The sequence below is a fragment of the Ornatilinea apprima genome (assembly GCF_001306115.1).
Taxonomy (GTDB): Bacteria; Chloroflexota; Anaerolineae; order Anaerolineales; family Anaerolineaceae; genus Ornatilinea; species Ornatilinea apprima.
The window spans coordinates 1-54,377 of record NZ_LGCL01000045.1; the positions used below are offsets into that span (position 1 = coordinate 1).

The 54,377-nt window shown below is 50.8% G+C and carries 64 protein-coding genes and 3 riboswitches; of the genes, 29 read left to right on the forward strand and 35 right to left on the reverse strand.

Features of this window, described 5'->3' with window-relative positions; all coding sequences use genetic code 11:
- The first annotated feature begins 254 nt into the window (after positions 1–254).
- A complete protein-coding gene (locus tag ADN00_RS18210) occupies positions 255–1,265 on the forward strand; it encodes a CHAD domain-containing protein (protein ID WP_075064434.1) in 1,011 nt (336 codons plus the stop codon).
- Positions 1,256–2,014 (forward strand): metallophosphoesterase family protein, encoded by a 759-nt coding sequence (locus tag ADN00_RS18215; protein WP_075064435.1) that lies wholly within the window; start codon positions 1,256–1,258, stop codon positions 2,012–2,014. The genes ADN00_RS18210 and ADN00_RS18215 overlap by 10 nt, the downstream gene beginning before the upstream one ends.
- Positions 2,015–2,056: 42 nt before the next feature.
- On the opposite strand, the gene phoU (ADN00_RS18220) is transcribed toward ADN00_RS18215, so the two are convergent.
- Both phoU (ADN00_RS18220) and pstB read right to left on the reverse strand, forming a co-directional pair.
- A complete protein-coding gene (gene phoU / locus ADN00_RS18220; RefSeq protein ID WP_075064436.1) occupies positions 2,057–2,710 on the reverse strand; it encodes a phosphate signaling complex protein PhoU in 654 nt (217 codons plus the stop codon).
- Between the two features lie 23 nt (positions 2,711–2,733).
- On the reverse strand, positions 2,734–3,504 hold the full coding sequence (gene pstB / locus ADN00_RS18225) for a phosphate ABC transporter ATP-binding protein PstB (protein ID WP_075064437.1): 771 nt from the start codon (positions 3,502–3,504) through the stop codon (positions 2,734–2,736).
- A 205-nt stretch (positions 3,505–3,709) separates the two neighbouring features.
- On the opposite strand from pstB, the gene ADN00_RS18230 reads away from it, so the two are divergent.
- The 3 genes from ADN00_RS18230 to ADN00_RS18240 are packed head-to-tail and all read left to right on the forward strand — an operon-like array spanning position 3,710 to position 7,287.
- A complete protein-coding gene (locus ADN00_RS18230) occupies positions 3,710–4,645 on the forward strand; it encodes an AAA family ATPase (protein WP_075064438.1) in 936 nt (311 codons plus the stop codon).
- Position 4,646: 1 nt separating this feature from the next.
- Positions 4,647–5,855, forward strand: coding sequence for a DUF58 domain-containing protein (locus ADN00_RS18235; protein WP_075064439.1), 1,209 nt, complete (start codon positions 4,647–4,649; stop codon positions 5,853–5,855).
- On the forward strand, positions 5,845–7,287 hold the full coding sequence (locus tag ADN00_RS18240) for a DUF4129 domain-containing protein (protein ID WP_082390414.1): 1,443 nt from the start codon (positions 5,845–5,847) through the stop codon (positions 7,285–7,287). The genes ADN00_RS18235 and ADN00_RS18240 overlap by 11 nt, the downstream gene beginning before the upstream one ends.
- 186 nt (positions 7,288–7,473) lie before the next feature.
- Here ADN00_RS18240 and ADN00_RS18245 read toward each other — a convergent pair whose 3' ends face one another.
- Both ADN00_RS18245 and ADN00_RS18250 read right to left on the reverse strand, forming a co-directional pair.
- Positions 7,474–8,985, reverse strand: a complete 1,512-nt coding sequence (locus tag ADN00_RS18245; protein ID WP_075064441.1) for a MutS-related protein — start codon at positions 8,983–8,985, stop codon at positions 7,474–7,476.
- The gene (locus ADN00_RS18250) at positions 8,982–10,517 is read right to left on the reverse strand and encodes a MutS-related protein (protein ID WP_075064442.1); all 1,536 of its coding nucleotides are present in this window, start codon (positions 10,515–10,517) and stop codon (positions 8,982–8,984) included. Before ADN00_RS18250 ends, ADN00_RS18245 begins: the two co-directional genes overlap by 4 nt.
- Before the next feature lie 70 nt (positions 10,518–10,587).
- A riboswitch (Fluoride riboswitch) is annotated at positions 10,588–10,653 on the reverse strand.
- A 113-nt stretch (positions 10,654–10,766) separates the two neighbouring features.
- Positions 10,767–10,837: riboswitch (Fluoride riboswitch) on the forward strand.
- 102 nt (positions 10,838–10,939) lie between these two features.
- On the opposite strand from ADN00_RS18250, the gene ADN00_RS18255 reads away from it, so the two are divergent.
- The 5 genes from ADN00_RS18255 (at position 10,940) to ADN00_RS18275 (ending at position 14,339) form a co-directional block, all read left to right on the forward strand.
- The gene (locus ADN00_RS18255) at positions 10,940–11,371 is read left to right on the forward strand and encodes a hypothetical protein (protein ID WP_152966416.1); all 432 of its coding nucleotides are present in this window, start codon (positions 10,940–10,942) and stop codon (positions 11,369–11,371) included.
- The gene (locus tag ADN00_RS18260) at positions 11,364–11,888 is read left to right on the forward strand and encodes a hypothetical protein (RefSeq protein ID WP_075064444.1); all 525 of its coding nucleotides are present in this window, start codon (positions 11,364–11,366) and stop codon (positions 11,886–11,888) included. Before ADN00_RS18255 ends, ADN00_RS18260 begins: the two co-directional genes overlap by 8 nt.
- A 21-nt stretch (positions 11,889–11,909) precedes the next feature.
- Positions 11,910–11,982: riboswitch (Fluoride riboswitch) on the forward strand.
- Positions 11,983–12,024: 42 nt separating this feature from the next.
- Positions 12,025–12,504, forward strand: a complete 480-nt coding sequence (locus ADN00_RS18265; protein WP_152966417.1) for a hypothetical protein — start codon at positions 12,025–12,027, stop codon at positions 12,502–12,504.
- 50 nt (positions 12,505–12,554) lie between these two features.
- The gene (gene eno / locus ADN00_RS18270; protein WP_075064446.1) at positions 12,555–13,838 is read left to right on the forward strand and encodes a phosphopyruvate hydratase; all 1,284 of its coding nucleotides are present in this window, start codon (positions 12,555–12,557) and stop codon (positions 13,836–13,838) included.
- Between the two features lie 81 nt (positions 13,839–13,919).
- Positions 13,920–14,339, forward strand: a complete 420-nt coding sequence (locus ADN00_RS18275; protein WP_152966418.1) for a HEAT repeat domain-containing protein — start codon at positions 13,920–13,922, stop codon at positions 14,337–14,339.
- Between the two features lie 69 nt (positions 14,340–14,408).
- On the opposite strand, the gene ADN00_RS18280 is transcribed toward ADN00_RS18275, so the two are convergent.
- From ADN00_RS18280 to ADN00_RS18290, 5 genes are all read right to left on the reverse strand, one after another.
- Positions 14,409–14,861: a hypothetical protein gene (locus ADN00_RS18280; protein WP_075064448.1), complete on the reverse strand. Its 453-nt coding sequence runs from the start codon at positions 14,859–14,861 to the stop codon at positions 14,409–14,411.
- Positions 14,858–15,106, reverse strand: coding sequence for an FmdB family zinc ribbon protein (locus ADN00_RS20640; protein WP_075064449.1), 249 nt, complete (start codon positions 15,104–15,106; stop codon positions 14,858–14,860). Before ADN00_RS20640 ends, ADN00_RS18280 begins: the two co-directional genes overlap by 4 nt.
- A gap of 125 nt (positions 15,107–15,231) precedes the next feature.
- Positions 15,232–15,378 carry a hypothetical protein gene (locus ADN00_RS20080; RefSeq protein WP_160317566.1) on the reverse strand — a complete coding sequence of 49 codons (147 nt, stop codon included), beginning with the start codon at positions 15,376–15,378 and terminating at the stop codon, positions 15,232–15,234.
- Between the two features lie 2 nt (positions 15,379–15,380).
- Positions 15,381–15,557, reverse strand: a complete 177-nt coding sequence (locus ADN00_RS19900) for a hypothetical protein (protein WP_160317567.1) — start codon at positions 15,555–15,557, stop codon at positions 15,381–15,383.
- Entirely contained in the window at positions 15,550–15,939 is a 390-nt protein-coding gene (locus ADN00_RS18290) for a YlbF family regulator (protein ID WP_160317568.1), read from the reverse strand. The genes ADN00_RS19900 and ADN00_RS18290 overlap by 8 nt, the downstream gene beginning before the upstream one ends.
- A gap of 384 nt (positions 15,940–16,323) precedes the next feature.
- Between ADN00_RS18290 and ADN00_RS18295 the strand changes: the two genes are divergently transcribed.
- The 5 genes from ADN00_RS18295 to tusB all read left to right on the forward strand — a co-directional run bounded on the left by ADN00_RS18295 (position 16,324) and on the right by tusB (position 18,660).
- Positions 16,324–16,560: a sulfurtransferase TusA family protein gene (locus tag ADN00_RS18295; RefSeq protein ID WP_075064451.1), complete on the forward strand. Its 237-nt coding sequence runs from the start codon at positions 16,324–16,326 to the stop codon at positions 16,558–16,560.
- Between the two features lie 94 nt (positions 16,561–16,654).
- The gene (locus ADN00_RS18300; RefSeq protein ID WP_075064452.1) at positions 16,655–17,656 is read left to right on the forward strand and encodes a YeeE/YedE family protein; all 1,002 of its coding nucleotides are present in this window, start codon (positions 16,655–16,657) and stop codon (positions 17,654–17,656) included.
- A gap of 2 nt (positions 17,657–17,658) precedes the next feature.
- Positions 17,659–18,015: a DsrE/DsrF/TusD sulfur relay family protein gene (locus ADN00_RS18305; protein WP_075064453.1), complete on the forward strand. Its 357-nt coding sequence runs from the start codon at positions 17,659–17,661 to the stop codon at positions 18,013–18,015.
- Between the two features lie 10 nt (positions 18,016–18,025).
- Positions 18,026–18,379, forward strand: a complete 354-nt coding sequence (locus tag ADN00_RS18310) for a DsrE family protein (RefSeq protein WP_075064454.1) — start codon at positions 18,026–18,028, stop codon at positions 18,377–18,379.
- 8 nt (positions 18,380–18,387) lie between these two features.
- Positions 18,388–18,660 (forward strand): sulfurtransferase complex subunit TusB, encoded by a 273-nt coding sequence (tusB, locus tag ADN00_RS18315; protein WP_075064455.1) that lies wholly within the window; start codon positions 18,388–18,390, stop codon positions 18,658–18,660.
- 124 nt (positions 18,661–18,784) lie between these two features.
- Here the strand turns inward: tusB and ADN00_RS18320 are convergent, their stop codons facing one another.
- From ADN00_RS18320 to ADN00_RS18405, 17 genes are all read right to left on the reverse strand, one after another.
- Positions 18,785–19,210 (reverse strand): arsenate reductase ArsC, encoded by a 426-nt coding sequence (locus tag ADN00_RS18320; RefSeq protein ID WP_075064456.1) that lies wholly within the window; start codon positions 19,208–19,210, stop codon positions 18,785–18,787.
- Between the two features lie 95 nt (positions 19,211–19,305).
- Complete coding sequence (locus ADN00_RS18325; protein WP_075064457.1) at positions 19,306–19,983, reverse strand: cytochrome c biogenesis CcdA family protein; 678 nt, start codon at positions 19,981–19,983, stop codon at positions 19,306–19,308.
- Positions 19,983–20,447, reverse strand: coding sequence for a thioredoxin fold domain-containing protein (locus tag ADN00_RS18330; RefSeq protein WP_075064458.1), 465 nt, complete (start codon positions 20,445–20,447; stop codon positions 19,983–19,985). Before ADN00_RS18330 ends, ADN00_RS18325 begins: the two co-directional genes overlap by 1 nt.
- Positions 20,447–21,985, reverse strand: a complete 1,539-nt coding sequence (locus ADN00_RS18335; protein ID WP_152966420.1) for a hypothetical protein — start codon at positions 21,983–21,985, stop codon at positions 20,447–20,449. The genes ADN00_RS18330 and ADN00_RS18335 overlap by 1 nt, the downstream gene beginning before the upstream one ends.
- Positions 21,986–22,565: 580 nt before the next feature.
- Entirely contained in the window at positions 22,566–23,816 is a 1,251-nt protein-coding gene (locus ADN00_RS18345) for a cation:proton antiporter (protein WP_075064461.1), read from the reverse strand.
- A gap of 27 nt (positions 23,817–23,843) precedes the next feature.
- Entirely contained in the window at positions 23,844–24,122 is a 279-nt protein-coding gene (locus ADN00_RS18350) for an ArsR/SmtB family transcription factor (protein ID WP_075064462.1), read from the reverse strand.
- 76 nt (positions 24,123–24,198) lie between these two features.
- Positions 24,199–24,528, reverse strand: a complete 330-nt coding sequence (locus ADN00_RS18355) for a NifB/NifX family molybdenum-iron cluster-binding protein (RefSeq protein ID WP_075064463.1) — start codon at positions 24,526–24,528, stop codon at positions 24,199–24,201.
- A 66-nt stretch (positions 24,529–24,594) separates the two neighbouring features.
- Positions 24,595–24,951 carry a heterodisulfide reductase subunit A-like protein gene (locus ADN00_RS18360; RefSeq protein ID WP_075064464.1) on the reverse strand — a complete coding sequence of 119 codons (357 nt, stop codon included), beginning with the start codon at positions 24,949–24,951 and terminating at the stop codon, positions 24,595–24,597.
- An 11-nt stretch (positions 24,952–24,962) separates the two neighbouring features.
- Positions 24,963–25,169: a 4Fe-4S dicluster domain-containing protein gene (locus ADN00_RS20645; protein ID WP_075064465.1), complete on the reverse strand. Its 207-nt coding sequence runs from the start codon at positions 25,167–25,169 to the stop codon at positions 24,963–24,965.
- Positions 25,170–25,430: 261 nt separating this feature from the next.
- Positions 25,431–25,823 carry a putative zinc-binding protein gene (locus tag ADN00_RS18370; RefSeq protein WP_075064466.1) on the reverse strand — a complete coding sequence of 131 codons (393 nt, stop codon included), beginning with the start codon at positions 25,821–25,823 and terminating at the stop codon, positions 25,431–25,433.
- Positions 25,824–25,872: 49 nt separating this feature from the next.
- Positions 25,873–26,220: a carboxymuconolactone decarboxylase family protein gene (locus ADN00_RS18375; protein WP_075064467.1), complete on the reverse strand. Its 348-nt coding sequence runs from the start codon at positions 26,218–26,220 to the stop codon at positions 25,873–25,875.
- Positions 26,221–26,250: 30 nt separating this feature from the next.
- Entirely contained in the window at positions 26,251–26,703 is a 453-nt protein-coding gene (locus ADN00_RS18380) for an OsmC family protein (RefSeq protein ID WP_075064468.1), read from the reverse strand.
- A complete protein-coding gene (locus tag ADN00_RS18385) occupies positions 26,700–27,437 on the reverse strand; it encodes a putative zinc-binding protein (protein WP_075064469.1) in 738 nt (245 codons plus the stop codon). The genes ADN00_RS18380 and ADN00_RS18385 overlap by 4 nt, the downstream gene beginning before the upstream one ends.
- A complete protein-coding gene (locus ADN00_RS18390) occupies positions 27,430–27,849 on the reverse strand; it encodes a putative zinc-binding protein (protein WP_075064470.1) in 420 nt (139 codons plus the stop codon). Before ADN00_RS18390 ends, ADN00_RS18385 begins: the two co-directional genes overlap by 8 nt.
- Positions 27,846–28,295, reverse strand: coding sequence for a glycine cleavage system protein H (locus ADN00_RS18395; RefSeq protein ID WP_075064471.1), 450 nt, complete (start codon positions 28,293–28,295; stop codon positions 27,846–27,848). Before ADN00_RS18395 ends, ADN00_RS18390 begins: the two co-directional genes overlap by 4 nt.
- A gap of 135 nt (positions 28,296–28,430) precedes the next feature.
- Entirely contained in the window at positions 28,431–28,670 is a 240-nt protein-coding gene (locus tag ADN00_RS18400) for a thioredoxin family protein (RefSeq protein WP_075064472.1), read from the reverse strand.
- Positions 28,671–28,886: 216 nt separating this feature from the next.
- Complete coding sequence (locus ADN00_RS18405) at positions 28,887–29,147, reverse strand: hypothetical protein (protein WP_075064473.1); 261 nt, start codon at positions 29,145–29,147, stop codon at positions 28,887–28,889.
- A 71-nt stretch (positions 29,148–29,218) separates the two neighbouring features.
- Here ADN00_RS18405 and ADN00_RS18410 point away from each other — a divergent pair, with 71 nt between their 5' ends.
- The 7 genes from ADN00_RS18410 (at position 29,219) to ADN00_RS18445 (ending at position 34,890) form a co-directional block, all read left to right on the forward strand.
- Positions 29,219–30,457, forward strand: coding sequence for a radical SAM protein (locus tag ADN00_RS18410; RefSeq protein WP_075064474.1), 1,239 nt, complete (start codon positions 29,219–29,221; stop codon positions 30,455–30,457).
- Positions 30,458–30,646: 189 nt separating this feature from the next.
- Positions 30,647–31,039 carry an ArsR/SmtB family transcription factor gene (locus ADN00_RS18415; protein ID WP_075064475.1) on the forward strand — a complete coding sequence of 131 codons (393 nt, stop codon included), beginning with the start codon at positions 30,647–30,649 and terminating at the stop codon, positions 31,037–31,039.
- Positions 31,040–31,401: 362 nt separating this feature from the next.
- A complete protein-coding gene (locus ADN00_RS18425; protein WP_236691542.1) occupies positions 31,402–31,851 on the forward strand; it encodes an ArsR/SmtB family transcription factor in 450 nt (149 codons plus the stop codon).
- A complete protein-coding gene (locus ADN00_RS18430) occupies positions 31,844–32,242 on the forward strand; it encodes a rhodanese-like domain-containing protein (protein WP_075064477.1) in 399 nt (132 codons plus the stop codon). Before ADN00_RS18425 ends, ADN00_RS18430 begins: the two co-directional genes overlap by 8 nt.
- Positions 32,243–32,261: 19 nt before the next feature.
- Complete coding sequence (locus ADN00_RS18435) at positions 32,262–33,053, forward strand: sulfite exporter TauE/SafE family protein (protein WP_075064478.1); 792 nt, start codon at positions 32,262–32,264, stop codon at positions 33,051–33,053.
- Between the two features lie 183 nt (positions 33,054–33,236).
- On the forward strand, positions 33,237–33,476 hold the full coding sequence (locus tag ADN00_RS18440) for a thioredoxin family protein (RefSeq protein WP_075064479.1): 240 nt from the start codon (positions 33,237–33,239) through the stop codon (positions 33,474–33,476).
- 82 nt (positions 33,477–33,558) lie between these two features.
- On the forward strand, positions 33,559–34,890 hold the full coding sequence (locus ADN00_RS18445) for a permease (RefSeq protein ID WP_075064480.1): 1,332 nt from the start codon (positions 33,559–33,561) through the stop codon (positions 34,888–34,890).
- Between the two features lie 410 nt (positions 34,891–35,300).
- Here the strand turns inward: ADN00_RS18445 and ADN00_RS18450 are convergent, their stop codons facing one another.
- Both ADN00_RS18450 and ADN00_RS18460 read right to left on the reverse strand, forming a co-directional pair.
- Positions 35,301–36,254 carry a tyrosine-type recombinase/integrase gene (locus tag ADN00_RS18450; RefSeq protein ID WP_075064481.1) on the reverse strand — a complete coding sequence of 318 codons (954 nt, stop codon included), beginning with the start codon at positions 36,252–36,254 and terminating at the stop codon, positions 35,301–35,303.
- Positions 36,255–36,675: 421 nt separating this feature from the next.
- Positions 36,676–36,885 carry a hypothetical protein gene (locus ADN00_RS18460; protein WP_075064483.1) on the reverse strand — a complete coding sequence of 70 codons (210 nt, stop codon included), beginning with the start codon at positions 36,883–36,885 and terminating at the stop codon, positions 36,676–36,678.
- Positions 36,886–37,297: 412 nt separating this feature from the next.
- On the opposite strand from ADN00_RS18460, the gene ADN00_RS18465 reads away from it, so the two are divergent.
- From ADN00_RS18465 to ADN00_RS18485, 5 genes are all read left to right on the forward strand, one after another.
- Positions 37,298–39,004 (forward strand): ABC transporter ATP-binding protein, encoded by a 1,707-nt coding sequence (locus ADN00_RS18465; protein ID WP_075064484.1) that lies wholly within the window; start codon positions 37,298–37,300, stop codon positions 39,002–39,004.
- Positions 39,004–39,786: an energy-coupling factor transporter transmembrane component T family protein gene (locus ADN00_RS18470; RefSeq protein WP_075064485.1), complete on the forward strand. Its 783-nt coding sequence runs from the start codon at positions 39,004–39,006 to the stop codon at positions 39,784–39,786. The genes ADN00_RS18465 and ADN00_RS18470 overlap by 1 nt, the downstream gene beginning before the upstream one ends.
- A 12-nt stretch (positions 39,787–39,798) precedes the next feature.
- Entirely contained in the window at positions 39,799–40,587 is a 789-nt protein-coding gene (locus ADN00_RS18475) for an MTAP family purine nucleoside phosphorylase (RefSeq protein WP_075064486.1), read from the forward strand.
- 107 nt (positions 40,588–40,694) lie between these two features.
- Entirely contained in the window at positions 40,695–41,531 is an 837-nt protein-coding gene (locus ADN00_RS18480) for a QueT transporter family protein (RefSeq protein ID WP_075064487.1), read from the forward strand.
- Positions 41,532–41,643: 112 nt separating this feature from the next.
- Positions 41,644–42,957 (forward strand): amidohydrolase family protein, encoded by a 1,314-nt coding sequence (locus tag ADN00_RS18485; protein WP_075064488.1) that lies wholly within the window; start codon positions 41,644–41,646, stop codon positions 42,955–42,957.
- 1 nt (position 42,958) lies between these two features.
- Here ADN00_RS18485 and ADN00_RS18490 read toward each other — a convergent pair whose 3' ends face one another.
- Positions 42,959–43,474, reverse strand: coding sequence for a cupin domain-containing protein (locus ADN00_RS18490; RefSeq protein WP_075064489.1), 516 nt, complete (start codon positions 43,472–43,474; stop codon positions 42,959–42,961).
- Positions 43,475–43,544: 70 nt separating this feature from the next.
- Between ADN00_RS18490 and ADN00_RS18495 the strand changes: the two genes are divergently transcribed.
- Both ADN00_RS18495 and ADN00_RS18500 read left to right on the forward strand, forming a co-directional pair.
- Complete coding sequence (locus ADN00_RS18495; protein WP_075064490.1) at positions 43,545–44,318, forward strand: SDR family NAD(P)-dependent oxidoreductase; 774 nt, start codon at positions 43,545–43,547, stop codon at positions 44,316–44,318.
- 41 nt (positions 44,319–44,359) lie between these two features.
- Positions 44,360–45,412, forward strand: coding sequence for a s-methyl-5-thioribose-1-phosphate isomerase (locus ADN00_RS18500; RefSeq protein ID WP_075064491.1), 1,053 nt, complete (start codon positions 44,360–44,362; stop codon positions 45,410–45,412).
- A gap of 73 nt (positions 45,413–45,485) precedes the next feature.
- On the opposite strand, the gene phoU (ADN00_RS18505) is transcribed toward ADN00_RS18500, so the two are convergent.
- The 6 genes from phoU (ADN00_RS18505) to ADN00_RS18530 all read right to left on the reverse strand — a co-directional run bounded on the left by phoU (ADN00_RS18505) (position 45,486) and on the right by ADN00_RS18530 (position 54,259).
- A complete protein-coding gene (gene phoU / locus ADN00_RS18505) occupies positions 45,486–46,160 on the reverse strand; it encodes a phosphate signaling complex protein PhoU (RefSeq protein ID WP_075064660.1) in 675 nt (224 codons plus the stop codon).
- A gap of 271 nt (positions 46,161–46,431) precedes the next feature.
- Complete coding sequence (locus tag ADN00_RS18510; protein ID WP_075064492.1) at positions 46,432–48,183, reverse strand: ATP-binding protein; 1,752 nt, start codon at positions 48,181–48,183, stop codon at positions 46,432–46,434.
- A gap of 3 nt (positions 48,184–48,186) precedes the next feature.
- A complete protein-coding gene (locus tag ADN00_RS18515; protein ID WP_075064493.1) occupies positions 48,187–48,888 on the reverse strand; it encodes a response regulator transcription factor in 702 nt (233 codons plus the stop codon).
- Complete coding sequence (locus ADN00_RS18520) at positions 48,885–50,105, reverse strand: glycosyltransferase family 4 protein (RefSeq protein WP_075064494.1); 1,221 nt, start codon at positions 50,103–50,105, stop codon at positions 48,885–48,887. The genes ADN00_RS18515 and ADN00_RS18520 overlap by 4 nt, the downstream gene beginning before the upstream one ends.
- 46 nt (positions 50,106–50,151) lie before the next feature.
- A complete protein-coding gene (locus ADN00_RS18525; protein WP_160317569.1) occupies positions 50,152–52,086 on the reverse strand; it encodes an alginate lyase family protein in 1,935 nt (644 codons plus the stop codon).
- A gap of 13 nt (positions 52,087–52,099) precedes the next feature.
- Positions 52,100–54,259 (reverse strand): bi-domain-containing oxidoreductase, encoded by a 2,160-nt coding sequence (locus tag ADN00_RS18530; protein ID WP_075064496.1) that lies wholly within the window; start codon positions 54,257–54,259, stop codon positions 52,100–52,102.
- Between the last annotated feature and the right edge of the window lie 118 nt (positions 54,260–54,377).

Sequence of the window (54,377 nt, forward strand, 5' to 3'; positions counted from 1 at the left end):
TCCAATGCTCAATGCCAGTCTTCAAAGGCCCTCATCAAAACAGGCCTTGGGCCATTGCACTCCATAAGGCAATCTATGGCCGCTGAGCTCTCTCTTTTCCAGATCTATGGATATTCGATACAGTAACTTTTACTTTGGATTCAAGCAATTTATACCGATCAGTAAGGAACGTCCTCCATCCGGTATACACTTCTGAATATTTGCTACAATAGAGGTAACCCGTCCCGCCGAGTGTCCCTTACCCTGGAGATGGAATGAAGAAAAAGAAGAAAATGGATGAATGCACCTGCTCGTTTGGTGCTGAGATCATAGAAAAACACCGCCAGGCTGTGGCCGCCGAAATTGATGGCGTTATTCAATCGGATGATATCGAATACATTCATCGCATGCGTGTCGCCACTCGCCGATTGCGCAGCGCCATTCCCCTCTTTCAGTCATGCTTCTCTAAAAATCAGGCCGCCGATTGGCTAAAACAATCCCGTGCTGTTACCCGCGCCCTCGGAGAAGCCCGTGACCTGGACGTGCAAATCGAAAAACTGGACCAGGCCATCGCAGCTGTGAAAACCGTCCAGTTTCGGCCGGGCATGCGCCGCCTGCGCCTGCGCCTCACGCAGAAACGCCTCTCCATTCACAACCACGTCATCGAAGCCATGCGCCAGCTTCAGGAGAGCCGCCTCTTGCCGCGCATTGAAACCACCCTGGCCCCTTACCTCGTCACGCCAACCGGCCAGCCCCCCAGCTTGCCCCTCTACCAGTTAGCCGCCCAGGCCATCACCCAGCGTCTCGATATTTTCCTGGCCTGCGAAGCCAGCATCTTTGACCCTAAAAACATCCACGAACTGCACCAAATGCGCATTGAGGCCAAACGCCTGCGCTACACCCTCGAAATCTTTGCCACCCTTTACCCCGGCGAATGTAAATCCGAACTGAAAGCCATCAAAAGCGTTCAGGAACTACTGGGCGACATTCATGATTGCGATGTGTGGACCGAGTTTCTGCCTGAATTCATCACTCAGGAGACCTATCGCGCACTGGAATACCACGGCCACACTCGCGCGATGAACATTCTGCGCCCTGGCCTGCAGCACTTTCTCCAGTTCCAGCAGCAGACCCGCGCCGAGCTTTACCAACGCTTCCTCGTGGAGTGGCAGTCCTGGCAGCAGGAAAACGTCTGGCCGCAATTGCGGCAGATCGTTTCCGCCCCGCTTGATGTTTACCCCAATGAGTCCGCAACGGACGCGCCGCGGGAACAGCCATGCGAATAGCCCTCATCGGAGATATCCACGCCAACCTCCCCGCTCTCGATGCTGTGCTTGCCCATGCGAATTCCCTGGGCATCACCCGCTTTTTGAACATTGGCGACATGGTGGGTTATAACGCCTTTCCCGAACAGGTTATTCAGCGCCTTCGTCAGCACAATGTAACCAGTATTCTAGGGAATTATGACCGGAAAGTGATTCAATTTCCTCAAAAGGGTGAAAAATGGAAGCAGACCAAACCCGGTCTCAAGTTGCAGGCGTTCCAATGGGCCTACGAACAACTCTCACCGGCCAGCCTGGCTTACCTGCATGCGCTGCCCGAGCAGCAAATCGTGGAAATTCAAGGCGTCTCTATTTTGCTCACCCACGGCAGCCCCGAATCGCGCAGTGAATATCTCACCCCGCTCACACCCCTTACCCGCCTGGAAGAGCTGGCCGCCATGACCAGCGCTCGCGTCATTGTCTGCGGCCATTCCCATGTCCCTTTCACCCGCCACGCAGCCGGGCATCTCTTCATTAATACCGGCAGCATCGGCCGCCCGGACGACGGCGACCCGCGCGCCAGCTACGCGGTTCTCAACATGGACGAAGGCAAGCTCACCGTAACCCACCACCGCCTGGAATATGATACCCACCTGGCGGCGCAGGCCATTCGCGGCCAAAACCTGCCCGAAGAATTTGCCCAAATGGTGCTGCTTGGCCGCAGCCTGGATTGGGTTCTTGCCAACAGCCTGCCGCCCATCCGCCCGGAATAGGTCAACTCATTTCCCCCTCTCTTTATCCGTCCGGCTGGGGATTCAATTAAAATCGATGATTTTCCCGGTAATCACAAAATTGGTGCGGATGCAAATATTGGAAACCCGGTCTGCCATGCGTTCCAGGTTGTGCCCCGCCCATAACAAGTGATTGGCCTGCTCATTATGGCTGCTGTCTTGCGCGGTCAGCGACATCAAATCGTGGTACAACGCCTGGTATAAATTGTCCACGGCGGTATCTTCCCGTGGAATTTTCAACGCCAGATCCTGATCGCACTTAATGAATGCTTCCACACCGCGTTCCAACATGCTCAACGCCCGATCTTTCATTTCTGGCAGATACTGCACCGGTTCCAGAAACGGCTCTTTGCCAATCAGCAGGTTGATCTTCGCGATGCCTTTCGCATAATCCCCCATCCGCTCCAGATCGGTGATCACTTCCAAAGTGGAAGCCAACAGACGCAAATCATCTGCCAGCGGCTGCTGGGTAGAAATCAACAGCAGGCAGGCATATTCAATCTCAATGCGTTTATCATTGATCAGGAAATCATTGCGGTAAATGGATTCTGAAGCACGAAAGTCTTTGCGCATCAGCGCGCCAAGCGCGGCCGTGGTGGCTCGCTGCACCATGCCGTGCAAGAAAAGCACATCGTTCTTGATGGCCAGAATTTTCTTGTCCAGCGAATTGCGCGGCATACGGCAAACAACCTGACGGGCGGCTAACCAAAACGCCCGGAGATATACTCTTCGGTTAATTTTTGACGCGGATTGGTGAAAATCTCCTCAGTCGGCCCATATTCCACCAAATATCCCGCCCGGTCTTCACCCATGTGAAAGAAAGCCGTGAAATCCGATGAGCGCGCCGCCTGCTGCATGTTATGAGTAACAATCACGATTGTGTAGTTTTCTTTGAGCGTTTGCATCAGCTCTTCAATATGCAGCGTGGCCAGCGGATCCAGTGCCGAGGCCGGCTCGTCCATTAAAATCATTTCCGGTTCCACGGCCAGCGCGCGGGCAATGCACAAGCGCTGCTGCGCCCCGCCCGAAAGGGCCAACCCCGATTTGTTCAAATCGTCTTTGACCTCATCCCACAACGCGGCGGCCCGCAGGCTGCGCTCCACAATATCGTTCAAATCACTTGTGTTCTTAATCCCATGCATGCGCGGACCGTAGGCCACATTATCATATACCGACTTGGGAAACGGGTTTGGCCGTTGAAAGACCATACCCACGCGCCGGCGCAAATCGACCACATTGATGTCAAACAGGTTTTCTTCATCCATGTACATTTCACCGTGCGTGCGCACACTGGGAATTAGATCATTCATCCGGTTAATCGAGCGCACAAAAGTACTCTTTCCACAGCCTGAAGGGCCAATGATCGCCGTGATGCGATTCTCAGGGATGTCCAGGGTGATATTGTTCAACGCCTGGAAATTTCCGTAGTACAAATTAAAATCAATCACCTTCAATTTTGTTTCAAGAGTCATCCATTTCACCTGTTTATTCTAAGGTCAGCGGCTGACCGCGAGCGCCACCCGCCAATAGGTAAATTATAACTGGCATTTTCAATCCTGGGCGGTTTAATCCTCCAATCGCGCTTCACACCATGCCGCCTATCCCCCATCAAAACACCGCTGTGAAACCCGCATTAGTGATACAATTCCCAGCGACAAACCCCACCCGGAGGAAAACGTGATCGCCTCAGCCGCCCAAAAAGTTACCCGCAATATCCAAAAAGTGATTGTCGGCAAAGAACAATCCATACAGCTGCTGTTAACCGCCGTACTGTGTGAAGGCCACGTCCTCCTTGAAGACGTCCCCGGCACCGGTAAAACCACCCTGGCGCGCGCCCTGGCCGCCTCGCTTGGCTGCTCCTTTCAGCGCATCCAGTTCACTCCCGACCTGCTGCCTTCCGATGTAACCGGCCTGAGCTGGTTCAACCAAAAAACCCAGGAATTTGAATTTCGTCCCGGCCCCATCATGAGCCAGGTCGTTCTTTCAGATGAAATTAACCGCGCCACTCCGCGCACCCAATCGGCCCTGCTCGAAGCCATGCAAGAGCGCCAGGTAACCGCCGATGGCGCCTCGCGCCCGCTGCCGCGCCCGTTTCTTGTGCTGGCCACCCAAAACCCGGTCGAGTTGGAAGGTACCTTTCCACTCCCCGAAGCACAGCTCGACCGCTTTTTGATTAAAGTCAACCTGGGCTATCCCTCTCTGGATGAAGAAAACCATATCCTCGAACGCTTCCGTGCCGAAGACCCGCTGGAAAGCTTGCAGCCTGTTGTTTCCGCCGCCGAAATCCTCGACCTCATCCAGGAGCGCAAGCAGGTGCGCGTCGAAGACTCCCTCCGCGACTACATTGTGCGCGTCGCCCGCGCCACCCGCGAGAATAACGACATCCAGCTCGGCGCCAGCCCCCGCGCCACCCTCGCCCTTTACCAGACCGCGCAAGCCTGGGCCGCCATCCAGGGCCGCGATTACGTTCTCCCGGATGATGTTAAGCTGCTAACCCCGGTTGTCCTCAGCCACCGCCTGATCATCTCCGCCCAGGCACAGCTGCGCGGACGCACCGCCGAACAACTCATTGATGATATTGTCAGCGCCGTGCCCGTGCCGGTTGAGGCCTGACATGTCTCTTCATCGCTCCTGGCCCATATTCGTCACCCTGTTCCTTGCCGGCGCGATGCTGCGCCAGGAATGGCTGGTCATTTTTTCCGGAGCGTTCCTCCTCATTTTGCTTGCTGCTTCTCTATCGCGGCGTTTTGCCTTTCGCGGCGTAACTTACCGCCGTCATTGGCATTATCGCCGCGGCTTCCCCGGCGAAGAAACCACACTTCGTGTGGAGATCGAAAACCGCAAACTGCTGCCGCTCACCTGGCTGCGCGCCAGCGACCAATGGCCCCTCGACGCCGCACCGGTGGATAAAAACGCGCTTTCACCCTCGAATATCGCCGGTCAGGGGCAGCTTGTCAACGCCCTCAGCCTTAAACCTGACGAAAAAGTTACCCGTACCTACCCCCTCCGCTTTCGTAAGCGCGGAGTTTACACCGTTGGCCCCGTAGACCTGGAAACCAGCGATATTTTCGGCCTGGCACCTCTGGAAAAACGCCTGTCGTATCCCGAAACCCTGACTGTCTTCCCGCAAATCCTGCCTCTCAACGCCCTGCGCCTTCCGGCGGACGACCCCTTTGGCGAACGCGCCGCGCCACGCCGTCTCTTCGAAGACCCCACCCAACCGATGGGCGTGCGCCCTTACCAACCCGAAGACGATTTCCGCCACGTGCACTGGCCGGCCACCGCACGCTCTGGCGCTGTGCAGGTCAAAGTCTACCAACCGGTTACCTCGCACGTCCTCACCGTCTGTCTCAATGTCAGCACGTCATACCACGCCTGGCTTGGCACCAATCAGCACCTTCTCGAAGCGCTGATCAATGTCGCCGCCTCCGCCTGCTATCACGCCTTCAACAGCGGTTGCTCGGTTGGTTTGGTTTCCAACGGCTGTCTATCGCACGCCGACCGCCCCTTCCAGATTGCCCCAGGGCGCTCGTCCAACCAGCTTGCCACGCTGCTGCAATCGCTGGCTGCCGTTACGGTCTACACAACCGCACCGTTTGAAGATTTTCTTATCCGCAGCCTTCCAAAAATCCCCTACGGCTCAACGCTGATGATTGTTACCGCTTTATTGCCTGACTCGCTGGTGGAATCGCTGATGCGCCTAAAAAAATACCGCCCGCACACCACTCTCATCTCCCTTGCCGAAAGCGCGCCCCCCACCTTGCCCGGCATTCAAACCATCCACCTGCCCTATTCTGAAGATTTGCTGGCCCATGCTCACTAATCTTTCTACTCGTCTCGCTTCTAAACTCAGCCTCCGTCTGTGGAGTGAAATGGCCCTGCACCTGCTGCTGGCCATGTATGCCGTGTGGGTTTCGGCCTGGTATCGGCAACTTGTCGCGCCGCAAGCCTCAAGTTGGGCAATGGGGCTTATCTGGCTGCTGGTGCTCGCCGGGGGATATTGGCTCTCACGCGGGCTCGAAAAACTGCAGGACCGACCTGTCTTGCAGCGCTCCGCCGCCCTGCTGTGGATGGTCAGCATTATTTTCCTCACAGCGTTTCTGCTTCTTTTTCTCCCCTTGCGAGAAACACTTACCATGCAGCGCTGGATGGAATGGGCGTTCTCTACCACCGAAAATTTCAACCGCGTCCTCGCGCACCTGGTGATCTTCGGCCTCAGCGCCTGGCGCTCCCTCGACCTGGGACAGCGTGTTTTCAGCCGCGAATTCATTGAGAAAGAATTTCAACTGGGCAGCTTCGCCCTTCTCTTTTTCGGACTGATCTACTCTTCACAGCCCTCCTCCGCTCTGCTCATCCGCTTTGCCGCTTTTCTCTTCCTCGGCTTGCTCGCCCTCAGTATCGCGCGCATCGCCGAACAGGAAGCCGTGCGCGGAGGGCGCCTGCCCCGCTTTGCTTCGATTTGGCCACCTCTTCTTTTCGGGCTGGCTGTTCTGATTTCACTGACGGCGCTGCTCATCTCCATCTACGCCGCCCTACCCATCGCCTCGGTGCTGGCGCAAGCCGCCCTGCTGCTGCTCTCCGGGCTGGCGCTGCTCATCATCCTCATCCTTTCTCCGGTGCTGGCTCTCATCCTCGAAGCCGCGTACCGCTTCGGCCAAAAAGTCTTTGGTGATGTTCCTGACCTGATCCCTTACTCTGCCGCGCAGCAAGCCGCCGACCAGATGCTTGATACCGGCCAGCAGGCACTCGATATGGTCTCCACGCAAAACGGCCGGCCAGTCTTGTTCATCGCCGCCGTGCTCTTCCTCATTGTCCTGATTTTTTTGAGCTTGCGCTTTCGCTATTACCGCCGCCAGCTGCGCGCCGAAGAGCAAACAGACCGCGTAAGAACGGCGCGCGCCTTGCGAACAGAGCGCCAATCTCCCACCTCCACGGCCGCCAGTCGGTGGATCTCTCCACGCAAGGCCCTCGCCGCCGCGCGCATTCGCCTCGCCTACGCGCGGCTCATTGAGCTGAGTGAGCGCCTTGGGCACCCGCGCCCCCCCGCTGCCACCCCTGCCGAATTCCTACCCACGCTCCAGCTGCTCTTTCCAGACCATTCTGCTGACCTGGACTTGATGACCCATGCCTACCAGAAAGTGCGCTACGGCCAAATGCCCGAAACCCAGGCCGAAGTAGACAGCGTGCTTCAGGCCTGGAAACAGATCCAAAAAAGGGGAAATCAGATGGTTAAGCAGATGCACGCGAAGAAATAAAAAAAAAACCTGATCTTTCCCGCCGGCAGCCCCCTCCGTCCCGGTGGTCAGACAAGCCAGCTACCTCTTCAACGGCGACGGCCGCCTGGCCCGGACTACCATATTGGCATCCGATTCAAATTACCCAGGCAACCATCCGTTAACCTGACACGCCGCAAAAAAAGAAAGAAAAGTGAAGAAGCCCTCTCAATCACGGTCTGCCCGTGATGCAAACACGCGCTGGTAAACATCCAGACCAAAACTGGTTTGCAGCGGTTCTCCTTCATAGAGCTTAAAGGTCCGCCCCCCATCGGTTTGCCGGTCTGCTCGCAAAAAGATCGAAGTCAACGAGCCTTCTTCAAACATACTTTGGGCAAAATCAAATAAGTGGGTTACAAAAAATACTTTCACCTTGCGCTCTACCAGAGCGCGCACAATTTGCCTGGCAATTTCCGACCCTTCCCGCTCATTGGTCGCGGCAAATGATTCATTAAACAACACCATCGAATGCTCTGCTAAGTGCCCAGCAATCGTATTCATGCGCGACAATTCCTCATCCAATTTTCCGCTTTTCATTGTGGTGTCTTCTTCACGCTTAAAATGGGTGAAAAGTCCTTCGCAAAGGTTTGCGCGGTACGAAATCGCTGGCACAAACATACCGTTTTGCATCATAAGCTGAGCCAGCCCAATGCTCCGCAAGAAAGTTGATTTTCCGCCCTGGTTGGCGCCGGTGATAATCAACAGATCTTTCCGGTCAGCTTCCAGGTCATTTCCAATCACTTTCTGCTGAAGATTCAACGCCAGGCACATGTCATACAAACCCTCAAAACATAGCTCGCGCTCCTCAGATCGCGCCGGGACAGGAAACGTGGCCGGTTCGCCCATCTGGCCCAACTGCTCATAAAGATTCATGCAGCCCAGGTAAAAGGCTAGCTCGGTTCTCAACAAAACCAGGAAATTGAGAATATGATCACAAGACTGTGCCAGCGCGTTGGCCACCAGGTTGATGCCGCGTTCGCGCAGCTCAGAAAGGGCTCTCGATCCGGCTTCGTCGCGATCGGCAATGGTATAGGAAAACTCTGGCGGTTGAATGGTGAACAGGCGATCAAACCAATTCGAATGATTTTCGGGCGGTTTGCGAAGAACGTAGTTGATTCCTTTGTTTGCCTGCCCCAGTTCCGCGCTGATCCAAACCCCATCACGGAATTTCAGTACGCGCAGGTGATTCTGAATTTCAAGAAAATAGGCGTCACTCAGCTCTCTTTGCAGCATCGCAAACAGGGTTTGAAATCCCTGCGAGTCAAATTGCGCGCCATACGTTTCAGATATGGCTCGCAGACGCTTTAATGTATCAGAGAACAACTGCAATACCTCAATGGAGCGGCTCAGAATCGAATCGGGAAATTTACAGAAGAACCCAAAATAGGCTTTCTTCTCTTTCTCGATCGCGTCGAGAGCAATATGGTATATTTCACGCACAATAGAAGGGTTTTTTAAGCAATCCTTCAGAATCGCCTGCCGATACAAAACTCTTTCCACGGTCATGGGCGCGTCACTCAACAACGCTTTGGTGGCAACCTCCAGCAGATATTTATCACCGCCGGCCATCGCGTTGAAAAGAAAATCAAGCTCCAGGTCCTGAACCAGAAAATCTTGATTGGTTCGCTGGGGACCTTTGAGATCAAAATCGCGGTCATTGAACATGAGATAAGCTTTCATGACTTGATCCGCTCCTTCAGATGCTGGTAGGTAAGGTGATATTTTTCCACAATGGAAATGGCATAAGAAATCCCATCTGCATCTCTGCGAATAATCTTGAATGTCCGCTGGTTGGAATCTTCCGGGGTCACAGTGCTGACCATGCTGATTGTTTTTTCGCCTAACCTTGATAATTCATCAATGAACGTAACGCACACGCACAACATATCAAGGTCAATGATTTCTTTAAAAATTAGCTTGCTTAACACAACCGCATCCTTGAGTGTGGTAGAAGTAAAAATTTCATTCATAATGATGAGGCTGTTGGGAGTGGCTTGTTCCAGAATCTCATGAATTCGTACCAAATCATCTTGCAGTTTACCGCTCTGGTTACTAATGGTTTCTTCCTTCTCAAAATGAGTGAAAAGCTGATCGTACAAAAACAACTTTGCCGCGCTGCCAGGAACCGGGCATCCTAAACTGGCCAGGTAATGTAATTGCCCAAAAGCGCGGGCAAACGTGGTTTTTCCGCCCTGATTCGGACCAGATACCACAATTATTCTCTCCTTGCCTTTCAGCTCAAAGTCATTACAGACCACCATCGCGTTTTCGCGGTTTAGATTATGCGCCAACGCCAGGTCAAAACTATCGCGGCTTAAAATTTCTTTGCTTTCCGTGGAAATCTCAGGATAGCAAAAACTCAATCCAATTTTCTTAAACGTCCCCATGTACTCCAGATACGAAATGTAAAACTGGATTTCTCGATCAAAATTACCGATCACTTCATCGATAAAACTCAAATTTTCACTGCAAAAGGTCGCCAGGCTGGTAAAAATTTCGGGGTGAAGCTGGGCCACCATTTCCAGCACTTTGGCTTCGACATGGTTCATATCGGGGCGGTCTGTAAGCGTTACCCGGTAATCTTTCACAGCACCCTGCTTGAATTTCTCAAAGGTTTGAATCACTTCTTCGCTATAATCGCTTGCTGGCTCTAATTTGCGTACTTTGATGGTCGTGCCTTTAATAATCAACGTATAGCAAACAGACGCCAGGTCGTCTTCCAGCGTTTTTGTTTCCCGCAACAAGCGCTTAAACCGTTCAGAATTCACATAATCATTCAGGTAATTTCTAAAGCCGATCAATCCCTGAGCACCCAATTGAACTTGAGATAGATCTTCTTTCAGTCTCAATACGGTTTCGCAATAAACCTGCACCGCGTCTAAAAACCATCGCTGCGCCTGCAGCTCATAATACGCCTTGCCCGCCCGGGTCAAAAAACCTCTCACCGTCACCATTCCACTGGCAAATGCTTGAACATTTCCAAAAAGAACTGAGTCGCCCAAGTCCTGCATAACCGCGTGGCGGTATTCAATGGTTTTAATATTCTTCAATGGTGTGTAAAAAAAGGGAGCCAGTTGATAATCTTTTTTCTTTGCGGTAATTACCTCTACAACCTGATCCAAGTTGAGATCAGAAAAGAATACTGGCATCTCGGTTGCAATCTCAGGGACCGGTGATTCATTGGTATCAAATAAAATACTTTGAAAAGACATGCTCTACCATACCTCGCAAGACGTTAATCGCAATCCAGCTAGAGAAAAAAAGTAGCCTCTACCTAGATCAAATCTGGTAGAGGCCATCAGCTTATCAGCGTTTGGTTCAAGAGCGAGCCTCATCGCTCAATCATCATTCTACCCAAAATCAATAAGCGGGTCAAGGAAATGTCGAACGACCTCATTAAAATAAGAATTGATAAAGAATCGATCTCGTTGCCTTGACCCAGGTATCTGTAAGCCCTATAATCAGGGGCAAGCGATGAGGCTCGCTTTCGGTTTGAGAATCGCCATGTATGGCTGATAGCCTCTACCCTGAATGAACGCGTGGTAGAGGTTTTTTTATGCCAATTTTCCCAAACGAATTTGAACAAACCCTATTATCTCGCGATATTTCGTTAAACCCTTCTCAAAAAAGGTATTTGCGTACAACTCTCCTCTCTTTTGAGAAATCGCTGCGGTTAATCTCGCGGCTTTTGGTGGAAGATGAATCGGGGATTCTTTATTCCAGGACGTCTGCTTTTTCTCCTGCTGAGATACAGACCCTTAACGAAAAAATCGCGGCCGCTTTCGAGGTGTTGCAGAAATTCACTTCCGTGCTGGAGATAGAGTCCAGAACCGAAGACCCGTTGAAAACCATCCAAGCCCAATTGAGTCTCAGCTGGGTGGGGTTAGAGGACTGCCACGCAAAACAGGTGCGCAGCTATGGAAAACTCAACGATGCGACTGCCGATACCATCGACCAGGGGATTGAACAGCTCATTCAAACATTGCTTGAATTGATGCAAATCACCTCCGGCAGCCAGTTGGATGACCCCAGTATTCCAGCCTATTTCGAGAATGATGATGAATAAACCCAATTCCACCCCATCGGAAACAATTGAGATTTCGCTTGACCCACAAACGAAATCTGAGCTGGATGAATATGTGGGCGCGAAAAACTGGTCACTATCAGAAGGGTATCGAATTGTCTTGGGGGCGGGGCTTGGATACTTGCGCAGTAATGAGCTGTTTGAAACAGTGCAAGAAATCGGCATCCCGCAAGACCAGCCATCCATTGTTGCCCGCCTGGTAAGAGCTGAATCCTCCCTGGCTTCCATGCGCTTCCGCATGTTTGAACTTCAAAAAGCCAATCACGATTGGGAAAATTCGCTAGGCGCTATTCACAATCAGAATATGGGCTTTCGCAGCATCGTTAAGCGCCAAAAGCAGGAAATATGGGAATTGAACCAAAAAATGAAGGAAATGGAACAACAACTTGCAGACATTGAGCAATTAACAGTATGCAGCCCACGACCCGATACAGACTTGACTGGCGCTCAAGACAACCAAGCAACGAAATGGTGGCATCGAATTTTCAAGAGAACTTGACACCACAGCAAGGCAGGTTAGAATTAAAAAAGCGATGAGGCTCGCTTGAGATGTAATCAAACCGCCGTTTTTGGCTGATAGCCTCTGTCTTATTCAAAGACGAAGACAGAGGCTATTATTCTAAATGGCACCCAAAATGAACGCAAATCAAAGGATGGAACACCAACAAATCTACTTGATCCGCTCAGCCTACGACCTCGCTGACGCCTTATGGATGGCTCCGGAAATCAATCTTTTATTTATGCAAAGAAAAAAAGAAACGGTAGAACGATGGAAAGAATCCATTCACGCACTTCTGGACAAAATGGATCAAGTCTTCATTGAAACCTGTTCCATTCCAGTGTTTCAAGTGGGGCTTCACGCGAACCTGGATGATCTGCCGCAAAAAGCGACCAACGGGGCGGTTGAGCATGACCTGCCCCTACCAATCCTGGAAGCCACCAAAAAATTGGGGTGGGCGCTTCGCGATTACATCAATGCCATGCGACCCGCCGATGCGACCAATATTGCAAAACCCGAAGAAGGTGTTTCACAAGCAATGATTACTGAACTATGCCAAAGGATGGTCGAATTGATCTTCACTGAGGTCAGTATTCAGCCCAAAGATCTTGCCTAATCAATGAACAAGTTACAAACCATATTTTTTCACACCAAAGGAGTAGTCTAATGGAAAGCACAATTGAATACGTACATGCCAGAGAAATCCTGGATTCACGCGGCAACCCAACTGTCGAAGTTGAAGTCAGCCTGGAAAGCGGTGCTTTTGGACGCGCGGCTGTGCCTTCAGGCGCCTCAACCGGCATCCATGAAGCCCTGGAACTGCGCGATGAGGATAAAAGCCGCTATAACGGCAAAGGTGTTCTTAAAGCGGTTGAGCACGTCAATACAGAGATCGCAGACACCATTCTGGGAATGGATGCCCTGGACCAATCTGCCGTAGATAAAGCCATGCTTGATAAAGACGGCACGCCCAATAAGAGTAAATTTGGCGCCAATGCCATTTTGGGCGTCAGCCTGGCCGTTGCTCGGGCTGCCGCCGACGAAGTTGCGCTGCCGCTTTACCGGTATTTGGGCGGCGTTACCGCCAAACTGTTGCCGGTTCCGATGTTTAACATCCTCAACGGCGGCGTGCATGCTAACTGGCAGGGCACCGACCTGCAAGAATTTATGATCGCTCCGGTTGGCGCGCCCAATTTCCGCGAAGCGGTGCGTTGGGGTAGCGAGGTCTACCATGCCCTCAAAGGCGTGCTAAAAAGCAGCGGCTATACCACCGGTGTTGGAGATGAAGGCGGCTTTGCCCCTGCGCTTAAGACCAACGCAGAAGCGGTTGAGGTCATCCTCAAAGCCATCGAAAAAGCTGGCTACAAACCCGGCGAACAGATCGCTCTGGCGCTCGACCCCGCCTCCAGCGGTTTTTATGAAGATGGGTTATATAACCTGCGAACCGAGGGCAAGAAAGTTACCTCCGCAGAAATGGTTGCCATGTATGCCGATTGGGTGAAAAAATACCCGATTGTCGTCCTTGAAGACGGCCTTGCCGAAGACGATTGGGAAGGATGGAAACTGCTCAACCAAACCATTGGCGACAAAATTGAGCTGGTTGGTGACGACCTGTTTGTTACCAATGTAGAGCGCGTCTCTCGCGGCATTCGCGAAAACGTGGCCAACGCCGTATTGATCAAACTCAACCAGATTGGTTCCATCAGCGAGACCATCGCCACCATTGAAATGGCGCGCAAAGCCGGCTGGGGTTCCATGGTTTCTCACCGATCCGGCGAAACCATCGACAGCTTCATTGCCGATTTCACCGTTGCCATGAGCACCGGCCACCTGAAGACTGGCGCCCCCTGCCGCGGCGAGCGGGTGGAAAAATACAACCAGTTAATGCGCATCGAGGAAGAGCTTGGCGAAGCGGCAGTATATGCCGGCCGCAAAGCATTTGTTCGCTAGTACATAATTCAAACCACATCCAGAGGCAGGTGTTCCCCCTGCCTCTGGGTGGCTTTTCTGTTATCCAGCCAGATATTTTTAATGGTCACTTTTTTCTGCCCAAACTGCTGGACTTCCATTCCAGAAGAGACTGAAATTTGCCCGCATTGTGGATATGAACTGAAACAATTCGGTTCTTTAACCTACGAAGATAAATTATTAGCTGCGCTGCATCACAGCGTACCCGAACGGCGCATTATGGCCGCACAAATCCTGGGGAATCGAGGTTGCGAGCAAGCGCTCCCGATTTTTTTGGACATTCTCCAATCCGGTGAAAGCAATTATTTTCTGCTTCGCGCGATCCTGATGGCTGCAATCAAGATCAACAGCCCGCTCCGCTTGGAGGTGCTTACACAGGCTTCCCACCACGACTCATTGTTGGTTAAAAAACTGGCATCGGAAATGTTGACCCAGCTCAACAATAACCAGGCCCCTCAAAAATGGGACCGCAATACCGGATAACACGAACCTCATTCATCGTTTTGCTGTCAAATCACGCGCAACGAAATGATCTAGTTGCTGGAATCCGGCTCACCAGTATGCGATGAGAGTGAACAAGGATTGTTTGAGACTATTCAATTGGTTGAGTAAAACCTCTTTATAGAAGAACTTGGCGTTACTGGTTACCTTTACCGGATTGTAACGCATAATTTTTGAACACAGATGGCTGGTTCCCATCTCAGTATCCAGGCCTTCATGCCGGATGAAACCATCAATTTCTTTACAAATCAACGGCAAAGAAATCTTTTCTCCATTACTGATAACCCGACCTTCAACCTTAACGATAGGCAATTGCGCACCAGAGGGGAAAGCAGGACAGTTTGGGTCGAATAAATCAAAATAATTAACCTGTGCCAGGTCTCCATAACGCGCCTTGATTTGTCCTGCAAGCCATTCTGCCACTTCGCGCCAGCTGTCTTTAATCCCGTCTTTGCACGCAATCGGAGCGGCAATGATCTCTAGACAAATGCTCGAATTGTTCATCCGCAGCATCCTTGCCCTGAACCAGACGAACAGAAGGAAGATGGTGCAGCAACCCCATTGCGATCTCCACCTCGGACAACCATCACCCCACTGATTACCTGACGCGTTTTTGGGCTTGCGCATTTCGGGCATACTGGCTGTAAACCCTGCTCTTTCTCCGCAAACGAAGCGCGAACGTCAAAGCTTTGTCCGCACAAATCACAAGAATACGCATAAATGGGCATAGAATTTCCTTTCCACCTCATCGCTTATTCACAAAAAATGTCTATGAGTGTTGTGATTCTGGCAGTAGATTAACAGCCTCCAGAACGCCTGGTTAACGAAGCAAAATCAACTCCCAGCAAGCTGCTGATTTCCTGGTTCACCTCCCTCAAAAAAAAACTGCCTTTTCCAGCGCATAAACGCGTTCCTGGACAGTTTCATTTGTTGCTACTTGTACTTGTAAATCGCGAAAGCGTTGCGCATCTGTATCAGAAAAATGACCAGCTACGTGATCGGCGTGAATTTTCTGTTGCAAACTTATAAATCCTTCACAAGTCGGAGTGCCGCAACATCCGCGTTCAACTTCTCTTGCGCAGCCTTTACGCGCAAAAATGATTCGGATTGGCGTAGATGGGTGGTCAGATTCATGGTGGCTTCCATCATCGCCACAGGAATTTCATCACTGAAGCTCTTTGATGTATTTTCATTATCCACAGCAGCCTCCCGTCCGACATGAAGTGCCATAATCTAATCCAATCTCCGTTGATATCAAATCGCCAAGAGATTGAGAGATTGCAACCAACTCACGCTGAGCCTGGAGATAGCTCATCACCGTAGGCTTACTGTAAAACAAGTCCTGAAGATGTAGCAATTCCTGCCGCTCTTCATCACTTAAAGAATTAAGCATGATTAAAGCTTTCAAGGATGCTTGTTTTTTCTGAAAGTCCTCCAGGGCCTTCTGTGCTGCGGAATCATTGCGAAGAGCTTGAAATGCCCGCTCAAAGCTCTGATATTCAGCCAACTCAGAAAATGCCTCGGCAAACTGCCTGGCTGCCTGCATTGTTACTAATCTCGGCGAGACCTCTAGTTCATTCAATCGGTCCTCCATACTTTATCCATGCTCCATGATCTAGAACGAATTAATCCTGATACACTTGACTACCCAGTTCGGCAAGCATTTTCAAGCCCATAATTTCCTTTGGTAAAAGGGGAATTTGCGCCAGTTGCTTTTCAATGCGGTTACTTCTATTTTGATTGCAGCGTTGACCCCTAATTTTTCATGATTGCCAGAGAGCTGGAAAGATAGAAGGTGAGTAGCTCTTGCACCAATTGCTAAAACTCAAAGACCAAAATTCCTTTTCTAAATTCAATTAGTGACATTTGTCACGATAGTTTTTTTATCTTAATTGATATAATAAATCTTGTTAGATATTCGTTTTTACGAATATTACTAATAATATTAATCATAAGGAGCAAAACAATGGACATTTCCGTAACCAAATCAATTGATGAACGTGGAGAGGTTTGCCCGGTGCCGGATGTGGATGCGAAGCGCGCCCTGGCAAAAATGAACTCGGGTGACATTTTGGAAGTTTTAATTGACTACCCACTCTCCAAAGAGCGCATTCCTGCGAATGCCACAAAAGATGGGCATGAAGTTTTGGCCATTGAAGAAACCGGCACCAGCGAATGGCGAATTTTGATAAAAGTTAAATAACTTGCATTCGCTCTTTTTTCAAAATCCATTTTTCAATCGTTTCGAGATGGACAATTTGAAGCTTTTTTGGAATAACAGAAAGGGATTATGCTTTATGAGTATTCTTTTGGGTTTATTAACAGGTGTGGCGTTTGGTTTTGTTCTTCAAAGAGGCCGCGTTTGCTTTAATTCTGCTTTTCGCGATCTGCGCATGATGAAGGACAATTTTATGTTCAAAGCCGGATTGCTGGCAATCGCCGTTCAGATTATCGCTTTCCTTGCAATGTCTCAATTGGGTTTAATCCACCTGAATCCCAAACCGCTCAACTTAATTGGCTCCATTGTGGGTGGTTACATTTTCGGGTTAGGCATGGTGTTGGCGGGTGGTTGCGCCAGCGGTACCACTTATCGCATCAGTGAAGGAAATACCACTGCCTGGTTGGCCGGCCTTGTTTATGGTATTTTCGCTTGGGCGACGCAATCTGGTTTCCTCAGCCCATTAATGAAAGCGATAAGCCAATTCAACATCACCGTAGCACCCAATAGCGCGCTCTACCTGGGAGAACAAACCGGGCCAACTCTGGCAACCATGCTGAATATTAATCCCTGGATTGCAGGTTTAGTTGTGGCAGCTCTTCTCTTTGCCTATTTGTTTGGCACAAAAACTACTCCTCGCGACACAGCCACCTGGGGATGGATCAAAACCGGTCTACTGGTTGTGCCGGTTGCCATGTTTGGATTTTGGAGCAGCACCATTTCGGGACGCCCGTATGGGTTAGGAATCACTGGAGGCTGGATCAATATCTTAAAAGCGATTCAGACAAATGAGTTGCTCAATTGGGAAGGCGCTGAAGTTCTGGGTATTATGATTGGCGCTGGCATCACCGCGGTGATTTTCAAGGAATTCAAGCTGCGCGTTCCGAAAAACGGAAAAACGTTCCTTTATGTTGTCGCAGGCGGCGTATTAATGGGGTTTGGCGCAGTATTTGCGGGAGGCTGCAATATTGGTCATTTCCTCACTGGCATTCCTCAGTTAGCCATTAGTTCCATTGTTGCGGGCATTTTCTTCATTCTTGGCAACTGGACGATGGTACGCATCCTCTATGGCAAGAGCTAATTATGAAAATCACTATTCAAGTAATGGTACCTCCCTATACTAACCAGGACCTGGACACGGCTCTCAACATTGCGGAAGCCTGTTTGGATCGTGGACATGAAGTCCGCCTGTTTCTCTTCTCTGATTCGATTTTATCCACCAACACCAAAGTTAAGCCAGTGCGCTCCGACCGCAATATTCCCGAGCGAATGCGCTTGCTTATTGAAGAGAAAAAGCTGCGTGTTGATATTTGCGGTATTTGCATGGAATACCGCGGTGTCCGGCCTGAAGATGCAATTTCTGGTGCAGCCCCAAGCGGTTTGCCCGAACTGGCAAGCCTGGTCGTCACCTCAGACCGTTTTGTTAATTTGATGGCCTAGGAGAGGTGAAATGAAAAAAATCCTTTTTGTCATTTACCAGGCGCCCTGTGGAACAATCTGGCCAAATGAAGGCTTTAGAACCGCTTTTGGAATGTACGGTGAGGATATTGAGCCTGAAGTGCTATTCATTGACCAGGGTGTTGTGTCCGTTGCCAAAGAGACTGAACCATCCAAGCTTGGACTTTTCTCATTGAAAATGGTTCAAAAATATATCAAAAAGTACGGCACAAAAGTGTTTGCGGAAAAGGAAAGTTTGGAGAAATTCAAAGTCAGAGAGCTCGACGAGAACTTCCAATCCGAAGTTATCTCTCGCCATCAGGCCAAAGAGATGATTCACAACTATGACTTTGTGATCTTCATGTGAGGCAAAAAATGCTTGTAATTATTAAATACGGAGCTGAAAATCCTGGCGAACGCTGGAAAATGGAAACAACAGATGAAAGCGATTCCATCGTTTTGATCCAGAATGGCGTCTTTTGGGCTATTTCCGAAGAGATTGACCCTTTTATAAACCATCGCAATATCTTTGCCCTCAAGCCAGACTTCATAGCACGGGGTTATCAAGAATCAGACTCAAAAGTGCCTTTAATCGACTATTCTGATCTTGTTGATTTAATCGAGAAGAACGAAAAATCGATGGGGTAATTCAACCTATGGATCAGGTTCAGGCATGAACACTGATTGACGGATAAAAAGGGGCTTCAACAAATCACTGTTGAGGCCCCTTTTTTGTACCATCGTCACATTGCCTGCTTAACGAAAAGCTTCTTTAGCTTTCATTTTCACGCAAGAGCTGAGGGATTTTTTCCAGGATCTGATCACGCACAGATCGAAATACCACCAGCACTTCTTCCTCACTGCCTACCGCTTTGGCTGGGTCTATAAATCCCATATGAACTTTCTTGCCCCTTCCCAACCACATCGGGCAGGTTTCGGCCGCATCATCACAAACTGTTACCACAAGGTCAAATTCAATATCCCGAAAATCGTCCACTGACTTTGAAAAACCGCGATGATCAATTCCGATTTCTCTTAGCACAAGCAGCGCATTGGGATGAATATAACCAGCTGGTTGTGTTCCCGCGCTTACCGCTTGCCAGATATCCGCCATCCGGTCATTCACAATCGCCTCAGCGATTTGAGACCGGCAGGAATTGCCAGTACACAAAAATAGAACTTTTTTCTTTTGATCCAAGTAAACCTCCCAGGATTTTTATTATCAAAGCCTATTCAATTAATACGCATAATTCAATCATCTACAAGCCGCTGCCGAAAGTTTTCTCTAAACGTTTACGCCAACCATAAAAAATAAACACCAATCAAGATCACAACCACACCACTCGCTTTTTCATAGATTTCTGAGAAGCGGCCCATTGCCCGTAGATTCTTGAGGATTCCCGCGAAAGTACCCGCTAAAATGATCGGCGCTCCCCGCCCCAACGAATAGATAAACAAAAGCACCGCTCCATAAAGCAGACCACTTCTTTGTGCCATTACATAAGTTAGAATAGCTGCCAACACCGGTGTCGCGCATTGAGATGCGACCAAACCCGAAACCAGCCCCAATAGAAATGCGCCATAAAGCCCTTTGGCTTTCACCTTTTCTCGCAAACCGCCAAACGAGGTCGGCAGGGAAAGTCGGACTACACCCAGCATCTGCAGGCCAATCAACAGACACACCGCGGCCACCAGGTAATACCATACCCGCGTGCCTCCCCCAATCAGCCCGCCAATCAAAGACGCCGCCACGCCCAATAACATGAATGTAACCGCGAGACCAACCGCAAAGACCAACGAGATTTGGAAAGCTGTCTTCCGAGGAACATATTGTGTCCCGCCAATATAACCAATAATCAGTGGGATCATGGCTACATTGCAAGGGCCAATGCTGGTAACGATGCCACCTAAAAACACCAGGAAATAACCAAGAATCGAAGTGGGTTGTAGAATCGTTGGATCCAGATTCATTATTCGCCACCTGCCAGAATCTGCAATTGCTCGCGCAGCTCTTCCGCCGACATCACACCCATAGCGACTTTGCCTTTGGCCTCCTGATCGATGAATATCTGTGTGGGGATGGAGTAAATCTGCGCTTTACGCAGTAAATCCTGGTTTTGGGGATCGTAAACATTTACATCCACCATCTTCACACGATCCTTAAATTCAGGAAACACATCATCAACAGTTTCCATCATCACAATGCAGGAATGGCAATTATCCGAGTGAAAAAACAGAAAAATCGGTTCTTTGTCTTCCAGATAAATATCCAATTGTTCTTCGGGCGACAAATTAGCAGCGGTATCTACTGGCGAAGATTGGTTTTTTAATACAAAAACCACCGCCACAACCAGAAGAATTCCTGCCAGAATCAACCAATTCTTCCAGCCCTTTTTCTGAAAAGTCGTTTGTTTTTGGTTTTCATTTGCCGACATTAATGGCTTCTCCTATTTTTCTTTCGAGTGCGATCTTTTTTGGGCTCCAAAGCAAATTGGATGCCGAAACGGGGCAGAAGCCAGCGATGAACAATCAAAATCAGAATTGCCGCACCAAATGCGATTCCAAACACAACCATCGAATCGGTTAAATCATTCATCACATCCGGGTTCACCAGCATCACTACCGCTAAAGCAAACATCAAAACCCCACCGATCAGTTTAAGAATTCGCCCGTGCTTTTCCTCCAGCTTGCTTGCACGCATCGTATAAACAGCCACAAAGAAAATGGCCATTTCATCCAATTGGTAAATGATTAAATAAACCAACAGCAGAAGAAGAAAAGTGATGATTGATGTATTTTGGGCAACCAAAAGGTTTGTCCACAACACCGGGAAGCCCGCCGTGCAAGAAAACTCAACCAGAGAGATGCCCGCGGCCAACACAACCGTTCCGCTAATGAGTCCCCAAACAGATTGGCTGTTATCCATTAACTTGCGAATACGCTGGAAGATTCCCGGCTTATTCTTATCTGCGATGGTAAATGAAATCCCTTCTTGATAGAAGAAATAGTCCTTAATATTCACCAACGCGAAGAACAAAGCCACCAACGCCACAACCACCTGAATCCAGGTAACAAAGCTCACCACGGTAAACATAGTGAACAACCCTGCGATAAACATGCCATATATGGCAGCGGTTACCGTCAGAAAAACAACACCGATCACAAAGACTTTTTTGCGAGATCCAGTGTGCAGAGTCAAAGCCAACAGCATGGTCAAAACCCACACTGAGCACGGGTTGAAACCATCTACAAAGGAGATCAATAGCGTGCTGACAAAAAGTGATTGTTTGGACAGGTCTACAGAACCAATCAGCGGTATTTTTATCGATTCACCGCTTTTTTTGGCGAGAGTCTCTTCTTGAACACCCTGGCTCCCTTGGCCCTCTCCACTTGATACGTCAGAGAAGATACCAACGCCAGCATCAGGGCAGCCTGTTTCCAGGCATAAATCCACTGAATTTTTGATTTCAGCTTCAATTTGATCATTAAATCCAACCCAATACTGTGTTCCCAAAAAAATGGTTGGCACACCCTGTGGTTGAAACCCAAAAGCGTTTGCCATCTCAGTAAATTTGACCTGATTTGCTTTATCGTTCCAGACTTCATAAAAGCGGGTCTCGATTAAATCTGAGCTCTGGTCAAGCTCACTTAAGAATGGTTTTGCCACCTCGCAATGCGGACATCCATCTCCCCAAAACAAATAAAGGATAGCCTTTCCCTGCTCCTCGGCTTGATTTTTTGATGCCGAATCATTTTGAGGCAGCATCGAAACTTCATTGTCCTCCGCGCAGTAGGTGTCACATTCAGGTATGGGAGTTTCTGTCGCCAAGTAATCAAACTCCTCGCACATGTGGCAGGCTTTCGGCGTTCGAGTTGGAACAGGGCTTGCCTGAGTTTCACCAACCGGGAATAGAAGAAGAACCACTAACACAAAGAGAATAACTGAAACTACAGAAATCGATTTTCGTGACATGCCACCTCTCCAAGACATCTCTATTCGTGAATGCTGCAAATATAATGAATCGGGGCAGGTTCAAATCTTAAGGAAACCACCCATTGTCATCAATCCAAATAAACGCTTCGGTTCTTACGGAAAAAAACCAAAACCCACAGCAATTTGGCGCGAAGAGACTACAATCATTTCGCCTGAGATAAAGATCAAAAACCAGCTGAATGATCAGCCAATTGTTAAATTGCGCCTCAAGTGATCAATCAACCATGGCATTCCACGAATCTCCATAAGACGCAGACTGATCTTCCTTATTAATCCTACTTGCACCTTGATCACGGTATCCAAAACGAACCAGAGGCCGCACTCCGAAATCATTATATTCGGTATTTCGAATAATCTCAATTATATATTGACAAACATCTGGCTTTTTACAAAAGACGCCAGGCGGTTTCTTAGTTTTCCGACATCTCGCACGTTGGAATTTTATACAAACGGTTACAAATAAATGGAAACCAGCAAAAATAAGCCTAAGGAGCGTATACCCCTTAGGCTTTCCGTTTATTCTATGAGATTACACACTCGACAAATCACCCAGCAATGATCAGTCTTTGAAGGCTGCTGGGATCGCTTCGCTGCTTGCTCCACGAAACTCAGTGTGCGCCTCTTTCGTTATGGCCAGGCCTTTCGAGAACCCCCCAATAATAATCGGTTTGAGCAAAATAAAGGCGGCCATCAATGCGGAATAAAGGGGCTGGGCGATCATACCTGATGTAAACAACAGATTCTCGCTAATAACGCTTGTACTGAACTTTGCCGTCAATCCAATCCCCATGACCACAGATAACCGTGACCCAAGCAGTTTTCTGAACAAGAGGTAAGACACAAGTGTTCTGGCCAGAACAGAAATCGCCATAATCGCCAGGATCAATAATGGGTAAGATAACAGTGCCGAGAAGGACATGCTCCCGCCAATACTCAGGAAGAAGAAGGGGCCCAAAAACATGTTGCCAACAAAAAAGATTGGCTTCTTATACTGCTCAACCACTTTTTCAGGGAACAAATGGTTGACAGAAATGCCCGCGAAAATTGCCGCGACAACCCCCAGGTTCTCAAACCCCAGCGTTCCAAAGTAAAGAAACGCAAAAAACACCATGAAAATCATAAAAGGCAGCACAAATGAATTACCTTGAACTTTCATCACCTGCTTCTGAACCAGTTTTCCCACTTTGGAAAGCAAAATAGTCGCCCCAATGATCGCGGCCAGAGAGATTACAATCCCGATTGCCCGATTCCATGCTTCACCTTGAGACGCGCTAACAGAAAATGCAGGCAGCGCAATAATAATGGACAGCACTAAAATCTCAAAAATGTCATCAAATACACCAATCCCTAAAGCCAGTTGGCCAAAACGAGTTTTTTCCAATCCAAATTCTTTAAGGATCGCCAGCAAGATCACTTCGCCAACTGTCCCAAACGCAATGCCACAAAGCAGCGCCACAAGAATTGAATGGCTGACAAAAACGGGGAATACAAAATATAACAGCGAGGCAATCAGCAAACCTTCTGTTAGCGTGAGTAGAACATTACCAGCAATAATATAGCCCCCCAGCTTGCGAATCTGGCTCAAATCCAAATCAAGACCTATTGTAAAAAGGAAAAAGAACATTCCAATTTTCGACAGGAAAAGAAATTCCTGGCTTTTCATTACATCAGTAAACAAACCAAAGGAAGATAAAATCATCCCAAATAGAACAGCGGTAAACATCCACGGCATTTTTAAATATTTATTAATGAAATATCCGAAAGTGATTACCACCAACGCAAGAACAGTGAACAGCAAAAAGATTTCCATGTTTACAACGCTCCATGTTCAATTTTTTTATACTTTGGGGCAGTATTTTTCTATCAATTCGCACACCCAAACAGTCTCAGGAGTTTGATTCAGATGGTAACAGACACTGCAACCCTCTTTTTTACAGGAAACCCAATCAATCGATCGTAAAAACATCAATTGTTGAGAAACATACGCCTGCCTGTGGCAGGTACATTGCATCAGTTCGCTGACACATACAGGTTTTTCAGCGAGAACAGCTAAAATTTTGATTCTTGTCGGATTACTCAGAACACGGAAGATTTTGGCGTGTTTCTCGTAATCCATAACAACCTCCTTTAGAAAATTGGTTGGGGAAATACCAATCCCAACCATCCAGAAATCGTTCAGAGGAATCTTCTGATCATGTCAAAGATTCCAACGTTTGATTGCGCGCCGCTTCAATCAGTTCCAATACGCAACCTTGCTCAGCATGCTTAACGGAAATTCCCGCTTGTAGTAAATACGCCAGAGACTCGGCATTTATTTTCCCGGTAATTAATATATCAACTTGCTCGGTTACCAGCTTAGCCGCCAGGGCAAGACCATCAAACTGTTCTGAATTCGTTTCAGAATTCATCCATGCTTCAAATTGATTATCATCATCTACTACGACCACCTGCAAACTGCGTTCAAAATCGGGATCGAGCCAGGCTCCTAAACCCGCTCCCCGCGCGGTTACCGCAATTTTCATCTACACCCTCTCGAATTATTCGAGGGAGGACTGCAATCCTCCCTCCATTATTTGACCAAAATCTCGTTATCCGCCAGCGATCATTTGCTTAATTGCGCCAACGGCCTGATCCGTATCCAGGTTACGGATATCTACCCCATGAATGCGTTGCTTATCGAAACCAGCGGCCTCCATCGCATCGCGAAACATTTTCACCTGCATGGTTGGGTCGCAAGCAGCCACATATAACTCATCCGTTGAATCACCCTTTAACAGTGTTGTCAGGAACACATCGCCATCTTTGGAACACAGCTGCGGGTGTATGGCAACATAGTCCACCAGCTTTTCCCGGCGGAGGGCATTACCAACTTCGAAAATATTCATTTGCTGAAAACTCGGGCAATTGCCCTGGCAAACACAAAGTAACAGCCCTTTGTTTGACATATTTCCTCCATCTAGTTGCCTACGTCCCCAAAAAAAGTAATGGCTCCTTCAGGGCAAATTTTTGCGCAACCCATACAAAATTCAACACAGTTTTCAGGGCGCTTTACGATGGGTATTTCGTTCCCATTTTCATAAACACCCTTCATGCAAAAGTCTACGCAAGTATTGCAGCCAATACATTTTTCCTTATCAATGATCGGATACCATCTTTCAGCCAAACTGACCTCCTTTTTGAAAAAATAACCTCAAAAAATCAACAGGCATACTGAGCAGTGTCTATGGTATTCACGAGCAATTACATTCAATTTTCTGAATGTTATTGTACATCGAACATGGCTGCTTTGCAAGAGAGATTCGAATATCTACATTCCGCTGATCTGGCTGAAACACCTTGGTTAGCTGTCAAATTGGTCATAGAAAGAAAGCAGCCGTTGGTTTCTTCCTACGGCTGCTCTCAAAACAATACACTTCAAAACACGCTAATTCAGATTTTCTGGGAGGCAGACTGCGTCTACAACCTTTTTTACTTCTTCGGCAGTCCATTCAAAAATATGGTTCTTCGTAATTCCCAACTCGGTAACAATGATTGATTGGGAAACAGTGATGCCGGCGTTTTCTAATGCTGTTTTTGCACAGGCAACCGGGCACCCATCAATCGCAATAGCACCACTGGCGCACTTTGCCGAGTCCACCATACCAGGAATTGGAGCGGCCACCCCGGCCAGACAGTAGATTCGAGCCAGATTCTGCTGATCCATTTCAATCGCCGCCGAGTTCGCAATTTGCCCCACATTCGAGCCACCTGAACAGGGAAAGACGAGCGCTGGTCCTTCGGTGCTCTGACAAGAACAACTGCAAGTACATTCAGTCATAATGATAGCCTCATTGTATTCAGTTTTAGAGTGATTTTATTGATATCTTTTACTCAGAAATTGCCAGGAATTGTTCAATCGCGTCCATTGCGTGCGCAGCATAGACGGATGCCGGCCCCCCACCCATCATGATTGCTACACTGATGGTCTCAATCAACTCTTCACGTGTTGCGCCTGCTTCAATCGCGTCATGCGTATGATACGCGATACAACCTTCACAGTGAACTGCAATGCCAATCGCAAGGGCCATTAGCTCTTTCGTTTTGGTATCCAAAGCACCGTTCTCAACCGTTTTTTTGTGCAAACGGGCGAACCCACTCATCGGGCCGGGCGCTTCGCTGCCCAATTGCTCCAATCGCTCGTTGGCATGTTGGTAAAGACCTACATAATCTGTCATAAGATGATTTCCCTCGGTAACGGGTTAACGCTACGGTAAGATTTCAATCGTCGGTTCAATGATGACTTCAGATTTTACTGAATTTGCCACCAGGCTGTATTTCCTGGCTGCCTGCAGCGCCCGCTGGGTTCTGGCTTCAACCACCGCGGGGTCTTCCGCGCCGGCAGAGATGCGAATCACCGGCCACAATCGCAGGTGGGTAAAGATCTCAGTTCGGTCCAATTCAATCAGCTTTGTTCCTTCCGCGCGGCATTCATAGCTTACCAGATTGAGTTTGAATCGTTCTGTTGCCCAAATAAACATCATCATAATGCAGGTATTGCCTGCGGCCACAAAGGCGTCTTCTGGGGTAAGCACACCAGGGTGTCCCTGCGCATCGGGTGGCGCAGAAAAATCCATCTCGGGGCCGTTACCCAATTGAATGTGCCCCCAATGCTCATTCTTCCATTGAACAGTGGTGTTGTAAACAGCAGTTCTACTCATTTGGATTGCTCCTCCTGGTTGGCACAAAATTCCTGATAGGCTTTTGTTAATGCCGTGTTCAGGTCAACTTCATTCGTGTGATCCAATGAATTGTAAATCTTTACCATATCCAATATTTTTCCAATTGCTTCCTCAGATGGCGCTTTGTGAACCTGGTAAATATTTTGGAAAATGAGCGGCAGCGCGACCAGGGTTTCCTTATGCCCATCCACCTGAATGGTCTGCACCGGGATGCCAGAACCGCACGAACAGGTCGCTTCTTTGCTTTCCACCGGTTCCACAACGGTTGCAGCTTCTTTGAACTCGCCCTTGCCCCGGCTCCAGGCTTTGCCCAGAAGATCATCTACCTGAGCAGCGATTTTTTCCGCAACCACTTCAGTGAGCTGCACGCCTGCCTCGTTAAGCTGGCGCAGGCCGCGTGGCTTCTCGAGACCTTCCTGCTCCATAATCTCGCTCACCACAATACTGGCGGCTGGCCGATTGGAGTATTTCTCCGTGCCGCGGTAAGCGCAGCGTTTCTCACACCCGTCCACCGCAATGGTTGGGTAAAACTTCGCAAAGGCGCGGTCTCCTTGACCACCCGCAAGAAACAGGGGTAAACAAATGGTTACCGTATCAGCAGGGCGTAATTGCTCCAGCACTTTCAAAGCTGCCAACCGGCTCACAGTTCCTTCGCACATTTCTTCGCCTGAACAGGCAATAATCCCTACTTTTTTCTGTGGAAGCTCAGGCATCTTGTGCTCCTTTCTGAACAATTTCGTCTACTACTTCACTAATTTCCTTGGCCAGCGCGGCCGCCAGTTTTTCTCCGTCCTCATTCAATGCCGCGATCCCTTGCGGTTTGAACTGTCGATATCGGCGGAAAACTTCCAAAACCGCGAAATCTTTTTCTACTTTTCCACCGGCTTCTTGCACCATTTTCGTAGCGCAGGCCAGCTTGCACCCATCAATGGTGATAGCGGGCATTTCTTTGAGCATTTCCTGATGTTCTTCATCACCCATCACCAATAATGCCAGCGGTACCAGTTGCGTATCTTCGGGGCGGTCGTCCTCAACCACCTGATAGGCTGCAACCCGGCTTACCGTACCAAACGCCTTGCCAATCCCGCTGCAGGGTACAATCGCGACCTTCTTATTTTCGCTCATAATTTCTTTGCTTCCTCTTCCGCTTCTGCTTTCATGATCACAAAATAAGCATCTGGCGCTAGAAGATGAACACTGTCTTCTTCCCAGTCGGTAACTTCTAGCTGGCAGAGCCATCCTTCTCCATACGGATCCTGGTTAATGGCTTCTGGTTCGGATTGCATTTTTGGATTGACCAGGTTAATTTTGCCATGAATAGGGCTGTGAATGACTGCGTCCACCTTGATGGTTTCAATGGATGCCACTTCGTCACCCGGCGTCACTTCAGTTCCCACCGGTTTTACATCGGCAAAGGCGATATCTCCGCTAAGCTGTTGAAGATAATCCGTCAAACCAACTTGAACTGAAGCGCCCTCTTTCTTCACCCAAACACCTTCACGACTATACAACCGATCGGTTGCTACTTTGAAAAAGAATTTATCGACTTGTGTTTCAAGATACTCCGGCATTTTTCCTCCAGTTATGTTTTTCACCTAATGATCTTGCTGTTCGTATGGCTAAAATTTCCTTAATATATTCAATATTACGAATATATAATACCACAAAAAAGGGCGAGGATCGTCCCCCCGCCCAAATATGAAAAATTAGGCGGCTTTCAACCATTCAGATACTTCAGCCACCGATGGGATGCGCCCGGCAGAAACCACTTTGTCATTCACAACCAAACCTGGAGTTGCCAGGATGGGGTATTTAAAAATTTCATCATGGTCAGTCACCTTGATGATCTCTGCTTCCAGGCGCAGATCTTCCACTGCTTGGCGGGCAATTGCTTCAAGTTTTTTACAATTGGCGCAACCAGACCCAAGAACTTTTATTTGGATCATAACGAACTCCTTGATCTTGTTTGGATGAGTTAATACATTCAATATTACGAATGTTATTTTACTCTTGAAAAGGGATTTTGACAATAGGATTAAAATCACATATCCACCAAGATTGACCCATTCCGATCATTTGTGGTGAATATGTGCAATTAGGAAACAAATATTTTATTTTCTGTAGGTGTCTCTTCCCGCCGGGAAGACTGCGTCACTCGCTCATCAATCTCCGGTGAAATAATATAGTGAGGGAATATGCTCAAAAAGCTGCTTAAAAACAGGACGGATGCGCTGGTATGCCCAGCCCGTCTGGATATTATTCAAACCGGGCTGCCCAAGAAAGTGCCTTATCAGCCGGTAGGCATCAATTCCGCCATCCGGGTCCGGAGATTTTCGGATCAGCTCCCAAATTTCTTTTTCCAGAGATTCGGGTGTAACATCCTGCAAAAATTGTTCAACAGCCTCAGCTAGCTCTTTATACATCCATCCTCACAAGGAATATGATATATTCAGTATATTGAATAATCTCAAAAATACAAGTGGTTTTTCCGCAAATGGATAATAAACGAAAAATAATTTCATCTGCTCAATTGACTGAATGGCTCCATACTGCCATTCATCTTCAATGCGCACCAGAGCATGAGTTTCTGCTCGAAGCCAGAGACGAAGAAATTGCCATTCCTTCGAAAAGCGCGCGTATCCATAAAATCTATATTGAACCTACCACCGCTTGCAACCTGGCGTGCAAAACTTGCATGCGCAATGCCTGGAGCACCAGCCAGGGAGTGATGAATCCTGCCACATTTGACCGTATTCTCGATTCAGTAAAACAACTCTCCCCACTTCCCAGCATCTTTTTCGGCGGGTATGGAGAGCCACTATCTCATCCGCACATACTGAAGATGATCGCATCTTTGCGAGACGTGGGAGCCAGAGTGGAGCTGATCACCAATGGGATTTTACTGGATGAAAAAATGAGCCAGGCCATGATTGAGCTGCGGGTGGACCGCATTTGGGTATCTTTGGATGGTGCCCGGCCAGAGAGTTACGGGGATGTTCGCGTTGCAAATGAGCTTCCCAGGTTGTTGAAAAATTTACAAACCCTTTGCACATTAAGGTTAAGAACTGGCCACCAACTGCCCAACCTGGGAATTGCGTTTGTCGCGATGAAGCGCAATATTGCCGATTTGCAAAATGTGGTGGATATTGGACGAAAATTTGGCGCGGATCATTTTTCCATCAGCCATGTTTTGGCCCACACTCACGAACTGAGCAAAGAAATTCTTTATGACAATATTTATATTGAATCGCTTCCGCCCTCCCAGTATTCTCCCCGAATTGACCTGCCGCGCATTCCTTTTTCAGAGCAATCCGGTGCTTTTCTTCAACCTTTCCAAAATGGGTACTCCTCTTTCACCGTGGGGAACCAGCAGATCAATTTTGGAGAAAACCACTGCCCATTTATTCATCGCGGAAGTGTTTCCATTCGTTGGGATGGAAAGGTAAGCCCTTGCTTACCTTTACTTCATCATCACCAGTATTACTTGGAGAACGAAATTCACCAATGCTACGAACATCTTGTTGGAGATATTGCAACCGACTCCCTCTCGGAAATTTGGCAGCAATCCCCTTACTCAGAGTTTCGCCGCAAAGTTCTAAAATTTGACTTCTCGCCATGCGTTTATTGCAACAGTTGCGATATGGCTTACGATAATTTGGAAGATTGCTTCGGCTCGGAGTTCCCCGCCTGCGGAAAATGCCTTTGGGCGCAAGGAATTATTCGCTGTCCGTAAAATTTGCGTTCATCGGCTTTTTTGGCAAAATCTGCAATCACACGCCCAGGTAGCCCATATTACTGGATTTGGCGAGCAGTCATTGCTGGTTAATGAAGCCTGGTTAAGACGAAAGCCAATGGATGAGGTAGAATTGATTAACAGGAAAAATTTACCACCCGGTTTCACTTCAACATTGGAGATCATAATATGTCGGCCAAAAGTGTAGAAAATCCCTTCGATTCAGCAGCGAAATTTTTTAAACTATTTTCTCACCCTGCCCGGCTTCAAATCTTAAATGAAATAAGCAAAGAAGAAGCCTGCGTATGCCATCTGGAAGCAATCCTTGGATATCGCCAAGCTTACATTTCACAACATTTAATGGCCTTGCGTGAAGCGGGTTTGATTCACGACCGCCGGGATGGATGGAATGTGTATTACCAGGTTTCTGACCCAAGGGTCAAAGAATTGATGGATCTGATCCATCTTCGTTTTTTGGATGATGATGATCTTCAGTCCTTAAGGAAAACGAAGATTTGCCATTGTCCTAAGTGTACCCATGAAACTTTGCCAGAAAAATGGATTCCGGAACACGAAAAGTAAAACCAAATAACCGTGGATACAAATCCGATTCGAGACTTCTCTGGTATGCTGGCTGTTGCATCAACAGCGCAGAACAGATGAAGATGGTTCTGGAAAAGGGTCTCAAAAACATGATCACCATCACGTTGGACCTGCTTGAAACAGAAAAAATAGACCTCATATCGGTGCACTGGTTTGACCACGCCCTTGAGACTAACCAAGCACCCATAACCAGTAAGGTTTGCGGTTGCAAATGTACACTCAAAGGCGCTGGAATACTCTGTTTTGATTCCTTTCCAACCTGAGCTCAATTTTTCACTTTATGGCCCAAATAGTACATCAAAAAAAACACAAGTAAACTTGTGATTGAGCTTGTGCTAATTGTGACAATCATCACATTGACAAAATACTCAGTCAGACATAAAATTACATTCACGATTATGAATATAAATCAAGAAGGAACCAACCCGTTTGCCCAACCAGCACAGTTATTAAAACTGCTTGCGCATCCAGCACGTTTGCAAATACTGGAGATTCTTCGAAACGGTGAAGAGTGCGTTTGCCATATGGAGGCACTATTAGGATACCGGCAAGCTTATCTCTCGCAACAGCTTGCAGTGCTTCGTGAAGCTGGCTTTCTCGAAGATCGCCGTGAGGGATGGAACATTTATTATCGGGTTGTTCGCCCTGAAGTTTTTTCGGTTTTGGCTGCTGTTTACGCGATGCTGGATGGCCCAAAGCAACAGCCCGTGTTTGAATTAAAAGGGGCTGTCTGTTCATGTCCTAAGTGTGAAGTTACGCAACACATCGCCAAAGGAGATCACATTGAATAACTTGAACGAACTTCTTAGGAGTATGACGTTTGATTTTTTCGGAAGTGGGAAGCACAAGATCGAAATGGAGGCGCTGCTCGCAATGCAAGATGCAGTCTTTCTGGACGTGAGATCGCGTCAGGAATACGAGTCGCTTCAGATTAGATTAGAACATCACATTCGAGTGCTATGGATTCCGATTGATGAGATCCCGGATCGTTATGCTGAGATCCCCCGTGATCAGACCGTTGGCATTTTTTGCTCAGCAGGCACCAGATCTACTATCGTGTACTTGTATCTACGCTCCCTCGGTTACGAGAACGTACGAATTGCCCCGAGCAATTACGATGCAATTACCAGCCAGCTAATGCCAGGAAAATTATATAAGGCAATTCAGCAATCGCAGAAATGACCAACGGAGATACAACACAATGAACACTTTCTATATAGTCGCCATCATTTTCGTTCTCACGGTAGTCATGATCATGAGTGGACGCGGCGGCGGCAACTTTTATGTGGCGGCGTTTGTCCTTTTGAGCGTTCCAATGCATACAGCTTCTACTACCAGCCAATTTGTTTTGTTAGCTAGTGCATTAGTGGGAGCTATTGTCTTTGGGAAGGCCAGAACGATGTCGTGGCCGCTGGCGATTTTCTTTGGTGGGCTGAATGCATCGATGGCCTTTGTCGGGGGGTTTGTGGCGCATTCTTTTGACGGCACACTGTTGAAGATCATCCTGTCCGTACTGTTGTTTGTTGCCGGCGTTGCAATGCTTTTTCCCGAAAAACAAGCACACAAGACAGCTGTTTCTCGCTTTGGGTATTGGAATATCCGAGAGGGTGATAACCTGTATGTGATCAATCTATGGGTGGCGGTGCCATTGACCTTGGCTACTGGTTTCTTCTCCGGAATGGTAGGAATTTCTGGGGGTTCGTTTCTTGTTCCGTTGATGGTAGTCGGGTGCGGCGTGCCAATGCGAACTGCTGTCGGTACAGCAACAGCCATGTTGGCGGCGACAGCCCTGACTGGTTTTACCGGCAACGCGCTGCATGGAGGTTTCGACCCGGCTCTGGCACTTCCATGTGGGGCGGTGGCAGTCATAGGAGGTCTGATCGGCAGCAAGATCGCGTTAAAAACAAAACCAAAAAGTTTGAAAACCATTTCTGGAATTCTTACGAACTTAGCTGCGATATTTATGCTGGTAAATACGATTTCAGGCAAATGACATGACGGTAGTTCTGGATTTGAGTGCAATTCACGAGGTGCTGCCTGACATTGGGTTGCAGCCGAAGTTGCTATGCTGCGCTCTGCAATGCGGTTGAATCCAACGAATACCCGCTGAACATTTCTCTCTTTTTTTGAAAAAACATATTCATTGAAACGAATGTAATGAAAGGAAATATTAAGTATGGTAAACATAAAAATTTTAGGGATGGGGTGTGCAAACTGTAAGCGGCTAGAAGCAGTGACGCGAAAAGTTGTTGAGAAGCTTGAAATTGAAGCGGAATTTGAAAAGGTGACGGAGATGGATCAGATTCTAAGTTATTCCATTCTTTCCACGCCTGGTTTGGTCATTAATGAAAAACTCTTCGCGGCAGGAAGAATCCCTAGCGAGAGTGAAATTACGGAATGGTTGAAGACAGCCTAAATTTTTTTGGATGATTGAGCGCAGTTCTTTTTTATTTGAATCACCGCATTCAAAAAATCTAATATGATAGAAAGGTTATTTTATGAATCCTACTCTGGAATATCTTGGAATGTTGCTCTGGTCTGGGTGGACCGGTTTGTTGGACTACCTGGCCGCGCATGTGCTGTTATGCCTGGTGCCGGCCTTTGTCATCGCCGGTTTTATGAGCTCGATGATCCCCAAAGAGGCCATTACGCGCTTTCTAGGGCCGAAAGCATCCAAATGGATTAGCTATCCGGCTTCAGCGTTTGGCGGGTTCATTCTGGCGGTTTGCTCGTGTACCATTTTGCCTCTCTTTGCGGGCATCTGGAAGCGCGGCGCAGGGTTGGGACCGGCCATCACCTTTTTATTTGTGGGCCCGGCCATCAATATTCTGGCAATTTCCTATACTGGTGCGGCTATCGGTTTTGATATCGCCGCTTCGCGCCTGATCCTCTCGATTGTGTTTGGTATTGTGATCGGTCTAATCATAGCTTGGGTCTTCCGCAAGGAAGAGAGCCAGCGCTCCGCAGACATGGCCGCCAATGGTTTATTTGACCAGCAAGTCAAAGTCAACCCGGCGGTGTGGGTGATGTTCGTGCTGCTGGTAGCGGTGTTAATTGTGGGAACGCTTCAGGTGGGTCTGCTGACCAATGTCTATGCCAGAATTACTCTTCCGTTTGATCTTCCTGAAGGGCTCATGAATTTATTCAGCTCCCTGAACATCACGCTGCAAGGCGCATTGTTAATCCTGATGCTGGTGGTGATTGGGGTCACCTCCTGGAAGGGATTTGAGAACATTTTTGAGGGTTTCACAAAATGGACCTATATTGCCATTGGGGTTATTGCAATGACGGTTCTGATTGCTGCCCCTAAGGAAGAAGTTGGCTCCATCATCATTGGTATCAACGGCCGTTTGATCGGCGAGGTAATCCTGTTGGCGGCCATCGCTTTTGTGGGCAGCCGTTCCTTCACCAAAGATGAACTGGGTGGTTGGATTTGGGAGACCTGGAAGTTCGTAAAGCAGATCTTCCCGCTGTTGATTGTGGGTGTGTTTGCTGCTGGTATTGTCAGAGTAATTATCCCGGAAGAGTGGGTGCGCACGATCGCGGGCCAAAATACCATCTGGGCCAACCTGGTAGGCGTGTTGTTTGGCGTGTTCATGTACTTCCCCACCCTGGTGGAAGTGCCGATTGCCAAGATGTTCCTGGACCTGGGCATGGCGCGCGGCCCGCTGCTGGCTTACCTGCTTTCAGACCCCGAGCTGTCTTTGCAGTCAATTCTGGTTCTGAACGGCGTGATGGGCAAGAAAAAGACGGCCATATATGTTGGATTGGTGGCTATTTTCAGCACTATGGCAGGCTACCTGTTTGGGGTGGTGTTGGCAGCGTTGTAAGTGGTGTTAATGAATGTTTCACAGCCCGCCGAGAGGCGGGTTGTCGTTTTAATATAAAGGCTGCCCGTGACATGCCCAGTAAAGTCTTTTCTGCCCGCATCACAGAAGGATTTTACGCAAATAATTCAAAGAAAGCTTGGCATTGCTCCATTCGTATCACAGCGCCATTTGATTGAGATATTTGACGTACATGGTAAACTTAATATCGAAAATGATCAACAGATTGTTGAGGTAACATGCCTTCTTTTTCTGCCACCGCTGCCGCCCACCCCAACATCGCATTCGCAAAATGGTCAATTGGTCACGATCACGATTACAGGAAAGATCATTCTTTCAAACCCACCTCAAAGTATTGTCACGTCTATCCGCTCAGAATAGAACCGGTCACAGAAATAACTTAGCCCGGTTTCTTATTCGGAAAAATCCCTCGGTACATATTTATAAGTCACATCGATCCGGGCGTGACCGAGCAATTCAGATACTTTAAGGCGTGCTTCTCGTTCATCCATGCCTTGTGCCAGACAATCTTGATATTTCTTTTGGGCGAAATTGGCCCGCAGCCGGTGAACTCCGCTGATCTCAATTCCAAGTGCGCGCGTGGCATCTCGCACTGTTCGCCGGAAGCCGGCACGCCAGGAAGCGCTGGGCGTAAACAAGTATTGTTTGGAGCAATTCAATTGATCGAGTAAATCTTCAGGAATTGGAACTTGCCGATAACGCCCGCCCTTTCCGGTGATGTGGAGCAGCTGCTGGCTTTGATCAATGTTTTCACCCTTCAAGCCGGCAATCTCGTCCTCCCGCAGACCACAGCGCAAAGCCAACTCGGCTGGTAACGCATACACGGATTTTTTGTCCTTCAAATATTTAACCACCCTCTCGGCATCTTCTGGCCTGTAACCAAACCTCGGCATCCTTACATCGCTATCATCGCGAAACGACTTGACCCACTCACGCAGTTCCGGGGTGATTGGGCAGGCATCTTTGGTCCAGCCAAGTTGGACACAGCCCAGGTGAACCTTTTCCAGCGCGGCCATCAGCTTATTCACCGTTCCCGGCGCGGCGTTGGCGTAGTGTTCTTCAAAAGTGGTCATGATGATGTCTGGATCCAGCAATTTGACCAACAAACCCTCGTCGGTAATGTCTTCAGCTCGTTTGAAAAATGAAGTGGCTGCTTGAAAGTAGGTCCGACGAGTATTGATTCCCAATATAACCGGTAAAGGCTGCGTGGGGTCACCACCAGGCCGCAGTGATTTTTTCACCGATGCCACACCATGTTCTGCCTGGAACTCTTTAATTTGCTCCTTATCCCAGGTAACTTTGGCCAGGGCATGATTGACCTGGTTGGAAATGGATGATAACGACAAGCTACACTTCCTCCGACGGCTTTCGATTGCGTTTCCAGCCGTTTCTAGTAACAAGAGGATTTTTTTGATGTGCCGTTGAGCCTTTCGTCGAGAGCTTCTCGACGTACATGCGAACAGGGTTCTTGCACTTCGCGATGCCGGCGACCCTGAACGCCCTGCCAGGCATCTGCGGACCTTGGTGTTCGCCTGTCCTTTTTCTAACAGGCAGGCAAGCGCAGGTCTTGCCTTCTTCCCCGTGCATGACTCTCGTTGAAAATAAAAACCTACGGTAGGGGGAACCAGCTCACGTTGAACTCCATGATTTGTCTTCAAGAAGACAAGATGTACTTTTACTTAACCATAAAAACACAGTTTATTTCAAGCACCCTCTTTTTAAGAAGATGAGCCGGATCCGCTTCCTCTGTTTATCCTGATACACTCTTCATTTGTAGCCCATTGTCCCTGAACTACTCACCATCCTGCGCTTCTCGGTGTCTATATTCCTCCACCCCGCTGGCTTCTTGTTCGCCATCCGTTCATCCAGCGCTTCTATCATCCCTTGGAACACCTCTTGGCCGACCAACAGCCCCAGCGTATGCGCGCTTTTTTCCACGGCCGTTCCAAACACTTTCTCCTCAATTTCCTTGGTCACACCATCCACTTTAATGGTTTAACTGATATGGACAGCTTCGTCTATCATCGAGAGTTCCTTTCTTTGTTGTTTGTGCCAACTTCAATATTGACTGGAGCTCTCTCTTTTTTCAACCCTCTTTATGGATTTTTGTGACTGTAACAAAGTAAAAAATCTATTTGACAGACAACTATGGATTTTCTATAATCTATTCATACAGTTTTAATGATCTTTAATGCTTCTTATCGATAAGGACCAAACATTTCATTGGTTGTACCTTTGAGACCTGCATTGATCGCTAAACCCTTTTTTTTCTGCTCCACTTCTTTGATTGTCAGACTCTCTGCTTGCATCCTGAGTTATCAGGTTGATAATGTAGTGCGCATGATCATAACTGAATTCATCTCAGCGAAATTTAGACAGGAGCCAGTGAATGCCAAACCCAGTTGTTACAATTAAAGATTTAAAGTATAGATACCGGGATCAGAAGCGTAACGCTCTGGATGATATCAATCTGGAGTTGAACGAAGGGGACTTTCTGGTGATCATGGGGCCGAGCGAGGCAGGAAAAAGCACGCTCGCGGCCACGTTTAACGGATTGGTGCCGCATTTCTTCAAAGGGAAATTTAAGGGGGATGTTCAGATCTTCGGCAGAAATACCCGCGATTTTACTGTGGCGGAAATGGCCAAAGATGTTGGAATGGTTTTTCAGGATTTTGAGGCGCAATTATTTTCTACGAATGTGGAGTTGGAAATTGCGTTTGGCCCCGAGAATTTTGGCGTGCCGCCAGCGGAGATTTCCCGGCGTATTGACGAGAACTTGAAGCTGGTTGGCCTGGAACAGATGAAGAACCGGCCGCCTTCCACGCTGTCGGGCGGGCAGAAGCAAAAATTGGCTATCGCCTCGGTGCTGGCCATGCAGCCGCGCGTGCTGGTGATGGACGAACCCACCACCGACCTCGACCCGATCAGTAAACTTGGTGTGTTCAAGATTGCAGATGAGCTTCGCAAGCGTGATGACCTTACCTTAATAGTGGTGGAACATGAGACAGAAGAAGCCATTCACGCCGGAAAGATCTTGCTGATTAAGGAAGGCATGCCTTTGATGTATGGCCCGGCTGCCGATGTGCTGCGCAACGTGGATTTAATGGAATCAAATGGAGTGATGCCGTTGGGTATCACTCTTTATTTTAAGCGCATGAACAGCGCTGACCTGCCGCTAACGGTGGAAGAAGGTTTTGAGACCTTCCAGCGCAAGAATTGGAAAATCTCCAGCGAGCGCTACCAGAAATTAATTGAAGCTGATCAGGCACGTGTGCAGGCGCACAAAGAGCCACTCATCACCTGCAAGGGACTTGAGCATACTTATCCCAACGGGTTCAAAGCGCTGCGCGGTATGAATCTGGAGATTAATCGCGGTGAAATTGTGGCGATTGTGGGTCAGAACGGCAGTGGAAAAACCACGCTGGTCAAGCATTTCAACGGTCTGTTTATGCCCACTGCCGGAGAGATTAAAGTAGACGGGAAACCCACCCGCGAGCAGGGCGTGTTTGAACTGGGCAAGAAGGTGGGGTATGTTTTTCAGAATCCAGACCACCAGATTTTCTCGGACACGGTTTTTGAAGAGGTGGCCTATTCACTGAAGCTGCGCGGCGCAGACGAGGAATTGATCAAACAGCGTGTGGCAGAAGCCCTGGAAGCCGTGGGTCTGGTGGGGTTTGAAAAAGAAGATCCCTTCGCGCTGACCAAAAGCGGCCGGCAGCGGGTGGCAGTGGCGGCGGTGCTGGCGGCCAAACCCGATGTATTGATTTTGGATGAACCGACCACCGGCCTGGATTATGCCGAGCAGCGCAGCATGATGGAGCTGGTGAAACACCTCAACCAGGAAGGCAGCACGATCATCTTTGTTACCCATCACATGTGGGTGGTGGCCGAGTATGCCCACCGTGTCTATGTGGTGAAAGATGGTTTGATCATGCTTGAAGGCACCCCGCGAGAAGTGTTCGCCCATGAAGAAGAATTAAACGATGCGTTCTTGCGTCCACCACACCTGGTGAGCCTGTCGAACCGCTTGGGGAAAACGATGTTGAACGTAGACGAAATGGTTGAGTGCACATTAACGGATGGAGAGGAAGCCTAATGGATCAGGAAATTTATCTCGATCGGAAAACATTTTTCCACAAATTGGACCCGCGCACCAAGATTGTGATCCTACTGGTGGCGTTTGTGTTGATCCTGTATTTTGAAAATCCATTGTGGGTTCTGCCATTGACGTTGCTCATTTTGCTGCATGGATATTTTTCCGAGAGTCTGGTCAATCTAAAACGCATCCGTTTGATCATGATTATTCTGACCATTTCCAGCATGATCCTCTGGTCATTCTTTTCCAATGGAGTAACTCCTTTTGTGTGGGTGATTGAGCTGGAAGCGTTTCAATTCGCGATGGCCAGAACGATGGTAATGCTGTCGCTGATCACCGAAGGGATGATTTTCCTCAGCACAACGCGCACCGAAGAATTTGTGCTGGGCATGATCCGTTTTGGTTTGCCATATCGAGTGGGGTTTGCCATCTCGACGGCGTTTCGCATGGTGCCGACGATTGTGAGCAATGTGTTTATCATTGCGCAGGCGCAGCGCAGCCGTGGTTTAGATCTGGACAGCGGAAATCTGCTGCAGCGCATCCGCAAGTATATTCCTTTGCTCATCCCCGTGTTTGTTTCCACGATTCGCAATACCAATGTGTTTGGTATGGCCCTGGAAGCCAAAGGATTTGGCGCGCAGAATGACCGCACCAATTATTACTCGTCTGAGTTTGGAAAAGGCGATTATATCGTGATGTTGGTAATGGGTGTGCTTTTCGCGGTAACGACGTACTTAAAGATAATGGGTTTTGGGGGCATTCCCGGCCTGACCAAGTTTTAGAGGAGATGAGCAATGCTTTCTGCGATTATTGGCGGAACGGGCGTTTACGGTATTCCGGGGGGCGTGTTTACAGAAGAAATTATGGTGACCCCCTTTGGCAAAGCCAAAGTGTATCGTGGGGAAGGCGAATATGCTGACCTGGTCTTTTTGGCGCGGCATGGAGTCAATCACTCGGTGCCGCCGCACAAAATTAATTACAAAGCCAACATTAAAGCGTTAAGTATGCTGGGCGTAAAAAATGTGCTGGCAACCTTCGCGGTGGGGTCGCTGCGCGAAAGCGTGCCGCCGCTGGGCCTGGTGGCGCTGGACCAGTTTTTGGATTTCACCAGCGGCAGAGATTTCACCTTTTATGAAGGCGGCAAGTGGGGTTTTGATCACTGCGTGATGACCCACCCTTACTGCACGAGTCTGCGCAAACGCCTGCTGGAAGTGGCAAAAGAAAAGGCGCTTCCGATCCAATCGGCGGGGACGTATGTATGCACCAATGGCCCGCGCCTGGAAACGGCGGCGGAAGTGCGGATGTACGCGCAGTTGGGCGGCGATGTGGTGGGCATGACCGGCGTTCCTGAAGCGCCCCTGGCGCGCGAGCTGGGCTTGCACTACGCGGCGGTGGCTTTCTCAATCAACTGGTGCGCGGGGTTGAAGAGTGAAGTGATGGAGATGCACGAAGACGGTTTGGAAGCGCTCAAGGCTTCGATTTTGGACCTGTTCATCACCACACTGCGAAGCGTGCAGATTTCGGGCTGTGAGTGTGAACACGCTTCATTAGGCTATCATCCTCCCGTGGAAGAAGAAGAATAAAGACCCCAACCTGGTATTTATAAAGGAGGTGGAACCGAAAAAAGAATAAACCTATTATTTGCTGTTGTTTATTCATCATTGTTTGAGTCAAAAAATTGGAGGAAACTATGCGAGAAGTATTTAGAATGTGGAAGTACACACGGATGATCATCCTTGTGGCGCTTTCCGCGGCGATTTATGCGGCAGTGTTGATTCCTTTCAAGGCCGGCATCCCCTTGATCCCCGGCATTACTGAAGTGCGCCCGGCCAATGTTTTCCCGGTGATCTTTGGTTTGATGTTTGGCCCGGCGGGAGCCTGGGGCGCGGCGATTGGTAACACAATCGGCGACCTGTTTGGCGGCTCTCTCGGTTGGGGCAGCCTGTTTGGCTTCATTGGCAACTTCTACCTGGGTTTTATCGCCTATAAACTGTGGGGCGCCCTGGGTCTGGTTCCCAAGGACGATATGTCGCAGAATGTGAACAAATGGTCCAAACTGCTGGCCTATTTGATCATCACGGTCGTGGCCGCGGCCGCCTGCGGTGTCATCATCGCCTGGTACCTGGATATAATCAAACTGGTTCCCTTTGCTTTCCTGGCGGTAACGATCACGTTGAACAATGCCGCAGCCGAAATTCTGCTTGGCCCACCACTCCTTCTGCTGCTGTACCCGCGCGTGAAGAAATGGGGTCTGATCTGGACCGACATCATGGACAAAGAAGACGTGGCCCCCGGTTTTGCCCGCCACATTGGCGCGCTGCTGATGGCTGTGGGTGCGTTGGGTGGTTTGGGTGTTGGCCTGGGCATCTCCACCGGCCTGTATGGTCAGCAAATTTTGGGCTTCACCGGCACGCAGGGTGAGGTTGGCGTGTGGGCAGGCGTTGCCCCGTTCCTGGCGCTGATTGTATTGGCGAGCCTGATGCTCTCTGGCCGCGAGCAGTTTGTTGAGGAAGCAGAAGACATTTAGTCTTTCCTGTTCTTCTGATGCGTGAGGTTTAACAAACCACCTGCCCCTCGCTGTCACCTGACGGTGGGGGGCAGGCTATAAAGGTAAAAAACTGTAAGAGGGTGAGGATTTTATGGGCGAAGCGGTAGATATTCTTGTGGTGGGCGGAGAGGTTTTGACCCAGAACGCGGCGCGCGAGCGGATCAAGGATGGGGCTGTGGCGATTCGCGAATCCAAAATTATCGCGGTGGGCAGCCGGAATGACCTGATGGCGCGCTTTGAAGCTAAAGAAGTGGTGGATGCCAGCGGAAAAGTGGTGCTGCCCGGATTGGTGAATGCCCACACGCACGCAGCTATGACCCTCTTCCGTGGGATCGCAGATGACATTCCTCTGGAGCCCTGGCTGCAGAAGATCTGGCCGCTGGAGAAAAAATACGCGGACGCGCCTAATGTGGCGTTAGGATCAGAGCTGGCCTTCGCTGAGATGGTTCGCGGCGGCACCACCACGGCCGCCGATATGTATTGGCATTATCAGGCCGCAGCGCAAGCGGCTAAAAAAGTTGGTTTTCGCCTGTTTACGGGCATTGGCGCGATTGATGTTTTGGATAATGAGAGCAAGGACTCGCTGGAAAGAAGAACCCGCGAATTTTTAGAAGAATATAAAAAGGATGAATTGATCCGGCCGTGTGTGCAGGTGCATGCTACCTACACCGTCAGCCGTGAGACCTTATTATTGGTGAAACGCATTGTGGAGGAGTATGGAGCTGTGTTTGTAACACATGCTTCAGAAACCCGTGTTGAAGTTGAAGACGTTACCCAGAAAACGGGCAAGACCCCCATCCATTATTTGGAAGAGCTGGGGCTGCTGGGACGGCGCACGCTGCTGGCGCACGGCGTTCACCTCACTGATGAAGAGATTCGCTTGCTGGCAGAGCGTAAAGTGTCCATCGCGCACTGCCCATCTTCCAACCTGAAACTGGGGTCGGGAATTGCCCGGGTGGCAGACCTGCTGGCGGCTGGCGTGAATATGGCGATTGGCACGGACGGCAGCGCGTCGAATAACGATTTGGATATGTTTGAAGAGATGCACCTGACCGCGCTGGTGCAGAAGGGGATGAAGAACGACCCCACCGTGCTGCCGGCCGAGCAGGTGCTGTACATGGCAACGATGGGTGGCGCTATCGCGTTGAATATGGATGATGAAATTGGCTCGCTGGAGGCTGGCAAACGCGCCGATTTGATTTTAGTGGGGTTTGAAGGGCTGCATGTAACCCCGGTGTATGACGCGGTCTCCCATCTGGTGTTTGCCACTAAATCCGCGGATGTTGAGGCGGTCATGATCAACGGACGCTGGGTGATGCGCGACCAGACCCTGCTGACGATGGATGAAGCGCAATTGAAAGCGGATACGCGGCGCCTGTGCGCTAAGATGCGCGCCGGAGAATAGGTTAATCCTCGCGGGTGAGGCGCAGGATGATCTCTTTTTTATGTGGGTAGCGCTGAAACAGCTCATCTCGTGAGGCGAGGATAAAATCTTCTTGCGACCACCCCGGCGCCATCGTGGTGCCGATGAGGGAATACTGCCCGCCCGGCAGCACGAGCGATCCCTGCCAGACGCCGCGGGGAACCACATATTGAACATGCTGTCCTTCGCTCAGGTTATGCCCCAGCAGAATGGTTTGTGACTGACCGTTGGGGTAAAGCAGGTGTAATTCCAGCGGATCTCCCAGGTAGAAGTGAAAGACTTCGTCGGTGGGCAGGGTGTGAAAGGCCGAAAAGCTGTCTGGCTCGTTGGTGAGTAAATAATAGATGGCGGTGCTGATGGGCTTGGCCTCGGGCGGGTAGCGCGAGGGCAGGCAGGCGGGTGAAAGGATATCGGAGGAGCGATACGATTGGCGGTATAAACCACCTTCGAGGGGCAGCGGTTCAAGGCCGAGGATGTCTTTAATCGTCTGTGCGTTCATCGTTCCTCCAAAGTAATGGTGAATTGTTGCGATTATAGCTGGAAAATACCCCAGATTGTAGGAAAATGTGATGGCTGACGATCATTTTGTAGATTTCACAGGAAAAACGGTGCTGGTGACGGGCGCTAGCGCTGGGTTGGGCCGGGCAGTCGCTGTGCGGTTCGCGCAATACCATGCCAGGGTGGGGGTGCATTACCACACCAACCGGTCTGGCGCGGAGGAAACGGCGCGGTTGATTGAAGCACTGGACGGCGAGTGTGTGCTGCTGCAGGCGGATTTAAGTCAGGAATCCGGGGTGCAGGCCATGTTCGTCGAGCTGAAAGCAAAGGCGGAGCGGCTGGATGTGCTGATCAACAACGCGGGAATCTATCCTTCCAAGCCGTTGATGGAAATCAGCGGTGAGGAGTGGGACGCGATGATGGCGGCTAATCTGCGCAGTGTGTTTTTATGCACGCGCCAGGCCGCGGAGTGGATGCAGACGCGCGGGGGTGGAGCGGTTGTTAACATAGCTTCGATTGAGGCCTTTATGCCGGCGCGCCAGCACGCGCATTACTGCGCGTCGAAGGCAGGGGTGTTGATGCTGACGCGCAGCGCGGCGCTGGAGTTGGGGCCGGCGGGAATCCGGGTAAACGCGGTCTCGCCGGGACTGATTCACCGTGAGGGGATTGAAGAAAACTGGCCTGAAGGGGTAGAACGCTGGCTGAAGGCCTGCCCGCTGGGGCGGATGGGCGCGCCCGAGGAAGTGGCCGACATGTGCCTGTTTTTGGCTTCAGAGCGGGCGAGTTGGATCAGCGGCGCGAATCTGGTGGCAGACGGTGGAATGGCTGTGACAGGGGCTGGTTAAGGTAAGCTTTTAGCGATATTGATTAAGATGAGGAGGCAGGCATGGCAAGAGTGGATGACGGTTTGGCGTTTATGCTGCGTTTTGAGAATGTAGCGCGGTATGAAGACGGCGCGGTGCTGATTTTAGACCGGCGCATTTACCCGGCGAAAATTGAATTTGTGCGCTGTGAAGATTTTCACGCGGTGGCTAAAGCGATTGGCGAAATGGTTACGCAGAGCGGTGGCCCGTGGTTTGCCGCTTCGCTGGGTATGGTGAGCGCGGCGCGAACGGCAAAAGGGCTGAAAGCCGTGCAGGCCAAAGCGTTCCTGGATGAAGCCGCGTATACGCTGACCCACGCCCGGCCGACCACCAGCAAGCGCATGGTGGCTTATGTTCAAACCGTGGTGGATACGGCCTGGCAGGCGATGGAAGCGGGAAAAGACCCCGAAGAGGCGGCGTACGCGTTTGTGATGGCGCGCATGGAAGACCGCTATCTCAAATCGCGGCGCATTGGCGAGCATGTAGTCAGCTTGCTGCCCGATGATGTCACCATCTTGACGCAGTGTTTCGCTGAAAACCTGATTGGGTACACGCTGCTGGTGGCGCAGGAGCAGGGTAAGAAAGTGCGCCTGTACTGCCCGGAGACGCGCCCATACCTGCAGGGCGCGCGGCTGACGGCCAGTGTGGCTTACGATCAGGGCGTGCCGGTAACGGTGATCACCGACAATATGCCCGGCTACCTGCTCTCAAAAAAGATGGCGGACGTGTTTATTTGCGCCGCGGATGTGATCTCGCTGGATGGATATGTGGTGAATAAGATTGGCACATACCAGATCGCGCTGGCGGCGCATGAGAATCAGGTGCCCTTTTATGTGCTGGGCTCGCCTTCACCATCGAACCCGACAATTGATACGGTGAAAATTGAGGAGCGCGATCCACAGGAAGTGCTGCACGCGATGGGGGTGCGAACCGCCAAAGAAGGGGTGATGGGCTTTTACCCGGCCTTTGACATTACCCCGCCAAAGCTGGTCAGCGCGGTGATCGCGGCCGAAGGAATCTTCTCGCCCTATGATTTAATGGGAACTTTCGGTAAAGGCGCCGTATTGGACGAGTGAGCCGAAAAAACAGAAAGGCCGCGCAACCATACTGGTTCTCGCGGCCTTTTTTTATGTCTGGTGGGGAGAGCGCCTAATAATTTTCGTCGTCTGATGTGTCCATCTCCAGCACTTCGCCAGTGGCGATGAAGACGGTGCGCTCGCAGATGTTGGTCACGCGGTCGGCCATGCGCTCCAGGTTGTGGGCAACCCACATGAGCAGGTTGGCGTGGTCAATACAGGCTGGGTTGGCAATCATATTGTTGACCAGGATGCGGTAAATGACGTTGTAAAGCTCATCCACGGCTTTGTCTTCTTCAGGGATCTTGCTGGCTTCTTTGGGATTCTCGGAGACAAAGGCGCTGAGGGCGCGGTGGAGCATGCTGACGCTCAGTTCACACATGCGGTTAATTTCGCGCATGGGGATAGAGAGGTCAGAATCGGCCAGTTTGATGTTGACTTTGGCAATGCCTTTGGCGTAATCGCCCATGCGTTCCAGCTCGGTGATCACTTCCAGCATGGCCGCCAGCAGGCGCAGGTCGTGCGCAATGGGTTGCTGGGTGGCGATGATGATCAGAATGGCATTTTCGATGGCGAAGCGTTTTTCATTGACGAGATAATCATCTTCGTAGATTTGTTTGGAGGCTTCAACATCACGGCGTTTCAGCGCGTCAATAGAGTTCAGCATGGCTTGTTCGACCATGCTGCCTAAAAGAAGGATTTCTTCTTGAATATGGTGAATCCGACGATCGAGTGTTTCGCGCGGCATGATGCGGTAACCCTCCATAAACAGTTTCGTTGGCGTGTATGCTCCCATACCTATGATACCCGATTTTTCCTTAATTGATAAGATGATGGTCTTAATCCGAGTGATTGAGGTATTTGTTTACCCCAAGGCGAATAAACCGCTTGATTTGGTGGCACGAGTGCGATGTTTCATTAGATTTTGAGGCAGAAATGCGGGTGCGGCCTTCACGAAGAGCTTACCAAATTGTGATTAACATGAAAATGCTAAGCGGTTAACAAGCCGTAAAGAATGATCAGGCTTTGGGGATGGAAAAATAAAAGGTGCTGCCTTTGCCCACTTCGCTGGTGGCCCAAATTTTGCCTCCGTGCGATTCGATCATGTGCTTGGCAATCGAAAGCCCCAAACCGGTGCCCCCACTGGAGCGGGCGCGGTCCACTTTATAGAAGCGCTCAAAGATGCGGGACAAGTCCTGCGGGTCGATTCCGGCGCCGGAGTCGGAAACCGTGAAAACTACCCGGCGGTTTTCTTCGGAAGCGGAAATGACGATCTGGCCGCCCGAAGGAGTAAATTTAATCGCGTTGTGGATCAAATTAATGACCACCTGCGCGATGCGCGATTTATCGGCATAGACAGCGGGCAGGTCTTCTGGCACCTGGTTGACCAGGTCGATCTGGCTGCGCTCAGCTTGCATGGACATGCGCTCCACCGGGGCGGCAATCAGGTCGTAGGGGGCTACCGGCTCGCGCTTTAGCGGCACGCGCCCGGATTCAATGCGCGAGAGTTCGAGCAGTTCCTGCACCATTTGGGTCAGGTTGTCGATTTCATTTTCCATGCGCAGGAGGAAACGGCGGGCGGCGGGCGGGTCTTCCAGAGCGCCTTCCATCAGCGTTTCGCTGAGTGCTTTGAGCGATGCCAGAGGGGTGCGCAACTCGTGCGACACGTTTGACACAAAATCACGGCGAACGATCTCCAGGCGGCGGTAATTGGTGAGGTCTTGCAAAACAATTAGAGAGCTGTTGGGAATGGCCGGTTCCAGCGGCGTTACGGCTGCCTGTAAATAGAGCCGCTGCGGGGTTTCAAAGGCGGTCATCTGCTGTTCGCGGGTAACCTTGCAGCGCTCCCATGACTCAAAAATTTTATGATTGCGAACCACCTCGATCATGGATTTGCCCAGAACATCATCGTTGAGCACATTGAAGATGCGACTCGCAGCCGGATTGATCAGTTCAATACGGCCATCTTCATTGACGATGATAATGCCGTCCATCATCTGGTATAGGACAGCCGAGATTTTTTCGCGTTCCTGTTCCAGTTCCTCGATTTGGCGGTTTATCTGGTAGGCCATCACGCTGAAAGCGCGGTCCAGCTGTCCAATTTCATCGAGGCGCTTTGAAGGTTCAATTTGTTTAATATCGCGCGCGCCGTAATGGATGACGGATTGGGTGAGCTGGCTTAACGGCTTAACGGTGTAATCGGTGACGATGATGGAGAGAATTACCGCGATAATGGTGGCGATCAGCGCCGCCCCGAGAATGGTACTTTGGATGATCGTCATGTACTTTTGCACAGGGTCCAGAGAGACAGCCATGCGGATGACCGCGGTTACTTCATTCTGATTAATCACCGGGGTTGCCACATAGAGCATTTCAGAGCCAAGCGATTGGCTGAAGCGAACCTGGCTGCTTTCCCGGCCTTGCAGCGCTTCAACGACTTCTGGCAGCTTGAGATAGTTTTCAATCTCACGCCCAGGGCTGGCGGATTCGCTGATGACGGTGCCATTAGGTAGCAGGATGGTGATGCGCAGGTTTAACTGGCTGGCATACAGGCTGACCAGGTTTTCCAGGCTGTCTACATTAATGTCTTTTTGGATGAATGGGTTTGCCTGGCTGGCCAGCACGCGCGCTTCGCCTAGTAAATTGGTGCGGTAATGGTTCAGATAGGTGTCGGGTACGATGCTGGAAAGAAATAGGCTCAGCCCTCCCATCGCCAGGATGAGCAGGCCAATAAAGGAAATGGTAACCCGCCAGCGAAGCGAATGGCGCATCGCTTAGCCTTCGAAACGGTAACCCGCGCCGCGAACGGTGATGATGCGCATGGGGTTGGCCGGGTCTGCCTCAATTTTCTCGCGCAGCCAGCGGACATGCACATCCACGGTGCGGCTGTCGCCGATGAAATCCCAGCCCCACACACGCTCGAGGATGAACTCGCGGGTTAAGACCTGGCCGCGGTGCTGGGCAAGAAAGACAAGCAGTTCGTATTCTTTGGGTTTGAGGGCGATGGGTTTTTCATCAATGAGGGCTTCGCGGCGGGTGAGATTGACGTTGAGGTTGCCAAAGATGATCACCTCGGCGGTTACGGCAGTGGTGTCCATCTCTTCGCGAATGAGGCGCACGCGGCGCAGCATAGCCTTGACACGGGCCATCAGTTCGCGCATGGAGAAGGGTTTGGTGAGGTAATCATCCGCGCCCACTTCCAGGCCCACCACGCGGTCAATTTCATCATCGCGGGCGGTCAGCATAAGCACGGGGGTGCTCATCTCCTGGCGCAGGATGCGGCAAATCTCAAATCCATCGATGCCGGGCAGCATGATATCCAGAATGATGAGGTCTGGATTCCAAGCGCGGGCTTTATCCAGCGCGGTTTGGCCCTCTCCGGCGGTATCGACTTCGTAGCCCTGTTTGCGAAGGTTGTAAGCCAGGGTTTCTTGCAAGGAGATTTCGTCTTCGACTACGAGAACTTTTTCACTCATACTTTTTTCCTCATCAATTCCAACAATTGAGCAAGTTGGTCGGCAAGGCTGGCCCGGTCAAAGTGCTTTTCTACATACTGGCGGCCAGAAAGCCCCATTTGTTTTGCGGCGGCGGGATCGGCATAAAGCTGGCGAACCGCCTGCGCCAATGCTGAAGGTGATCCGGGCTGGACGAACACACCGGCAGCGGCGGCGTCGACAACCTGACGGATGACACCGTCGATAGCTAACAGAACAGGCCGCCCGGCGGCCATGTAATCAAACACTTTGTTGGGATAGGTGGTTTTGAAAGATTCAATGGGCTGGAGCGACGCCAGGCAGGCATCCGCCGCGCCCATCACCTGCGCCATCTTCTCTTTGGGCATGGCAGGCAGAAAGACTATATTGGGCAAGTCCATCTGTTGCGCGGTTTCGACCAGATGCGCTTTTTCTTTGCCGTCGCCCACCATCATAAAGCAAATTCGCGGCTCGTCACGCAACTCGTCGGCAGCCTCAAGAACCATGTCGAGATTGTTGGCTAGGCCGTGCGCCCCCGCATAGAGGATGATGAAACGATCTTCCAACCCCAGTTCCTGGCGAAAAGTCTGACCGGTTTCGGCGGGGTCAAACATGGCGGGGTCTACCCCGTTTGGGATGAGACTGACATTCTTGCCGCCGCGCTCTCTGACATGATCCACATAGCCGGGTGAGTTAACGATAAGCTGGTCGGCGCGGTGGTATAAGAACTTCTCCAGCCAGAGAGAGGCCCGAATGAGCAGGGGGTTTTTAATCACGCCCAGGTCAACGGCAAACTTTGGCCACAAGTCGCGGATCTCAAGCAGGAAAGGGCGGCCTTTCAGGCGGGCGAGCAGCCAGGCGGTTACGCTCTGGAAAATGGGTGGTGTGGTTCCCCAAACCAGATCAACGCCTGAAATATTCAACCCCGCGAGGAAGGAAGAGATCATAAAACTAAAGAAGTTGATCAGACGGTGAAAAAAGGAGCGGTGAAGCGCCGGGTAGGTATAGGCGCGGATGATTTCGATTCCGGGAAGGAACTGTTCTTTTTCAATCCAGCGGTTTTTTTGCAGCCTGGATTTGCCGGTGAGATAACTGACCGGGCTGGTAATGATGGTAACCCGGTGACCGCGTTGGACGAGAAATTGGGAAAGTTCAATATGACGGGTGCCCCCGCCTTCCTTCAGTGACGCAAAGGCCTGATGGATTAACAAGATATGCATGTTAACAATTCTACCTTAATCCATAAAATCGCGATGTTATCAATTGTTATGATTGTGTAAAGATCCAATGTGAGACGAGGGTGAAATTTGGTGGCGTGATAAGAAAGGCGCGCAACGATATGGCTGGCTGGCGCGTGTCATAGGTGGGCGAAACCCAGCCCAGGAAGGGCGGGCATTCACCACTGCCCAGCAGGAGCTGACCGGCGCGAATGACCTGAAAAGAAAGCTCCAGGGGCTGGTCTTGCTCTGAAAACGCCTTTATATTCAGGCGCAGAACAGCAGAGGGCAGCTGCATAGTGAGCTGACCTGCCTCAAAAGACCAGGGCAGGTCCGGCAGCAGCCAGTGCAGGCACGCCGGGCAAGGGTCAGCGGATGGGCGCAGCGCGGTTACTCGATCGGTCACCAGCCAGTCACCGGCTTGTTGGAGGGCCAGCGCGCGCTTGTGCTGAATGCCCAGCGCGGCGTATCCATTGTGCGCGGCCGTCAGCGATGCAGGCGTGGAGGGGGATTGAACCGCTGCCTGCGCCCAATCCAGCCACAAGAATCGCCCGGCGCGCAGCATCTGGTCGCGGTTATGCAGGGTGAGGGTGTTGTGAGCGAGGGTGCGCGCGAGGGGATGGTCCCAAGGGGGTGGGGCGGTGTAGCGGTAGGTGCCGGCGTCGCAGGCGACATTCTGCCCGCGGTACCACAGGTCAACATGCAGTTGGTCAGCATGCGCGGGGCGGTCTGTGAAGCGCACAGCGCGCAGAACTGCCCAACTGTCGGCGCCATTCAACCGGCAGGGGTGGGCGGGCAGGTCTGCGGTGGGGGCGGCCTTCGCCGGTGGAAGCAGAAGCCAGGCAGCCAACTCGTCCCATGTGCCGGGCGGAAGGGCGCGGCGGCGGGTTAAGGCAATTGAAGCGGCCTGCAGAGTTGGGCGGTAATCGGCGTATAGCGCGGATGCCAAAGGCAGAAAGAGCGAGCCGTCGTTATGGCCGAGGTTGGGCAGCGCTCCGTTGGATGGCTCCATTAAGGAGGCAACCCAATCGGCGGCGGACTGCAGGCGGGTGAGCGAGGCCGCGGGCAGGGCGTCCCCGGCGGTTTGGGCGGCTGAGAAGGTGGCCAGGCTGACCTGCAGCATCAGGCGGTGGTAGTTGGCCGAGTGCTGGATATATGCGCCGTCAGGGCTGATTTGCGTTTGCCAGGCGTGGTTCAGCCAGCGCCAGCCCAGCCTTTGCCAGCGCGGGGCGCTGGGGTAACCCTTAAGAAAGACCCCGGCTATATAAAGACCGGCGGCTTCACTGATAAGGTGATTGTTATTCTGCGCGCGGGCGTAGAGCAAGGTCGGGGGTATGCGCCGCGCGTGGGCAGCCACCACTGAGAGCAGCGCGGCGCGGTCGGCGGGGGTAGAGGTCTCTGGTTGGGCAAAAACCTGCCAGGCGAAGACCAGAGCGATCAGGCGCAGGGCTACTTCCTGTCCGGAGGCCCAATTGGGTCCCATGTTGAGGGGGTTGGCCTGAATGAATTGGTGAAAATACTGCCAGAAGGCCTGTGGGTAAACCACGTCTGCGGTGAGCTGGTAGGCGCGGGCGAGGGTGAATACCCAGGTGAAGCGCGCTGGTTCCCAGATGAACTTGATGTCGGCATAAGGGTCGTCGTCGCGGACCTGTGTCCAGTGGTGTTCTGTGCCGGAGGGGCAAAGGTTGAGGGGGCGCGGTTCGGCGGAGAAGAAGCGCATCTGCCCGCTGAGAATGAGACTGGCCTCGTCGCGGAGAGCCTGCAGCTCGGCGGGCGAAAGCAGGGCGGATAGCTCTGCCTGGGCGGGAACGCGAAAGATGGGTTGGGGATCGACGGCGCGCGGGTCGATGGTTGGCCAGGGGGTGGGCGGGTTCAATCGCCGCCAGTGACCGGTCAGGTAGCCCAGACGGTAGAGGCCAAACAACGCGACCTTTTCAAGACCCAATTCGCGGACAGCCAGAGCGGCTTTTTGAAGGCGGTTCATGAGGTTGGCGGGATTATTCACCGAGCGGGACGCGGGCGGCTTTTTCCAGCGACTCGATCGCGGCGAAAGAGGCGCGGGTAACACCCCAGAGGTGATCGTAAGGTATATGCGCCTGGCCCTGGCTGACGGCGCGCAGGAAGGCCTGCCACGAGGCGGCGTGGCCTTTGTCTTGTTGAGTAGAGCGAAGCTGGCGTTTTTTGCCGTTCTCCACCAGGGTGAGCTGGCGGAAATCATCCAGTTCAGCAATTTTACCGGCGCAGAAAACGTCGAGATGCTCTTTGGGGTACGATTTATCGCCGTTGGCCAGGTAAGCGATGCTGCCCAGCGAGCCATCGGGGTACTCAAGGGTGATGAGGACGTTGTCTTGCTGGTAGCGGCCCTGATTGGGGAGGGCATGCGCGGTTACAAAAATGGGCGGCGCGCCAACCAGGAAGGTGATGAAGTCGATAAAGTGGCAGGCTTCGCCAATGACGCGCCCGCCGCCTTGCTGCGCATCGTGCACCCAGTGTGAAGCAGGGATAAAACCAGCGTTAACGCGGTAGTGGGCGGCCAGTGGTTCCTGGCGGCCTTGAAGGAAATCTTTGAGCTGCAAAGCCAGAGGGGCAAAGCGGCGGTTGAAGCCGACGGTCAGCAGGGGCGGCTGGGGCAGACCGGCTAGCGCGGATTGAATCTGGTCCAGTTCGGTGGCGTTGAGCGCCAGCGGTTTTTCACAATAGACGTGCTTGCCGTTCTCCAGGGCGGTGATCACCTGCCGGGCGTGCTGGTTGTGGCGGGTGAGAATGGCGACTAGGTTGATGTTGGGGTCATGCAAGACGTCGCTCTCGCTGGAGCTGGCGGACTGAAAGCCAAATTTGCGGGCGGCGTGCTGGGCGGAAACGCCGGAGGCAGTGGCGATGACAGATAGATTCACCTGACCGGTTTTTTTGATCGCCGGCAGGAACATGGCGGTGGCGTAATTGCCCGCGCCTAAAACGCCCAGCGAGAGGCTGCCCGAAACGAGAGCCTGGCGGGCGGGCGCGGAAACTTCCACACGGGTGAGGGGCGCGGACTCCTGCTCCGCGGGGTAGGTGAGAACAACACCCAGGAAGGGCTGCTTGAGGCGTCCGGTGATGAGTTCGTAAGCCTGCGGCGCGTCGCTGATGGCAAAGCGGTGGGTGATGAGTGGTTTCACATCCACGGCGCCGGAGGCGAGAAGCTGCACAAAGGCTTCAAAATTGCGCCCCTCAGTCCAGCGGACGTAGCCGATGGGATAGTCTTGCCCATTTTCTTCATAGGCGCGGTCGTATCGGCCGGGGCCGTAGGAGCGCGATATTTTGAAATCGAGCTCTTTTTCGTAATAAATTTTGCGGGGGACGCGCATGCCCACTGCGCCCACGGCAACCACCATCGCGCGCTCGCGGGCGATGAGACCGGCCAATTCAACGGGATCATCCGATTTGGTGTCGGCGCAGATCAGAACCGTGTCGAAACCGCGCCCGCAGGTGAAGGCCTGGGCGGCCTGCTCTGCATCAGCGCGGGGCACGGCCTGGAAGCCCATACGCGTGCTTAATGCAATGCGGGCCGGGTCAAGGTCAATGCCGAGCACCTGGCAGCCAGCGGCGCGGGCGATGCCCGCTGCCAGCAGGCCGAGCAAGCCCATGCCGATGACGGCCACACTCTCGCCCAGTTGGGGCTGGGCCAAGCGAAAGCCGTGCATGGCAATGGCACCCAGGGTGGTGAAGGCGCCGGATTCAAAATCCACCGGGTCGGGCAGCAGGGTGAGCAGGTTTTGCGGCACAACGGCGTATTCGGCGTGAACCGCCGCTCCCGCACCGGCGCAAACGACGCGGTCGCCGGGTTTGAAACCCTGCAGGCCGGGGCCGATTTCGACAATGATGCCGGCTGAAGAATATCCGAGGGTCATGGGCTGATCGAGGCGGTTGAAGGCCGATTCGATGGTGGGGAGGATGCCTTCGCGCAGGGCTTTGTTGATGACTTGTTTCACCAGGTCGGGGCGGGACTGGGCCTTGCCCACCAGACTTTTCTCAGCAAATTCAACCACCATCCGCTCGGTGCCGGCAGAAACCAGGGAAGCCTGCGTGCGCACCAGCGCCGTCCCCGGGCGGGGCTGGGGCACGGGCACGTCGACAACGGCGGTTTGACCATCGCGCATATTCTGTAAAAGCTGCTTCATAATAAAGGAGAGACCTCCTGAAGAATGTTGTTAATAAATGGACTTTCTCATTATAAACCAGAAAATTGAGGCATGATATAATCGCACTATCCTAATCTATGCGTATATGCGACCCGGG

What these genes read in the sequence shown, in the direction of transcription:
- ADN00_RS18480 (WP_075064487.1), top strand. Translation starts at nt 40,695, where the DNA reads ATGCGAGAAGTATTTAGAATGTGGAAGTACACACGGATGATCATCCTT.
- ADN00_RS18215 (WP_075064435.1), top strand. Translation starts at nt 1,256, where the DNA reads ATGCGAATAGCCCTCATCGGAGATATCCACGCCAACCTCCCCGCTCTC.
- ADN00_RS18305 (WP_075064453.1), top strand. Translation starts at nt 17,659, where the DNA reads ATGAAAATCACTATTCAAGTAATGGTACCTCCCTATACTAACCAGGAC.
- ADN00_RS18445 (WP_075064480.1), top strand. Translation starts at nt 33,559, where the DNA reads ATGAATCCTACTCTGGAATATCTTGGAATGTTGCTCTGGTCTGGGTGG.
- ADN00_RS18395 (WP_075064471.1), bottom strand. Translation starts at nt 28,295, where the DNA reads ATGCCGGAGTATCTTGAAACACAAGTCGATAAATTCTTTTTCAAAGTA.
- ADN00_RS18405 (WP_075064473.1), bottom strand. Translation starts at nt 29,147, where the DNA reads ATGTATAAAGAGCTAGCTGAGGCTGTTGAACAATTTTTGCAGGATGTT.
- ADN00_RS18355 (WP_075064463.1), bottom strand. Translation starts at nt 24,528, where the DNA reads ATGAAAATTGCGGTAACCGCGCGGGGAGCGGGTTTAGGAGCCTGGCTC.
- ADN00_RS18375 (WP_075064467.1), bottom strand. Translation starts at nt 26,220, where the DNA reads ATGACAGATTATGTAGGTCTTTACCAACATGCCAACGAGCGATTGGAG.
- ADN00_RS18280 (WP_075064448.1), bottom strand. Translation starts at nt 14,861, where the DNA reads ATGAACAATTCGAGCATTTGTCTAGAGATCATTGCCGCTCCGATTGCG.
- phoU (WP_075064660.1), bottom strand. Translation starts at nt 46,160, where the DNA reads ATGCCGCGCGAAACACTCGATCGTCGGATTCACCATATTCAAGAAGAA.
- ADN00_RS18390 (WP_075064470.1), bottom strand. Translation starts at nt 27,849, where the DNA reads ATGAGCGAAAATAAGAAGGTCGCGATTGTACCCTGCAGCGGGATTGGC.
- ADN00_RS18330 (WP_075064458.1), bottom strand. Translation starts at nt 20,447, where the DNA reads ATGTCGGCAAATGAAAACCAAAAACAAACGACTTTTCAGAAAAAGGGC.
- ADN00_RS18490 (WP_075064489.1), bottom strand. Translation starts at nt 43,474, where the DNA reads ATGAACGCACAGACGATTAAAGACATCCTCGGCCTTGAACCGCTGCCC.
- ADN00_RS18350 (WP_075064462.1), bottom strand. Translation starts at nt 24,122, where the DNA reads ATGGATTACGAGAAACACGCCAAAATCTTCCGTGTTCTGAGTAATCCG.
- ADN00_RS18250 (WP_075064442.1), bottom strand. Translation starts at nt 10,517, where the DNA reads ATGTCTTTTCAAAGTATTTTATTTGATACCAATGAATCACCGGTCCCT.
- ADN00_RS18465 (WP_075064484.1), top strand. Translation starts at nt 37,298, where the DNA reads ATGCCAAACCCAGTTGTTACAATTAAAGATTTAAAGTATAGATACCGG.
- ADN00_RS18245 (WP_075064441.1), bottom strand. Translation starts at nt 8,985, where the DNA reads ATGAAAGCTTATCTCATGTTCAATGACCGCGATTTTGATCTCAAAGGT.
- ADN00_RS18500 (WP_075064491.1), top strand. Translation starts at nt 44,360, where the DNA reads ATGGCAAGAGTGGATGACGGTTTGGCGTTTATGCTGCGTTTTGAGAAT.
- ADN00_RS18325 (WP_075064457.1), bottom strand. Translation starts at nt 19,983, where the DNA reads ATGAATCTGGATCCAACGATTCTACAACCCACTTCGATTCTTGGTTAT.
- ADN00_RS18275 (WP_152966418.1), top strand. Translation starts at nt 13,920, where the DNA reads ATGGTCACTTTTTTCTGCCCAAACTGCTGGACTTCCATTCCAGAAGAG.
- ADN00_RS18475 (WP_075064486.1), top strand. Translation starts at nt 39,799, where the DNA reads ATGCTTTCTGCGATTATTGGCGGAACGGGCGTTTACGGTATTCCGGGG.
- ADN00_RS18300 (WP_075064452.1), top strand. Translation starts at nt 16,655, where the DNA reads ATGAGTATTCTTTTGGGTTTATTAACAGGTGTGGCGTTTGGTTTTGTT.
- ADN00_RS18530 (WP_075064496.1), bottom strand. Translation starts at nt 54,259, where the DNA reads ATGAAGCAGCTTTTACAGAATATGCGCGATGGTCAAACCGCCGTTGTC.
- ADN00_RS18335 (WP_152966420.1), bottom strand. Translation starts at nt 21,985, where the DNA reads ATGTCACGAAAATCGATTTCTGTAGTTTCAGTTATTCTCTTTGTGTTA.
- ADN00_RS18380 (WP_075064468.1), bottom strand. Translation starts at nt 26,703, where the DNA reads ATGAGTAGAACTGCTGTTTACAACACCACTGTTCAATGGAAGAATGAG.
- ADN00_RS18385 (WP_075064469.1), bottom strand. Translation starts at nt 27,437, where the DNA reads ATGCCTGAGCTTCCACAGAAAAAAGTAGGGATTATTGCCTGTTCAGGC.
- pstB (WP_075064437.1), bottom strand. Translation starts at nt 3,504, where the DNA reads ATGACTCTTGAAACAAAATTGAAGGTGATTGATTTTAATTTGTACTAC.
- ADN00_RS18495 (WP_075064490.1), top strand. Translation starts at nt 43,545, where the DNA reads ATGGCTGACGATCATTTTGTAGATTTCACAGGAAAAACGGTGCTGGTG.
- ADN00_RS18440 (WP_075064479.1), top strand. Translation starts at nt 33,237, where the DNA reads ATGGTAAACATAAAAATTTTAGGGATGGGGTGTGCAAACTGTAAGCGG.
- ADN00_RS18265 (WP_152966417.1), top strand. Translation starts at nt 12,025, where the DNA reads ATGAACGCAAATCAAAGGATGGAACACCAACAAATCTACTTGATCCGC.
- ADN00_RS18470 (WP_075064485.1), top strand. Translation starts at nt 39,004, where the DNA reads ATGGATCAGGAAATTTATCTCGATCGGAAAACATTTTTCCACAAATTG.
- ADN00_RS18310 (WP_075064454.1), top strand. Translation starts at nt 18,026, where the DNA reads ATGAAAAAAATCCTTTTTGTCATTTACCAGGCGCCCTGTGGAACAATC.
- eno (WP_075064446.1), top strand. Translation starts at nt 12,555, where the DNA reads ATGGAAAGCACAATTGAATACGTACATGCCAGAGAAATCCTGGATTCA.
- ADN00_RS18240 (WP_082390414.1), top strand. Translation starts at nt 5,845, where the DNA reads ATGCTCACTAATCTTTCTACTCGTCTCGCTTCTAAACTCAGCCTCCGT.
- ADN00_RS18345 (WP_075064461.1), bottom strand. Translation starts at nt 23,816, where the DNA reads ATGGAAATCTTTTTGCTGTTCACTGTTCTTGCGTTGGTGGTAATCACT.
- phoU (WP_075064436.1), bottom strand. Translation starts at nt 2,710, where the DNA reads ATGCCGCGCAATTCGCTGGACAAGAAAATTCTGGCCATCAAGAACGAT.
- ADN00_RS18360 (WP_075064464.1), bottom strand. Translation starts at nt 24,951, where the DNA reads ATGTCAAACAAAGGGCTGTTACTTTGTGTTTGCCAGGGCAATTGCCCG.
- ADN00_RS18260 (WP_075064444.1), top strand. Translation starts at nt 11,364, where the DNA reads ATGAATAAACCCAATTCCACCCCATCGGAAACAATTGAGATTTCGCTT.
- ADN00_RS18370 (WP_075064466.1), bottom strand. Translation starts at nt 25,823, where the DNA reads ATGACTGAATGTACTTGCAGTTGTTCTTGTCAGAGCACCGAAGGACCA.
- ADN00_RS18520 (WP_075064494.1), bottom strand. Translation starts at nt 50,105, where the DNA reads ATGCATATCTTGTTAATCCATCAGGCCTTTGCGTCACTGAAGGAAGGC.
- ADN00_RS18235 (WP_075064439.1), top strand. Translation starts at nt 4,647, where the DNA reads ATGTCTCTTCATCGCTCCTGGCCCATATTCGTCACCCTGTTCCTTGCC.
- ADN00_RS20640 (WP_075064449.1), bottom strand. Translation starts at nt 15,106, where the DNA reads ATGAGGTGGAAAGGAAATTCTATGCCCATTTATGCGTATTCTTGTGAT.
- ADN00_RS18400 (WP_075064472.1), bottom strand. Translation starts at nt 28,670, where the DNA reads ATGATCCAAATAAAAGTTCTTGGGTCTGGTTGCGCCAATTGTAAAAAA.
- ADN00_RS18415 (WP_075064475.1), top strand. Translation starts at nt 30,647, where the DNA reads ATGTCGGCCAAAAGTGTAGAAAATCCCTTCGATTCAGCAGCGAAATTT.
- ADN00_RS18515 (WP_075064493.1), bottom strand. Translation starts at nt 48,888, where the DNA reads ATGAGTGAAAAAGTTCTCGTAGTCGAAGACGAAATCTCCTTGCAAGAA.
- ADN00_RS18295 (WP_075064451.1), top strand. Translation starts at nt 16,324, where the DNA reads ATGGACATTTCCGTAACCAAATCAATTGATGAACGTGGAGAGGTTTGC.
- ADN00_RS18435 (WP_075064478.1), top strand. Translation starts at nt 32,262, where the DNA reads ATGAACACTTTCTATATAGTCGCCATCATTTTCGTTCTCACGGTAGTC.
- ADN00_RS18525 (WP_160317569.1), bottom strand. Translation starts at nt 52,086, where the DNA reads ATGAACCGCCTTCAAAAAGCCGCTCTGGCTGTCCGCGAATTGGGTCTT.
- ADN00_RS18410 (WP_075064474.1), top strand. Translation starts at nt 29,219, where the DNA reads ATGGATAATAAACGAAAAATAATTTCATCTGCTCAATTGACTGAATGG.
- ADN00_RS18510 (WP_075064492.1), bottom strand. Translation starts at nt 48,183, where the DNA reads ATGCGCCATTCGCTTCGCTGGCGGGTTACCATTTCCTTTATTGGCCTG.
- tusB (WP_075064455.1), top strand. Translation starts at nt 18,388, where the DNA reads ATGCTTGTAATTATTAAATACGGAGCTGAAAATCCTGGCGAACGCTGG.
- ADN00_RS18485 (WP_075064488.1), top strand. Translation starts at nt 41,644, where the DNA reads ATGGGCGAAGCGGTAGATATTCTTGTGGTGGGCGGAGAGGTTTTGACC.
- ADN00_RS18210 (WP_075064434.1), top strand. Translation starts at nt 255, where the DNA reads ATGAAGAAAAAGAAGAAAATGGATGAATGCACCTGCTCGTTTGGTGCT.